General features: G+C 70.1%; 29 protein-coding genes and 1 pseudogene. 7 read left to right on the top strand and 23 right to left on the bottom strand.

From position 1 onward, the window contains the following. Nucleotides 1-1147: aspartate aminotransferase family protein (locus ACFWP5_RS29605; RefSeq protein ID WP_384163020.1), on the bottom strand; the 1147-nt coding region annotated here is incomplete at its 3' end. A 383-nt stretch (nucleotides 1148-1530) separates the two neighbouring features. Here ACFWP5_RS29605 and ACFWP5_RS29600 point away from each other — a divergent pair. From ACFWP5_RS29600 to ACFWP5_RS29585, 4 genes are all read left to right on the top strand, one after another. Then, the gene (locus ACFWP5_RS29600) at nucleotides 1531-2919 is read left to right on the top strand and encodes an MFS transporter (protein ID WP_384163017.1); all 1389 of its coding nucleotides are present in this window, start codon (nucleotides 1531-1533) and stop codon (nucleotides 2917-2919) included. 66 nt (nucleotides 2920-2985) lie between these two features. Further along, nucleotides 2986-3651: an HAD-IA family hydrolase gene (locus ACFWP5_RS29595; protein ID WP_384163014.1), complete on the top strand. Its 666-nt coding sequence runs from the start codon at nucleotides 2986-2988 to the stop codon at nucleotides 3649-3651. A gap of 45 nt (nucleotides 3652-3696) precedes the next feature. Continuing rightward, on the top strand, nucleotides 3697-5091 hold the full coding sequence (locus tag ACFWP5_RS29590) for an NAD(P)/FAD-dependent oxidoreductase (protein ID WP_384163011.1): 1395 nt from the start codon (nucleotides 3697-3699) through the stop codon (nucleotides 5089-5091). 249 nt (nucleotides 5092-5340) lie between these two features. Then, nucleotides 5341-6936: a PucR family transcriptional regulator gene (locus ACFWP5_RS29585; protein ID WP_384163007.1), complete on the top strand. Its 1596-nt coding sequence runs from the start codon at nucleotides 5341-5343 to the stop codon at nucleotides 6934-6936. A 95-nt stretch (nucleotides 6937-7031) separates the two neighbouring features. On the opposite strand, the gene ACFWP5_RS29580 is transcribed toward ACFWP5_RS29585, so the two are convergent. From ACFWP5_RS29580 to ACFWP5_RS29525, 12 genes are all read right to left on the bottom strand, one after another. Continuing rightward, nucleotides 7032-7727, bottom strand: coding sequence for an ABC transporter ATP-binding protein (locus ACFWP5_RS29580; protein ID WP_384163026.1), 696 nt, complete (start codon nucleotides 7725-7727; stop codon nucleotides 7032-7034). Nucleotides 7728-7770: 43 nt separating this feature from the next. Further along, complete coding sequence (locus tag ACFWP5_RS29575) at nucleotides 7771-9129, bottom strand: dihydroorotase family protein (protein WP_384163004.1); 1359 nt, start codon at nucleotides 9127-9129, stop codon at nucleotides 7771-7773. Then, nucleotides 9126-10130 carry a PrpF domain-containing protein gene (locus tag ACFWP5_RS29570; RefSeq protein WP_384163001.1) on the bottom strand — a complete coding sequence of 335 codons (1005 nt, stop codon included), beginning with the start codon at nucleotides 10128-10130 and terminating at the stop codon, nucleotides 9126-9128. The genes ACFWP5_RS29575 and ACFWP5_RS29570 overlap by 4 nt, the downstream gene beginning before the upstream one ends. Further along, nucleotides 10131-11954: an asparagine synthase (glutamine-hydrolyzing) gene (gene asnB / locus ACFWP5_RS29565; protein WP_384162997.1), complete on the bottom strand. Its 1824-nt coding sequence runs from the start codon at nucleotides 11952-11954 to the stop codon at nucleotides 10131-10133. A gap of 34 nt (nucleotides 11955-11988) precedes the next feature. Further along, nucleotides 11989-12753: a nitroreductase family protein gene (locus ACFWP5_RS29560; protein WP_384162993.1), complete on the bottom strand. Its 765-nt coding sequence runs from the start codon at nucleotides 12751-12753 to the stop codon at nucleotides 11989-11991. Further along, nucleotides 12750-14006: an MFS transporter gene (locus tag ACFWP5_RS29555; protein WP_384162990.1), complete on the bottom strand. Its 1257-nt coding sequence runs from the start codon at nucleotides 14004-14006 to the stop codon at nucleotides 12750-12752. Before ACFWP5_RS29555 ends, ACFWP5_RS29560 begins: the two co-directional genes overlap by 4 nt. Nucleotides 14007-14149: 143 nt before the next feature. After that, nucleotides 14150-14308 (bottom strand): hypothetical protein, encoded by a 159-nt coding sequence (locus ACFWP5_RS29550; RefSeq protein ID WP_384162987.1) that lies wholly within the window; start codon nucleotides 14306-14308, stop codon nucleotides 14150-14152. 67 nt (nucleotides 14309-14375) lie between these two features. Beyond that, nucleotides 14376-15242: a hypothetical protein gene (locus ACFWP5_RS29545; protein ID WP_384162984.1), complete on the bottom strand. Its 867-nt coding sequence runs from the start codon at nucleotides 15240-15242 to the stop codon at nucleotides 14376-14378. 13 nt (nucleotides 15243-15255) lie between these two features. Then, on the bottom strand, nucleotides 15256-16140 hold the full coding sequence (locus tag ACFWP5_RS29540) for a DUF692 family multinuclear iron-containing protein (protein ID WP_384162981.1): 885 nt from the start codon (nucleotides 16138-16140) through the stop codon (nucleotides 15256-15258). 63 nt (nucleotides 16141-16203) lie between these two features. Beyond that, a complete protein-coding gene (locus ACFWP5_RS29535; protein WP_384162978.1) occupies nucleotides 16204-17409 on the bottom strand; it encodes an acyl-CoA dehydrogenase family protein in 1206 nt (401 codons plus the stop codon). 642 nt (nucleotides 17410-18051) lie between these two features. Beyond that, a complete protein-coding gene (locus ACFWP5_RS29530) occupies nucleotides 18052-20091 on the bottom strand; it encodes a M3 family metallopeptidase (protein ID WP_384162975.1) in 2040 nt (679 codons plus the stop codon). A 150-nt stretch (nucleotides 20092-20241) separates the two neighbouring features. Then, nucleotides 20242-21351 carry an SH3 domain-containing protein gene (locus ACFWP5_RS29525; RefSeq protein WP_384162972.1) on the bottom strand — a complete coding sequence of 370 codons (1110 nt, stop codon included), beginning with the start codon at nucleotides 21349-21351 and terminating at the stop codon, nucleotides 20242-20244. Nucleotides 21352-21669: 318 nt separating this feature from the next. On the opposite strand from ACFWP5_RS29525, the gene ACFWP5_RS29520 reads away from it, so the two are divergent. Continuing rightward, nucleotides 21670-22098 carry a response regulator gene (locus ACFWP5_RS29520; protein ID WP_384162969.1) on the top strand — a complete coding sequence of 143 codons (429 nt, stop codon included), beginning with the start codon at nucleotides 21670-21672 and terminating at the stop codon, nucleotides 22096-22098. A gap of 34 nt (nucleotides 22099-22132) precedes the next feature. On the opposite strand, the gene ACFWP5_RS29515 is transcribed toward ACFWP5_RS29520, so the two are convergent. From ACFWP5_RS29515 to ACFWP5_RS29470, 10 genes are all read right to left on the bottom strand, one after another. Further along, nucleotides 22133-22786, bottom strand: coding sequence for a LuxR C-terminal-related transcriptional regulator (locus ACFWP5_RS29515; protein WP_384163023.1), 654 nt, complete (start codon nucleotides 22784-22786; stop codon nucleotides 22133-22135). 77 nt (nucleotides 22787-22863) lie between these two features. Continuing rightward, nucleotides 22864-24732: a sensor histidine kinase gene (locus ACFWP5_RS29510; protein WP_384162966.1), complete on the bottom strand. Its 1869-nt coding sequence runs from the start codon at nucleotides 24730-24732 to the stop codon at nucleotides 22864-22866. A 417-nt stretch (nucleotides 24733-25149) separates the two neighbouring features. Then, nucleotides 25150-25875, bottom strand: coding sequence for a hypothetical protein (locus ACFWP5_RS29505; RefSeq protein WP_384162963.1), 726 nt, complete (start codon nucleotides 25873-25875; stop codon nucleotides 25150-25152). 29 nt (nucleotides 25876-25904) lie between these two features. Then, nucleotides 25905-26783, bottom strand: coding sequence for a TauD/TfdA dioxygenase family protein (locus ACFWP5_RS29500; protein ID WP_384162960.1), 879 nt, complete (start codon nucleotides 26781-26783; stop codon nucleotides 25905-25907). 40 nt (nucleotides 26784-26823) lie between these two features. Continuing rightward, on the bottom strand, nucleotides 26824-27519 hold the full coding sequence (locus ACFWP5_RS29495; RefSeq protein WP_384162957.1) for a hypothetical protein: 696 nt from the start codon (nucleotides 27517-27519) through the stop codon (nucleotides 26824-26826). Then, the gene (locus ACFWP5_RS29490; RefSeq protein WP_384162954.1) at nucleotides 27464-28588 is read right to left on the bottom strand and encodes a GSCFA domain-containing protein; all 1125 of its coding nucleotides are present in this window, start codon (nucleotides 28586-28588) and stop codon (nucleotides 27464-27466) included. Before ACFWP5_RS29490 ends, ACFWP5_RS29495 begins: the two co-directional genes overlap by 56 nt. Nucleotides 28589-28598: 10 nt before the next feature. After that, entirely contained in the window at nucleotides 28599-37865 is a 9267-nt protein-coding gene (locus ACFWP5_RS29485) for an amino acid adenylation domain-containing protein (protein WP_384162951.1), read from the bottom strand. Continuing rightward, nucleotides 37865-41884: an amino acid adenylation domain-containing protein gene (locus ACFWP5_RS29480; RefSeq protein WP_384162948.1), complete on the bottom strand. Its 4020-nt coding sequence runs from the start codon at nucleotides 41882-41884 to the stop codon at nucleotides 37865-37867. The genes ACFWP5_RS29485 and ACFWP5_RS29480 overlap by 1 nt, the downstream gene beginning before the upstream one ends. Before the next feature lie 629 nt (nucleotides 41885-42513). Continuing rightward, nucleotides 42514-42900 (bottom strand): signal peptidase I, encoded by a 387-nt coding sequence (locus ACFWP5_RS29475; protein WP_384162945.1) that lies wholly within the window; start codon nucleotides 42898-42900, stop codon nucleotides 42514-42516. A 194-nt stretch (nucleotides 42901-43094) separates the two neighbouring features. After that, nucleotides 43095-44300 (bottom strand): glycosyltransferase, encoded by a 1206-nt coding sequence (locus tag ACFWP5_RS29470; protein WP_384162942.1) that lies wholly within the window; start codon nucleotides 44298-44300, stop codon nucleotides 43095-43097. A gap of 717 nt (nucleotides 44301-45017) precedes the next feature. Here ACFWP5_RS29470 and ACFWP5_RS29465 point away from each other — a divergent pair. Both ACFWP5_RS29465 and ACFWP5_RS29460 read left to right on the top strand, forming a co-directional pair. Then, nucleotides 45018-45707, top strand: coding sequence for a hypothetical protein (locus ACFWP5_RS29465; protein WP_384162939.1), 690 nt, complete (start codon nucleotides 45018-45020; stop codon nucleotides 45705-45707). A 323-nt stretch (nucleotides 45708-46030) separates the two neighbouring features. Further along, nucleotides 46031-46248, top strand: a pseudogene (locus tag ACFWP5_RS29460) (hypothetical protein); the annotation flags it as partial.

The raw sequence follows: 46248 nt of genomic DNA, 5'->3' as shown, positions 1-46248 counted from the left end.
GGCCACAGGGCAGCAGGAGCAGCCCCTCCTCAACGGCCGCCCGCATCACCCGAGTTGCCGTCCCCGGGTCGGGCTCCCCGGCCTCCGTCACGAACTCGCTCGCCAGCATCAGGCCGAGACCGCGTACGTCACCGATCGCGGGATTCTTCGCGGCGACCTCGTCGAGGCCCGCGCGCAGCCGGGCGCCCATGGCGGCGGCGTTCGCGACCAGGTTCTCGTCCTCGACGACGTCGAGCGTGGCGACGGCCGCCGCGCAGGCGACCGCGTTCCCGCCGTAGGTACCGCCCTGCGAGCCGGGTCGCGCCTTCCGCATCAGGTCTTCGGAGGCGGCGATCCCGGACAGCGGGAAGCCGCTGGCCAGGCCCTTGGCCGTGATGAGGATGTCGGGGCGGACGTCGAAGTGGTCGTGGCCCCAGAAGCGGCCGGTACGGCCGACGCCGGTCTGGATCTCGTCGAGGACGAGCAGGATGCCGTGACGGTCGGCGCGCTCCCGAAGTCCTTGCAGGAAGGCGGAGTTGGCGGGGACGTAACCGCCCTCGCCGAGGACCGGCTCGACGAAGATCGCGGCGGTGTCGTCCGGGTCCGAGACGGTCTGGAGCAGCTGGTCGAACTCGCGCAGCGCGAACCGGGTCGCCGTCTCCTCGTCCCAGCCGTAGTGGAACGCGTGCGGGAACGGCGTGATGACGACCCCGCCCATGAGAGGGCCGAACCCGGTGCGCACCTTGGCGCCGGACGTGGTCATCGACGCGGCGGCGACCGTACGGCCATGGAAACCGCCCTGGCAGACGACGACGTTGGGGCGGCCGGTGGCCTGACGGGCGAGCCGCAGCGCTGCCTCGACGGCCTCGCTGCCGGAGTTGGCGAAGAAGAGGCTGTCGAGCCCCTCGGGCAGGATCTGGCCGAGCCGCTCGACGAGACGCTGCAACGGCTGATGCATGACCGTCGTGTACTGGCCGTGGATCAGCGTGGCCACCTGCTCCTGCGCGGCGGCGACCACCCTGGGGTGGCAGTGGCCGGTGCTGGTGACGCCGATGCCCGCGGTGAAGTCCAGATAGCGGCGGCCGTCCGTACCGAAGAGGTGCACCCCCTCGCCGCGTTCGACGACGACCGGTGTGGCCTGGCGCAGGTGCTCTGACAGGTGTGTCATACGGCGGTTCTCCCACGACGTGAGGAGGTGCGGGGGACATCTCTCACCCTGCGGGCGGTGCGCCGGGAGGGGCAACGGTCAACGTGTTCGCCCGGCCCGCCCGGTGTGGACGGTCTGTCAACCGGACAGCGTCCGCGGAACACACTGTCCACCCACCGGTGGCGAAGCGAACACGGTGTTCATTGACGGTGGCCGCGCGCTGAACCAAGGTGTTGGCCAACCCCGGACCGCCTCACCTCCCACTTCCCACCTCGGTGACCTGTCGGTCCTTCCGGCGTACAGCGGCGTACGCATTCGAATGCTTGACGCAAGCCCTCCTCCGCTCCGGTCCCCCTGCCGGCGCGCGTCCCCCGGCAGCCCCCGCGTCCCCAGGAGCCTCAAGCATGTCCGTGACCTCGTCCTCCACCACCGAAGGGGGCTCGTCGCTCGACGACGCACCCGTCAGTTCCTTCCACCGCCGGATCATGGCGGTCGCCATGGGCGGCCCGTTCTGTGACGGCTATCTGCTCGGTGTGATGGGCGTCGCCCTCGGCCTCATCACCCCGGCACTCGCCCTCGACACCCTGTGGACCGGCCTGGTCGCCGCGTCCGTCCTGATCGGCGTGTTCGTCGGCGGTGCGGTCTTCGGCCCGATCACCGACCGGGTCGGCCGGCATCTGATGTACGTCCTCAACCTGGCCGCGTTCGTGGTCTTCTCGGCGCTTCAGTTCTTCGTCGCGGAGGCCTGGCAGCTCGTGGTGCTGCGGCTGCTCATCGGCGTCGCGATCGGCGCCGACTACCCCATCGCCTCCGCCCTCACCACCGAACTGGTCCCCCGCCGACTGCGCGGGCCGGCCCTGTCCGGCCTGGTGCTGGCCTGGTGGATCGGCTACGGCGTGAGCTACTGGGTCGGCTGGGCGCTGACCGGTCTCGGCGACGACGCCTGGCGCTGGATGCTGGTCTCCGGCGCGGTCCCGGCGCTGGTCTTCCTCGTCTTCCGGGCCGGCATCCCCGAGTCCCCGCGCTGGCTGGCCTCGCGCGGCCGGATGGATGAGGCGCGGGCCGTCGTGAGCAAACACCTGGGCTCCGACATCGACGCCACCGAACTCCTCACCGAACCCCGTCGCGAGCAGCGCGGCGGCTCCGGGCTCGGCAACCTCGTCGAGATCTTCAAACGCGGCTACACGGTCCCGGTCGTCTTCTGTTCCGTCTTCTGGATCTGTCAGGTCGCGCCCGCCTTCGCGGTCCGCTCCTTCCAGCCGCAGATGCTGTCCGCCTTCGGCGTGGAGAGCACCTACGGCGCGAGCGCGCTGATCACCACCATCGCCGTCGCGGGCATCGCCCTCGGCCTCGTGGTCGTCAACCGGATCGGCCGCCGCTCGCTGCTGATCAGCTCCTTCGCGTGCATCACCGTCTCGCTGCTCGCGCTGGCCGTGCTGCCGCTGCACTGGGCGTTCCTGGTGGTGGCCCTGTTCGCCGCGTTCCAGTTCTTCGAGGCGGCGGGCAGCGGGCTGCAGTTCGTGTACCCGAGCGAGCTGTTCCCGACCGATCTGCGGGCCACGGGAGTTGGCATCGCGACCGCGATGAGCCGGGTCGGGTCGGCCACGTCGACGTTCCTCCTCCCCATCGCCGCCGACGACTTGGGCGTGCGCGGCACGCTCGGCATCGCTGTCGTGATCACGCTGGCGGGACTCGTCGTGTCGTACTTCCTCGCCCCCGAGACAAAGGACTTGAGTTTGAAGGACCTGGGTGTGAAGGACCTGGGCGTGGCCGAGGCCGGCCGCCGTTCCTGAAGTTCCTGAGGTTCCTGAAGTCACCGACGTTTCCGAACACCCCTCCCCCATCAAGGAGTTCACCCCATGCGCAAGGTCGTCAGCTTCGACTGCTACCGCACCCTCATCAACTTCGACACCCGCGCCGCCACACACGAGATCGTCAAGGACCGGCTCGCCCAACTGGACGTCGACCCGGACCAGTTCCATCACGACGCGTACGTGATGCGTTTCCAGGGCGTCGTCGACGCGTACCGCCCTTACCGCGAGATCGTCCGCGGCACCCTGCGCAACGTCATGCTGCTGCACGGCCTGGAGTACCAGGACGAGGACGGCGAGGCGCTGATCGAGGCCATCAAGAAGTTCAAGCCGTTCAACGAAGTCCCGGACGCACTGCGCCGGTTGAAGAGCGAGTACGACATCGCCATCCTCTCCAACAGCGAGGACGACCTCATCTCGTACGCCGTCGAGGAGTTGGGCGTCGAGTGGGACTACGTCCTGACCGCCGAGCAGGCCGGGGCGTACAAGCCGCTGCCGCAGGCCTTCGAGTACCTGATGAAGGCGACCGGGCGTGGCCCGGAGGACATCATCCACACCGCCCAGGGCTGGGAGTACGACATCATGCCGACCAAGCGGTACCCGGGCATGCGGCGGATCTGGGTGAACCGGTACGGCTTCCCGGGCTCGGCCGCCTTCCAGCCCTACGAGGAGATCAAGGACCTGTCCGAGCTGCCCGGCCTGCTCGGCGTCTGACCCTCCCGGCACCCGCACGCCCGCCGCTTCGAAAGGAACACCCCCGTGAGCGCGACCACGCTCGGCCGGACCGGTCCGGTCAACGGCCGGATCTCCCACTGGTTCAGTGAACTCCCCACCCCACGACCGGCGTTGCCCGGTGACCGCGATGCCGATGTGTGCATCGTGGGCGCGGGTCTCACCGGCTTGTGGACCGCGTATTACCTGAAACTGGCCGACCCGGCACTCCAAATCACCGTCCTGGAGGCCGAGTTCGCGGGTTTCGGCGCGTCCGGGCGTAACGGCGGCTGGGCTTCGGGGCTGGTGCCCGGGGCGCGCGACCGGCTCGCCAAGCAGTACGGGCGGGACGCGGTGCTCGACTATCAGCGCGCGATGAACGAGGCCGTCGACGAGATCATCGCCGTCGCGGAACGGGAGGGCATCGACGCCGACATCGTCAAGGGCGGCACCCTGCGCGTGGCCCGGACCCCGGCCCAGGCGACCCGGCTGCGGCACAAGACCGAGGGCGATCATGAGTGGGGTGTCACGGATGCGGTGATGCTGACGCCGGAGGAGGCTGCTGACCGTATCCGCATCGAGGGGATGACGGCGGCTGCCTGGACGCCGCACTGCGCCCGGTTGCAGCCGGCGGCTCTGGTGCGCGGGCTCGCCGACGTGGTCGTACGGCTCGGTGTGAGCCTGTACGAGAAGTCCCCGGTCACCGTCGTCGAGCCTGGGCGGGCGGTCACCGCGCATGGTGTGGTGCGCGCGCCTGTCGTCCTGCGTGCGACGGAGGGGTTCACCGCGTCGCTCAAGGGGCTGCGGCGGGCCTGGCTGCCCATGAACAGCTCGATGATCGTCACCGAGCCATTGTCGGAGGGGGTGTGGGAAGAGATCGGTTGGGCCGGGCGCGAGACCTTGGGCGACACCGCGCACGGGCATCTGTACGCCCAGCGCACTCCGGACGACCGGATCGCGATCGGGGGGCGTGGGGTGCCGTATCGGTTCGGGTCACGGACCGATTCCGATGGGCGGGTGGCCGACCGTACGATCGGCGAGCTGACGGAGACCCTGTACAAGGTGCTGCCGCAGACCGCCGGCGCCCGCGTCGACCATGCCTGGTGCGGGGTGCTTGCGGTGCCGCGGGACTGGTCGGCGACGGTGGGGCTCGACCGGGTGACCGGGCTCGGCTGGGCCGGGGGGTATGTGGGGCACGGGGTGACCTCTACGAACCTGGCCGCCCGGACGCTGACCGATCTGGTGCTGGGGCGTGAGTCCCGCCTGACTCGGTTGCCGTGGACCGGGCATCGGCCTGGTACGTGGGAGCCCGAGCCGTTGCGGTGGCTTGGGGTGCGGGGGCTTTACGTTGCTTATCGGCTGGCGGATCTGCATGAAGCGGGCGGGCGGGGGCGGACTTCGCCGATCGCTACGGTCGCGGATCTTGTTGCTCGGCGGCCTTGAGGTGAGTGGGCGTTCGCCTCCTCGCGGTGGAGCGTCTGGTGCGTTGGCGGGTTGCGGTTCGTCGTGGTTGCTCGCGCCCACGCGGCGGAGCCGCTCATGTCACAGCCCCGCGCCCCTTTCGGGGGCGCTGATGTGAACCGGGTCTGACCAGCACCGTTCGCCCTTGCGTTACTCGCGTCCCACCCTTCAGAGTGGGGTGGAACCACGTGCCGGGACCGTCGGCACCACGTCTTCCGGGAGCCAGCGCCCATGCCGTTCCTCACGGTCGCTGACGTACTGCGACTCCCCGTCATCGCCGCCGGTCTGCCCCGGGTGGCCGCCGGCGAGGGGCAGTTGGGGCGCACGGTTCGGTGGGTCCACGTCACCGAGCTTCTCGATCCCGCCTCGTTCCTGGAGGGCGGAGAACTTGTCCTCACCACGGGCATGCCGCACCCCTCGGATCCGACACAACTGCGTGGCTACGTCGACCAGTTGGCGGACGTCGGGGTGGCGGGGCTGGTCGTGGAACTGGGGCGCCGGTATCAGCAGGCGCCGCCGGATCTCGTCACCGCGTGCCGGGAACGTGATCTGCCGCTGATCGTGCTGGCGCGCGGGGTGCGGTTCATCGAGGTGACTCAGACCGTGCACGCCCTCATCCTGGACGCGCAGGGCGAGTTGCTGCGTCGCGCCCAGCATGTGCACGAGCTGTTCACGTCGCTCACTCTGCGCGGGGCCGAACCGGAGGAGTTCGTGCAGACCGCCTCGGACCTCTCGGGGTGTCCGGTCGTGCTGGAGAACCTGATCCACCACGCGGTGAGTTGGGCCGTGGCCGGGCGCGCCGACGGGCCGGTTCTGGACGCCTGGCCGCGTCGATCGCGCGCCGCCGAGACGCCGGACCGGGCTACGGTCAGCGGGCCCGAGGGGTGGCTCGTGGCGCCGGTCGAGGAGCGGAGCAGCCGTTGGGGGCGACTGGTCATGCTGCCCCTCACGGGCGGACCGCCCTTCGGTCCTGAGCACACGATGATCCTCGAACAGGCCGCCACCGCGCTCACGTTGGCCCGGCTCACCGGCTCTCCGGAGTGGGATCGGCGGGCGCACAGCTCCGTCCTGCTCGATCTGCTGCACTGGCGGTATCGCAGTCGGACCGAGGCGCGGTTGCGGGCCGAGGCGCTGGGACTCCCCACGACCGGCCATCGTCTTCTGCCGGTCGTCGTCGACCACTCGGGGGCGCGGGTCGGCGACACCACGGTGAGCGCTCACCTCGCCGAAGGCCTCCTCACGTCCGGCGTCAAGGCCCTGGTGGGAGACCTGTCCGGGCGTCGTACCGGACTGCTCATGGCCCTGGCCCGCGCGAGTGCCTGGCAGCCCGTCGTGGAACGCGTCGCCCTCGATCTGCGGGCCACGTTCGGGGCGGACGCCGTCGTCGCCGTCGGCCCGGGTGTCACCGAACTCAGCCAGGTCACGCGGTCGTTCCGCGAGGCAGAGGAGGTCGCCGACGCCATCGGTCCCGCGTCCCGGGGCCGCCTCTTCCATGTCGCCTCCGACGTGGGTCTGCCGGAGCTCCTCTACTCGCTGCGTGACGACGTCCGGGTCCAGAAGTACGTGGAACATCGGCTCGGGCGCCTTGTCCAGCACGACGCCCGGCACGGCAGCGACCTGCTCGCCACCCTGCGCGAGTACCTCGACGCAGCCGGCAACAAGTCCATCGCCGCCAAGCGCGTGGGGCTCTCCAGGCAGGCTTTCTACCAGCGCCTGCACACCATCGAACGGCTCCTGGGCGTCGACCTGGAGGCCGGTGCCGAGCGCACCCAGCTGCACGTGGCCGTGACCGCCCTGGAGGTCCTGCACGGGACGACGCCGAACTGATCGCCGACGCATCACAGTGCAACCACTCCTGCCGGCCGACCAGTGGGGGCCTTGGAAGAGGCCGAACAGCCGGGTGGGGAAGCCTCCCGCGCCGGTCACGGGCGCGTCGGGCGCGCGATTGCCGGCCAGTACGCCCTTGTCGCGTTCCGGGGTGTGCAGCGACAGGCGAGTTCAGGTGACCGAGGTCGAGCCGGCTGAGCACGGGGGCTGAACGAGGCACCTGTGCCGGAGCCGGTCAGGCCGATGCGATACGAGTCCTGGGCCGTCGCCGCGTGCCCGTTCACAGTCCCCAGTGGATTTGCCGGACTCGTGTCCCTGCTGAGTTCCTCGGAGGATCCCGTCATGGCGACGCCGCCGTTCTCCAACACGAGGCAATGGCTGGTCGCGCCGAAGGTGGGCTTGGCGTTCTGCTCGACCAGGAGCAGGCTCAGGCCTTCCTCCCGCAGTCGTTGAAGGGCGTCGAGGATGAAGCCGACGAGTTCGGGTGACAGGCCCGTCGACGGTTCGTCGAGTAGGAGAACGTGCGGCCTGGCCATCAGGGCGCGGCCGATCGCGAGCGTCTGCTGCCGTCCTCCTGAGAGGGCCCCGGCCAGTCGCCCGCTCATCTCCCGCAGAACGGGGAAGAGTTCGTGCACCTCGTCCAGAGCGGCCCGGGTCTCCTCGTCCCGGCGCCGCGCGTAGGAGCCGAGCAGCAGGTTCTTCTCCACGGACAGGCCGGGGAAGACGTGCCGGCCCTCCGGTACGTAGCCGATGCCGTGCCGCGCCCTGTCCCGGGCCCTGACCCGGGTCAGGGCGCGCTCGCCGGGCGTGGCCGAGACGGCGCGCGCGGCACGGTCAGAGCCAGATCCCGGTCGGTTTGCCGAAGACGTGTTCCTGCGGGGTCCACCGGTAGACGGGGGAGCCGCGGCGGAGGGTGAGGTCGATCCCGCCGGTGAACGGCCGTCCTTCGTACGCGGACCAGCCGCACTTGGCGAAGACGCCGCCGTTGGTGAGCACATGGCGGCGGACCGGGTCGACGACCACGATGTCGGCGTCCCTGCCCGGCGCGATCTCACCCTTGCGGTCGGCGAGTCCGAACAGTGCGGCCGGGCCCGCTGACATGAGCCGGACCACGGCTGACAGGCGTGGGCCGGGGTCCATCTCCGGCAGCCGCTCCGTCAGGCCGGTGAAGACAGTGGCGAAGAGTTCCTGGACACCCGGCAGCCCGGGCGGTGCCCCGGGCATCGGCCGGTTCTTCTCCTCGGCGGTGTGCGGAGAGTGGTCGCTGCCGATCGTCGCCGCCTGTCCCTCGGTCACCGCTTCCCACAGCCGTTCCCGGTCGGCGTCGTCCCTGATCGCGGGCCGTAGCCGGATTCGGTTGCCGAGCCGGTCCATGTCGTCGTTGGTGAAGGTGAGGTGATGACCCGTCACTTCGAAGGTGACCGGAATGCCGCTGCAGGCCGCGGCGGCCAACAGGTCCGCTTCCTCCCTGCTGGAGACATGGAGCACATGGGCCGCGGTGTCGGAGCGCCGGGCCAGCTCGATGAGGTTCAGTGTCGCGACGATTCCCGCCGAGCGCGGCCGGAGGGTTTCGTAGTCCCGGAACGTCCGGGGTGCGCCGCGCCACACGTCGAGGAGGGCGAAGATCTCCTCGTGCTCGGAGTGGAAGATCAGGGTGCGGTCCTGCTCACCCGCGATCCGGAACAGCCGCTCCAGCGCCGCAGGGTCGGTCACGACGTCCGGGGCGGTGTGGTGGCCGCTGAGGAATACCTTGATGGAGGCGGCCTCACGAGGACCGATCTCCTTGATGCCGTCGATGTTGCGGGGGTCCACGCCCGCGTGGAACCGGTAGTCGACGAGGCTGGTTCCGTCGATGAGCCGGTGCTTCGCCCAGAGTCGCCGGGGGGAGTTCGCCGGCGGGTCGGTGTTCGGCATGTCGATCACGGTGGTCACGCCTCCCGCGACGGCGGCACGGGAACCGTGCTGCCAGTCCTCCTTGTGGGAGAGCCCCGGCTGGCGGAAGTGCACATGGGAGTCGATGAGTCCGGGCAGGAGGAACCGCCCACGCAGGTCCAGTACTTCGCGTGCCCGCGTGAGGGTTCCGGGCGGGAGGACCGCGGATACTCTGCCGTCCCGTACCGACACGTCGGCGCGGGTGGCGCCCGAGGCGCCGACCACGGTCGCGCCGGTCAGCAGCAGGTCGTCCTGGTTCATCGTGACGCCACCGCCCCTTCGGTGGCGGGGAGTTCCAGCTCGGCGATGAGCCGGACGGTCTTCCCGAAGACCGTGACATGGCTGAGCCGGTCACCGGAGTCCTCCTCGGTGGCCACCTCCACCGTGGTGTCACCGCCCGGAGTGGTGATCGTCAGGGGGGCGGGCCGCGGCGGAGCCAGGCCGGCCGGCACCGTGCCGGGAAGGGCCGTGGCGGCCGCGAGGCAGGTGGCGCCGGTCAGTGCCAGGGAAGGGTGCCAGGACGGTACGGAGATCGCCCGGGCCGCGATGCCGCTGGTCGTTCCCATGACTGCCGCGACCTTGGGGAACGCCCCGGGTGACCATCCCAGCCGTAGCTCCGCCCCGCGGCGGATCGAGGACAGGGCGGTGAGCAGGTCTTGGCCGCCGCCGAACAGAGCGGCCGGGTCGGGACATCCCAGTGTGGTCGCGTCGACGAACACGTACGCGTTGCCCAGCGAGACGCCCGACACGGAGGTCGGGCCGCCCGGGTGTCCGATCTCGGTGACCGGCTCCCCGAACAGCAGCAGGTCACCCAGCAGCGGGGGGTGGAGCCTGTGGAAGTCCACAGTGAACGCGAACTCGCCGTCACCGGCCCGTGCGACGGTACAGGTCACATGGTCGTCGTTGTTGAGGACCCGGACGTCGATGGTCCGGCCGGCCAGCGGCGGCGGTCCGAATCCGAGCCAGGCCGCGCCCACCACGGCCGCGAGGATCGAGTGGCCGCAGCTGCCGCGGAACTCGAAGGACGGTTCGTGGTCCGGCAGGTACTGCACGAAACGGTAGGTGAGGTCGAAGCGTCCGGTGGGGTCGGGCGCGACGAGCGCGAACTTCAGGATCCGGTCGCGGTCGGCCGGGCGCAGCGCCCCGCGGACGGATTCCAGACAGCGGGACAGGGCGGGCAGGTCCTCGTCGGGCAGGGCACGGGCCGGCAGGACGAGGGTCGGGCAGGGGCTGCCCTGCGCGTAGAGGATCGCGGCGCGCACTCAGACCACCTCGGAACTGGAAGGTAAGGGCCCGGACGCCGGGTACCGGCCGGCGGCGTGCTGCCGGTGCCAGAGCTGGAAGACGGTCAGTGCCCAGATCGCGAGAGCGGTGGTGTTTCCCGGCCGGGTCGTGTGCCGGTCCAGTAGGGCGGTCACCGCGTGGGGGTCCAGCAGGCCGCCTGTCCGGAGCTCGTCGGCGGCGAGCACCTCGCGTACGTAGCCGTGCAGCGGACCGCCCTGGCCGAGCATCGCCGCCACCGGCAGGGTGAACGGCTGCTTGGGACGGGCGGTGATCGCGGCCGGGACCACTCCGGCCGAAGCGGCGTAGAGCGCGCGTTTGCCCTCGGTGGGCGTGGCGCGCATGGCGCCGGGCAGCGCGCCGGCGAACCGGGTCAGCGCGGGCTGGCAGAACGGCAGCCGGACCTCCACCGCACTGGCCATGCTCAGATGGTCGACCCGGCGCAGATGGTAGGCGGGCAGCCGGGACCCGACCTCCAGTGCGGTGATCTTGTCCAGGCGGCTGCCCGGGGTGGCACGCAGCGTCGTCGCCAGGTCGTCCTCGGTATGGCCGACACCGTCGAGGTATGCGCGGTAGTCGTCGCTGTAGAGCTGCTCCCGCAGTCCGCGCGGCACGGCGGCCAGGCTCGCCAGGTATCCCGGGATCCAATCCGCGTCGGCCGTGAGCGCCTGCCTGATCCGGTCGTACCCGCCGAAGTGCTCGTCGGCGGCGTCTCCGGTGAGGGCGACCTTGAATCCGCCGCCGCGCACCGCCCGGAACAGGGCGAAGGTACTGACCGCGATGGGGTCGGAGTTGGGCTGTCCGAGGTGCGCGACCACGTCCGGCAGTAGTGCGGGAATGTCCGCCGGGTCGAGTTCCACGTGCTGCAGACGCGCTCCGCCGTGGGCCGCGGCCAGTTGTGCGTACCGGTGCTCGTCCATCGGCCATCGGCCGTGGTAGCCGATGTGGAACGCCGTGAGGTCCGGGACCGACTCGCTCAGCAGTGTCGTGATCAGGCTGGAGTCGAGCCCGCCGCTGCAGACCGCGGCCACCGGGACATCCGCCTGTGCGAGCCGACCCGTTGCTCGACGCAGGATCCCCAGGAGTTCCCGGCCGGAGCCGGCCAGGCCCGCGTCCGGTCCGGTCCGCAGGACGGGCGGCGGCCGGCGCCGGATCCGCAGGCCCGTGGACGCGCTGTACACGGCGGTCGCTGCGGGCGGCAGCGTACGGATGTCCTCGAACATGGTGCGTTCGCCGAAGGGAGTCCGGGTGGTGAGATAGGCGTCGAGGCCCGGGGCCCACATCTCCCGTCCGACGCCCGGGAGTTCCAGGATGGCCGCGGGTTCGGAGGCGAAGCAGATGCCGCCCGTCCGGTCGGTGCTGTAGTAGAGCGGCTTCATGCCGCTGTCGTCGGTCATCAGGTGAAGCGTGGGGGCACCGCGGAGATCGACCAGGGCGATGGCGTACATCCCGTCCAGCTTCGCTGTGAACTCCGGCCCGTAGCGGTCGTACAGCGCGGGGATGAGAGAGCCGTCGCAGCGGTCCCGGAAACGGTAGCCGTCACTCTCAAGGCTCTTGCGCAGTTCTTCGTGGTTGTAGATCTCACCGTTGAACACGGCTGCGAGATCGTCCTCCCGGCCGTCGAGCAGATAGGGCTGCCGGCCGGCCTGCGGATCCGTGACGGCCAGTCGGGCGGCTCCTATTCCCCACCGTTGTCCCGACCTGTGGTACCTGCCGTCCGGACCCCCGTGCCGCATGACCGAGCCGAGTCTGCGCAGCCCGTCCGGAGGTACCGACCGGTTGAGATATCCGTAGATCCGGCACATGCCGATGTTCCTCTCCGTCGCAGACGCGGGGGTGTCAGGGGGTGCGGGGCTCCGGGGCAACGGCCCGGATCGTCGGGACCTGTTTCTCGGAGCGTGCGCGGGCACGTTTCAGTCCGCGTACGACCTGCTTGCGCCAGTCGATGATCTCGTCGGCCCGGATGGATCCCCGGGCCTTCCACAGGGTGGACACGTCGAAGTCCAGGGACGCGTCGGCTCGTTCGAGGTCGTAGCGGTCCGGGTGGCCCAGCAGGTCCGGCCGGAGCCGGGGACGCTCCGGCTGCGGCGCCGCGGGCCACCCCAGGCAGACACCGAACAGCGCGGTCGTACCCACCGGAAGGGCGAGGAGTTCCGCCGTCTCGTCGGGCCGGTTACGCACCGCACCCAGCATGACGGTGCCGAGGCCCACGGACTCCGCCGCCAGGGCCAGGCACATCCCGGCGAGTGACGCGTCGATCACCGAGGTGAGCGTCAGGTCGTCGTGCTCGGGCCCGACCGGCTCGCCGAACCGCCCGCCCAGCCGCCACATCCTCGCCAGGTCGGCGCACACCACCACCACAACCGGCGCTCCGGCGACGTGCGGCTGTCCGGTGAGCGTCGCCAGCGTGCCGAGGCGGACCGGGTCGGTGACCACGACCATGGAATAGGCCTGGAGATTGAAGGACGTCGGCGCGCGGATCGCGGCGGCCAGCAGATCGTCGATCACCGGAACGGGTACCGGTTTCCGGGTGAACCGCCGCACGCTGGCCCGGCGGTGCAGCGCCTCGATGAGGTCGGACGATGTGCGTTCGGCGGTCGTCATGTCATCTCCTTGGGCTTGTCGGTGGAGTCCGTGGTGTTGTCGCCCGCCAGGTAGCGCTGCCTTGCCGTGCGGCTGAAACGCCACCACACGAGGCCGAACACAGCGGACGCCAGCCCGGCCACCTGGCCGACGCTCTGTACGGTGAAGGCGGTGAGCACCACCCCCAGCAGGCCGAGCGAGGCGCGGTCCACGGCGTTGTAGGTCGTCATGTGCAGGCTGGATACGCGCCCGCGCAGCCGCGGCGGGACCGTCGCGAGCAGGATCGTGTTGTCCAGCGCGATGATGAATCCGCTCGCCAGCCGCATGACGACGAGCGCGGCGACGGTGAGCGGGAAGAGGCTGGTGGCGAACATCAGGGCCCATGCGAGCCCCTGCACCACGTACGACGCGCCGTAGACGGCCAGGTGTCTGGCGCGTGGTACCCGTCCTGCGAACGCGGTCGCGGCGATGACGCTGAGACCGTCGATGGCGAACACCAGCCCCAGCACGACGGATCCGCCGTGGAGGTCCCCCGTCACGTGCCCGGACAGCAGAACGCTGTAGCCGCCGCTGATCAGGCCCCAGGCGATACCGATCCAGACCACCGACCCGGCCAGCGGATACCACCGGACGGTGCGGATGCCGTCGGCGATGTCGGTGAGCATCCGGTGCGCGGTCCGCTGTGTCTCGTCGTGCCGCACCGGTTCGGGCCTGCTCGTGCGGACGAGTCTCAGGGCGGCGAGCGCCTGGAATCCCGCACCTGTGAATACGGCGACGTCCGGGTCCCAGCCGGACAGCGCGCCGCCGAGGCCGGCACCCACCAGTGTCATCAGTCCGTTGACGGAACCGATGGCGGCGTTGGCGCGCACCCTCATCTCGTCGGTGACCATGCCGTAGAGCCACTGTTGACGGGCCGGAGGCCAGAAGGCGTTCAACGCCCCCTGGAGCGCGTACACCGCCGCGATGGTCACCGGGTTGCCGTGGATCACGAGGCCGAGTGCGGTCGAGCACGCCGCCTGCACGGTCATCGCCGCCAGGGAGATCCGCCGCACATCGAACCGGTCGGCCCACACGCCGGCGAACGGCAGCAGGAGGAGCATGGGCAGGGTGCCCGCCAACTGCACCACCGCCAGCACCGAGACCGAACGGTCGCTCAGGACCTGTACGGTCACCGCGATCTGTACGCTCCAGGACGCGACGGCCGTGAAGGCGCTGGCCGACCAGATCGCACGGATTCCAGGGTGTTTCAGAACTGCGGTTCCGGCGGTGGTCAAGGGAGGTCTCCGTCGTCGTGCGGCAGGCCGGGCACATGCTGTCCGGTGTGCGTGGCGACAGCATGTGCCCGACCTTTCACGAACTCATCGCGTTCCCGCGGCGCGGATGGTTCCCGCGTCCCGCGGTGCGCGACAGCCGGCTGTCAGGCGGTGCGGGCTTCCTTCACGACGAGCGCGCCCGGACCCATGGTCGTCGTGCGGGCTTCCTTGACGACCAGGGCGCCGGGGCCCATGGTCCTGGAGGTGCGGGCTTCCTTGACTACGAGTGCGCCCGGGCCCATGGTCTTCGTGGTGTTCATCATCAGGTGATTTCCTTTTCGTTCGATTCGGGTTCTGCGTGTACTGCGTCGGACTGGGTCGGCCAGCCGATCACCTCCCTTCGTTGACTGCCGGCGTGGTGGGGATTGGTGTGGGGGCACCGTCCAGTTCGGGGGCGTTGACCAGGTGCACGATCTGCTCCCGGTAGAGATCGGCGACCGCCGAGTACAGCGCGCTGTACGGCAGTTCGGGCAGCCTTCCGCCGAGTTCCTGGATGGTCCCGGAGCCTTCGGTCAGCGCCCTCAACACCGGCTCGTCGCTCAGCCGGACGATGCGTGACCGCTTGTGCTGCTGCCAGTCGCGCTGCACCAGGACCCGGGTGGCGATCGGGCCGGGGACCGCTCCGTAGCCGTTGGGATCGTCCATGATGCGCACCACGTCGTGGCGAAGGTCGAGCACCTCGTAGGGTCCCCGCAGCTCGACCCGGTCGTTCCCGCGGACGGTATGACCCGTTACGGAGGCTCCCGGGACGCCGGTCCACACCTTCGGGGATTCGGCCACGAGCGTGGCCTGTGCGCACAGCCGGCTCAGGTCGATCAGGTAGTCCGGCAGTTCGTTCGCCACCACGTACTCGAAGGCGAACGCCTCGAACCTGCGTATCTCCCGGCTCCGCTGCCACCACTGGGACTTCCACTGGCGGTCGAAGTCGCGGTAGACCCGCTCGACGTCGGCGTAGCGCGCGAGATGCTCCAGGAACAGTGTGAAGATCGCCGTCGTCCGGCCCAGGCGCTCGCTGAGGATTCCCTCGGCCCGTTCGTCGAGCTTGTCGAACTCGATCCGGCCGATGAGTCGCCGGTCCTCTGCTTCGAGCCGCATGCCGTCTTCGAGCACATCCGACTCACCGGTCCGGTACCGCCGCCGTAGATCCTGGTCACGCATATAGGTGGAGAGGAATGTCTGCACTTCCCGCAGGCCCATGGTGCACTTCCTCTCAGGGGGTCGGCTTCGCCAGCAGCTCGCGGGCCCAGTCCATCGAGTCCCGCAGATGTTCCGGTTCGGCGAACGACGGAGTTCCCGCATCCTGGACTTCGAACACGATCGCGGACGGCCGGAAGCCGGGCTCCTTGAAGAGCTGCTCGATCGTTTCGCGGGCCCACTCCTCCTCGTGCCGGTATCCGGCGTACTCCGGGTCGGCCAGTTCGGCCGCGCACGCGATGGGGAGGTGCAACTGCCACACCCGTTCCAGCGGAAGGGACGACAGTTCCCGTTCTCGGTCCATCGGGTGGTGCTTCTCGGCGATCATGAAGTTGGACAGGCTCAGGAGGATCCCCGTGTCGGCGCCCACGGCGATGTCGCTGATCTGCTCGCACATCGACCGCGGGCCGATCTGGTTGTAGATCTGCGACTGGTTCTCGATGATCAGAGGGCAGCCGGCGGTGTCGTTCGCCTCGATGTCGAGCAGGTTGTCGATGAAGAGCTGCGTCTGCTCGTCCGTGCCGAACGGCTGCAGGAATGTCCCGCTGTACACCTCGGTGGTGCCCATGAGACCCACGTGCTCACCGATGTACTGGCAGTTGGAGAGTTCGACCTGGCGGCGAAGGCGGCGCAGCACCTTGTCGGACTGCCGGTCGACGGAGCCGATCATGTACTCGAAGGAGTGCAGGCTCGACGGCATGTCCTCGCCGAAGGACCGGTGCACCTCGCCGAGGTATTCGGGATCGGAGGCATAGTGCACGGCCAGATACTCGACGATGTCGATATGGCCGCCGACCTGCCGCAACCGGTCGTAGTACTCGGTGAATTCCGGTATGCAGTGATAGAGAATACCGGCTCCGATCACATCTGGCCTGGCATCGGCCGCTGATGCATTGGGCATGGTGTTCCTCCCGTCGTCGCGCTGTTTTTTGCGCGCAGGGGTCTTTATGTGTGCACAGGGGTTTTATTCACCAGGCAGCAGCGACGCCGCCACTCGGGACAGGCACAAATCACCGGTCGGTCCCATAAGAGCCGTGGCCTCGGCATCCCGCATGTGCCGTTCCATCGGGAACGAGGACAGGAAACCGTGGGACCCGACGACCGGCAGCAGTCGGCGCGTCAGACTCTCCGCCGCTGCGGTCGCCTGCACCTTCAATTTACTCGCCGGTACGTGGGAACTCTCGGGGTCGGCCGCTATACACCTGACGAGGTGGGCGGCGTACGCGTAGGTCTGCTCGACACTGACAGCCGCCTCGGCGAGAGTTCTCCGCACCTCGGGCCTGCTGTGTCGTGCCGGGATCCCTTCCGATTCTCCCCTGCAGATACGCAGCGCATCCTCGTATGCCGCAGAGGCTATTCCCATGGCTATCAGGCCGGGATTGAGCGGAGTCCGGTGATTTCGTCGCATGAGCTCGGGGGCGGAGCCCACCGGGCCGAGAATATCCGTTCCCCGGACGGGCACACCACGTAATTCGACCGCGCCGGTTCCGGTGCCGCGGAGTCCCAGCATCGAATATATCTCGGCGATGTCGACGCCGGCTCTCTCCGTGTCCACCCTGACGAACGTGGGCCCCTTCCTCCCGCCGAAGTCGGCCGAAAGAAGTACGTCGATCACCGAAGCCGAGCGCAGGCCGGTGCAGAACGTCTTCACGCCGTCGATCACGCCGGAACTCCCGGCCTGCGAGAGCGCCGTCTCCGGGGCGTCCTTGGCCTTGCCGGTCGACTCGGTCCAGGCACTCGCCGTGAGAGTCCGGTCGGCGAACCTCGCCAGGTCATCCGCCCGCCGGGCGGGATGCGCGAAGGACATCGTCCGGTTGACCACCTGGTAGTGGAACATCAGGACCGCTGCCGTCGAGGCGCAGGCCCGGGCAGTCCGTTCCACGACGAGGGCCGCGACTTCGTTGCCGTATCCCAGACCGCCGTACGCCTTGGGAATCTGAACACCCAGCGCCCGAATTCCGGACAACGCCTCCAAGGCGGCCTCGGGGTGGGCGGATTCCTCGTCGACAGCGGCGGCGGACGGAGCCACGACCGACTCTATTACCTGGTCAAGATCTTTGAGAAAACCATGGGCATCTTCGGGAACTCCTTCCAGGCATGCCTGAACAAAGAGTTCACCAGTGGAATTCGATTGGATCGGAACTAAATCGGCTAAGCTTCCGTCTGCCATGATCCGGGTATCCCATCCTCTGTGCCAGTGCAGAGTTCCGCCATCGATTCGAAAGCGTGGCGGCATAAACAATGGATGGAACAATCGCCATCCAGAGATATGGAGTATTCTCCTCGGAAACGGTACCTTCAGGAGGAAACGGTCGATTGCATTATGGACTGCGCGCTCCCGGCGGGATGAACGCTCGAAGCGACCGCGATTTCAATCCGCGATCAATCTTCTACGCCTCGCCGGCCATCGCCACCGCAGATCTTGGATCTGCCGGGGCCGCAGCATCAACATGAACCCTTGCACGGGAGTCGACGGGAGGCAAGTGCGTGCCGGGATTTTTTCCTCGACGTCTCACTTTGCCGACGATCAGCGCCCGAATAATATATTTCGTCGAGGGTGAATGGGCCGCACACTTCTGGGTAGCCGAGCGCGTTCTCGCCGCACCCTTGCCGCAGTTCGTGTTCCGTTTTCGAACCGGGCGGTATTGGTGTGTCCGATTATCGTGAAGGCCCCAGGTCGGGGCACCGGAGGCGGAGGCGGCCCCGGAGTGGGCGCCGTCCGGGAATCCCCGGATTTCACCTGCCCGGACACCCGGAGGTGCGGGGCGGGCGCCGCCGGGTCGCCGGCGACCGGGCGGCATTGTGACGTGCGTCACTGCATGTGCGGGTCGAGGCCGCGACGGGCCAACAGCGGGCCGATCCGCGGGGCGTGGCCCCGGAAGGCGGTGAAGGCGGCGAGCGGATCGGTACCGCCGCCTTTGGAGAGCAGTTCCCGGCGGAAGGTGTCGCCGTTCTCGCGGCGCATACCGCCGTGCTCCTTGAACCACTCCACGGTGTCGGCGGCCAGCACCTCGCTCCACATGTACGAGTAGTAGCCCGCGCTGTAGTCGTCCGGGGCGAAGACGTGCGCGAAGTAGGTACTGCGATAGCGCGGCGGGACGGCATGAAGAGCCAGCCCGGCCTCCTTCAGCGCCTCGGCCTCGAACACCTCGGGGTCCCCGGGGTCGGTGTCCGGCGGGATGGAGTGCCAGGCCCAGTCGAGAACGACGGCGGCGAGGTGTTCCACCGTGCGGAACCCTTGGCCGAAGCGTTCGGCGGCCACCAGCCGGGCGACGAGGTCGTGGGGTAGGGATTCACCCGTTTCATGATGCTTGGCGTAATTGGCGAGGACCTCGGGCCACAGTGCCCACATCTCGTTCACCTGGGAGGGGTACTCGACGAAGTCGCGCGGCACGTTGGTACCGGAGAACGAGGGGTGTCCCACCTCGGAGAAGAGACCGTGCAGGGCGTGGCCGAACTCGTGGAAGAGGGTGTTGACCTGGGTGGGAGTGAGCAGCGTCGGCTGTCCCGGAGCCGGCCTGGCGATACTGAGGTTGTTGACGACGACGGGGCGTCGGCCCAGCAGCTCGGACTGTTCGACGAGGGCGTTCATCCAGGCGCCGCGGTGCTTCGAGGGGCGCGCGTAGTAGTCGCCGAGGAAGAGGCCCAGCGGCGAGCCGTCGGCGTTGCGGACCTCGAAGACCCGGACGTCGGGGTGGTACGCGGTGAGGTCGGGGCGCTCCGTGAAGTTCAGGCCGTACACCTGCCCGGCCGCGAAGAAGACGCCGTCCTCCAGCACCCGCCCCAACTCGAAGTAGGGGCGAATCGCCTCGGTGTCCATCGCGTACTCGGCCCTGCGGACCTTCTCCGCGTAGTACGCCCAGTCATGGGCTTCGATCTCCCCTGTGGTGCTGACGGCGTTGAGAGCGGCGGCCTCGCGCCCGGCATTGGCGACGGCCGGGGGGATCAGACGCGCGACCATGCCGGTGACGGCCTCGGCGGTCCCGGCGGTCTGGTCGGCCACGGCATACGCGGCATGACTGTCGTAGCCCAGCAACGCCGCGCGTTCGGCACGCAGCCGGGCGAGCCGACCGACCACCTCACGGTTACTGACCAGGCCGCGCCCGAGCGAGGCGTCCAGAAGCCTCTTGCGGACCTCCCGGTTGTGGAGTGAGGCGAGCTCGGGCTGGTTGGAGCAGTTGTTCAGGCTCAGCACGTACTTGCCGTCGTGACCCAGCGCCCTGGCGTTCTCGCCCGCCGAGAGGACCGCGTCGGCGGGGAGTCCGGCCAGGTCGTCCGCGCTGTCGAGGACCAGTGCGGCCGCGCCGGTGTCGGCGACGTGGTTGTGCTCGAAGGCGATGGACGCTGCGGCTATCTCCGCGTTCAGCTCACGCAGCCGTTGCCGCCCCCCGGGCGGAAGCCGGGCACCGTTCCGCTCGAAGCGGAGGCGGTACCGCTCCAGTAGCCGTGCCGACTCCGCGTCCAGGCCGAGCTCGTCACCCGCCTCGCACAACGTTCGGATGCGCGTGTAGAGCGCGGCATTGAGATGGATCGCGTCCGCGTGAGCGGCGAGGCGGGGACCGATCTCCGCCTCGATGGCACGCACCACCTCATTGCTGTGCGACGCGGACTGGTTGCGGAAGACGCTGGTCACCCGCCCCAGCAGTACCCCCGAAAGCTCCAGGGCCACGATGGTGTTCCGGTAGGTGGGCCGCTCCCGGCTCACCGCGATCGCGTCCGTCTCGGCGAGTTGCTCAGCCATCCCGCGCTCGAACGCGGGGACGTAGTGCTCTTCGCTGATCTCCGAAAACGGCGGCAATCCGAACGGTAACGTGCTCGGATCGAAGAACGGATTCTTCTGATGGTCTGTCACTGAATCGACCATACGCCGGAGCCCCCGGACTCAGCGAACGCCTCCGATGCCCCACAGGAGTCGCCCCCTCCCCTGTCTGAAGGACTCCGGTGACGGTCCGGTCGGCGATGCGGAGTTCGCCGGCTTTCCCTTCGCCATGGTCATCAGCCCTCAGCTGGTCGGTGTGGCATCCGAGGACGTCGGCTGCGGAGTGTCGGACGCGGTTCCGGTGCCTGGGCAGTCGGGGAGCGACAGACCGTCAGGACCGCCGGTGAGCGCCGTGGCCGTGACCCAGCCGGTGCCGCCGGTACCGAGGAGCAACTCGGCCCACAGGTCACTCGTGTAGCCGTGGGCCTGCACCGTCTCGCCGTGCGTCATGCACAGTGCCTGGTACCGGCCTCCCTGCTCAATGTGACTGGTCTGTTCCCCGTCCGTGCCGGGACCTGTGCGTACGGGCGCGTACGCGGCGCCTTCCACCGGCGTGGTCCCCGGTACGGCGGTCTCGGAGGGGTGGCCGGAGGGCTCGTCCGTGCCGCTGGGCGAAGATGAGGGCGCTACCGCCACGACATACACCGTGGCCGGCGATCGGCGGCTCACCGTCACCTGGTCTCCCGGCCCCGGGGCACTGTCGTCGACCGGAGGCAACTGCACCGCGTCGGCCGATCCGTCGGTCGGGATCACGACCCGCGAGACGGTGCCCTCCGCCGCGCCGTCCGCCGGTTCCGCCGCGTACTGGACCTGAAGGCAGTCTGCCGTCAACTCCGCGACGGTGTCGGTGACATCGGCTCCCGCAGACACCTCGGGCAGGGTGACGGCGATGGCGTCGGTTCCGGCGCAGGAGGTCGCAGTGCTGGTCGGCACGGGCGAGTCCTGCTGCTCCGGGGCGTCGGCTATCCGCAGTTGGGTCACACTGCCGGGCCGCGTGTGTGTGGCGTCGACGACTATCGTGCCGCTCTGCGCCAGGGCAAGGGGCTGTCCGTTCAGCTCGGGCCGGACATGACGGCCCTTGGCCTCGATCCTGTACAAGGAGTAGACCGGGCTCGCGCTCTCTTCCGTGTACTCCGCGTACGAGGCGTGGACCGGCCCCGTGGTCCGGTCCACGGCCGTGCTCGGGCCGGATGTCGAGCCCCGCTCCAGATGCCGGATGGCCGCTACGAGGTACGGCTTGGGGTTGCCCAGCTCATGCTGGAATCCCGACACCGATACCTCGCCCAGCGGCGTGACGATCGACGCGTCCGCGGAGATGCTGATGTTTCCCGAAGAGTCGATCGTGAATGTCACCGGCAGGAAGGCAGGTTTGAAGGAACCCGTCACACCCCCTTTCGAATCCTTGCAACCTGTTGCCAGCAGCGCCGCAAGCAGTACCGGCGCGAGTAGCCTCACCGTGGAACCCCGCATACGTTCCCCCCGAAAACGAATCCCGATCCGCGGGTCGTACGCCGGGCTGTGAACACCCGGTTGCGCCCGCGCCCCATGGGCTGTCCAACCAGTGTGAATTCGAAGCGGGTCCGGGTCTTCGGGGCAGCCACCCGTATCAGGACCGGTGTTCTCAGTGCTGGCCCTGATGCCCTCGCCCAGGGGATCCGCCAGCATGAGGCCATGGGCCGCAGCGTGCTGATCGTGGACGACGATCCCGCCTACCGAGCCGCCGTACGTGCCTTGTTGGAGGCCGACGGTGATTACTCGGTGTCGGAGGCCGCTTCGGCGTCGGCTGCCGTCACGGAGATCGCCCGGGGAAACCGGCCCGACCTCGTGCTCCTGGATCTCGGGCTCCCGGGCGAGGACGTGTTCGCCGCCGCCCGGGAGCTGAACGCGCTGGCGACGGACGTGGTGATCGTGCTGTGTTCGGTGCGCGAGGCCGACGAGTTCGGCGGGCGGATCGCCGGCTCTCCGGCGGCCGGTTTTCTGGCGAAGGCGCGGCTCTCGACTGCCGCCCTGTCCCGCTTCGTTGCCACGGACGGCAGCGGCTCCGGCTCCGGTCGAGGACGCGCGGGCGCGGTGCCTCCTGACCGTGGCGGGGAATCCTGAGGTCGCGCGCCGGCTGTCGGACGGGTCCGTCAGGTCATTCGGATCGGTCGGACTGCAGATACGTGAGCACCGCGAGGACGCGGCGGTGGTACTCGCCCTCGCTCTCGTCGGGGAGTGCGAGCCGCTTGAAGACGCTGCCGACATGGGTCTCGACCGTCTTGACGGTGACCACGAGTTGGCTCGCGATGGCCGGGTTGGTCAGGCCCTGGGCCATGAGTTTCAGTACCTCCAGTTCCCGCGCGCTGAGCCTGGCCAGACTGCGGTGCCGGTGGGGGCCGTTGAACAGCAGTGTCAGAACCTCCTGGTCGAACTCGCACTCCCCTTCGGCGACGCGGCGCACTGTGTCCAGGAAGTGCTCGTCGGCCACCCGCTCCTTGAGGAGATAGCCCACGCCCCTGACACCGGAACCCGTCAGCTCGGTGAGATGGGTGACCTGAACGCTCTGGGACAGCAGGAGAATCCCCACGCCGGGATGGGACTGCCGGATGTCCACCGCGGCACGTAGGCCTTCCAGCCGCTTCGTGGGCGGCATCCTGATGTCGATCACCGCGAGGTCGGGGTCGGTACGGGCGACCGCCGCGCGAAGCGCGTCCGCATCGCCGACCTGGGCGGTGATCAGGTGCCCCCTGCTCTCCAGCAGTGCGGCCAGGGCGGACCGGAACAGCCTTTCGTCGTCGGCGAGCACGATGCGCAGAGGGTGTGTCCGCTGTGCGGCCGCCGGTCCCTCCCTCCGCGATGTCCACTCCGGCGTCCTTCCCGAAGCCGTCATCCTCGTCCGTCCTCCCCCTGTGCCGGAGCCGCCCGCGCGGAGCGCGTCTCCTCGGAGCCTGTCTGCCCGGAACGTCCGGTCACCAGCGTGGCCGAGACGATCGTCCCCTGATCCGGCACGCTGCTGACGGTCATCTCGCCGTCGAACACCGCCACCCGGTCCCGGAGGCCGAGCAGCCCGGTGCCACCGTCCGGGTCGGCACCGCCGACACCGTCGTCGGCGACCGCGAGATGCAGCACGCCGTCCTCGTGCCGGACATCGATGCCGATGGTCGTCGCGTGGGCGTGCTTCAGGGCGTTGGTGACCGCTTCCGCCGCCACGAAGTACGCGGTGGCCGCGAGGGGCCGCGGTAGCTCGGGCACCGCCGCCGCGCTGACCCGGACCGGGCAGGGGGACCGGGCGGCGAACATCTCCAGGGCCGCCACCAGCCCCGTCTCGCTGAGGACCGCGGGGTGGATTCCGTGGGCGAGATCTCGCAGCTGGTCCATTCCCTCGCCCATCAACGCCGCGATCCGGTCCAGCAGTTCAGCCAGTCCCGGATCGGGCGCCTGCTGGTCCGCCAGCCGCCGGCGTGCCAGCCGCAGCGTCACCAGCGCGGTGACGAACCTCGACTGCGCGCCGTCGTGCAGATCCTGCTCGATCCGCCGGCGCTGCTCGTCACCCGCTTCGACGATGCGGGCGCGGGACGCCCGTACCTCGGTCAGCTGCGCCCGTACCTCGGCGGCGAGCCGCTGGTTGTCCAGTTCCAGCGCCACCGCCGACACGACGGCCTCCAGAACGTACCGGTCCTCCCGCAGCGCCGGGTCGTGGAGGAGGACCCCGACCCGCCGGCCGTTCCGTTCCAGCGGGCTGACCTGCTGTCCGGGCGCGGCACTGAGCGTACGGCCCTGGCTGTCGATGTAGCCGACTGCGTCCGGGGCAGGGAAACCCACCTGTACGGAGGCGTCGCCGAGAGCTCTCGCGAGTGCGTCCCGCAGGTGTTCCTTCGAGGCGAGCGGCATCCGGCGGAGCAGGTCGGCCACGGCGGTCCGGCCCATCCGGACGTGCCACACCCCGGCCAGGAACGCCAGCGGCAGCAGGAGCACCGCCACATGCGCGATGTTGATGAGGGGTGTGTGCGTCCATGAGGGCCCTGTCCCGAGCATCCCGTCCAGCGCGGAGGCGACACCGCCCACCAGGCCGACGGCGAAGAGCGGGGTGAGCACGCGCCGGGCCGGGCGCGTGGCGGTCGTCCAGCGGACCAGCAGGACGGCGACCACAGCTCCGCTCATGACGAACTGGACCACGTCGGTCGCCGGGCGCAACCAGTCCACGGGGTGCACCAGCAGCAGGTTCCGCACGATCGAGGTGGAGAACGGCACGCTCGCGGGCATCAGCCCGAAGGCCGTCAGATATCCGGCACCGGCCAGCACCCGGTCGGTCCGGGACCTCAACAGGCCGTCCGGGAACATCAGCAGCAGCGGAATGAGGAAACCGCTGGACGCCGAACGGACGAGCAGGCCTACGGTGTGTACGACCGGATCCGGACTGATCTGCAGGTCCTCCGCGAACCAGCCGATCCCCACCAGAAGCATCATCAGCCCGACGCGGTTGCCGGGCCGTCGCAGCCGCGCCAGCAGCCCTGCGCCCAGATACAGACCGCCGACAGCTCCCGAGAACAAGACCGTGGTCGTGGTGATGTACCGGCCCGGAGCGGTCACGACCAGTACGTACGTCCCGAACACCGCGCCGGACACGGCCAGCGCCACAGCCTCGCGCCGGGCCGACAGGCGCGGCATCCGTACCCGGGACGAGGGCGGGACGCGCCCGGCGCGGAGCAGGACGGAGGAGACTGCCGCATCGGGCGCCGCGCCAGATGACGGCATATCCGCGGCACCAGACAAGTGAGCCGCCCCCTCCCCCACCGACGCGACTACTCAGCGTAGCGCCGAAGCAACGGCTCCCGTGGCGGAATCCCCGTATTACGGTAACTCCGTCCGGAGACGGGCGAGTTGCGGCGGCTACGCACCGCCGTGCCCTCCTGCTGCAGGCCCACGACGGCGCGGCCGTCGATGCCCATGACGATCCCGTTGACGGAGTTCGCCGACTGGGAGCAGAGGAGGCCTCAAGCGCAGCGACGCCGGCCCGCCCGAGACCCGCTCATCGCCGGAAGCCAGGGCCGAACAGCCCCGACTGTGGCAACCCACCATGGATCGGCCGCTTCTACGCCCCCACCGGCACGTGCACGGAGAGCTCAGCATCTCCTTCGCTGCCCGCGCGACCCACCCGAGCGGACTGGATGTCTACGGCCGAGGCGACTCCAGCGCCGAGAGGAGCCCCTCGGCCAGGCGGGTGGCGGGGACCGGGTCGCCCCGCTCTGCCGTGGCCCGGACGACGGCGCGGAGTTGGGCGTCGGGGTACGTGTCCGCGTACACCTCGCACCCGTCGGTCGCGTACGCCCGTGCCAGCGCCCCGCCGAGCGCCTCCGCGTGGGCCTCGGCGCAGGCCCGCGCGTTCGCGTCACTGCTGAGCCGCGCGTACTCGTGGCCGTATCCGTCGGCCTCGGTCGCGGAGAAACCGTTGGCCAGCGCGTAGTCGCGGGCGCCCGCGTGGGCTTCGGCGTACGCGCTCGTCCGGTCGTACGCGGCGTCGTAGAGGTACAGGAGCACCGGCGTGAGCGCCGCCCGCCAGGTGTCCTGGTCCGCCGTCCTGGCCTGTGCCGCTTCACGATGCAGGTCGCCCAGAGCCGCGAACACGGTGGAGTCGCCGTCATTCGCCGTCTCGGCGAGGAGCGGCAGGATCGTGTCGGCGTGCCAGGCGTGGACGATGCGCAGGGTGCTCGTGTCCGGGCCTGCGCCCAGCACGCCATGCAGACGGGTCTCCCAGACCTCCCGCGTGTCCATTGGCAACCGCTCATGGAGGGCTATGGCGACGGGCCACAGCCAAGCCGGCCGCGCCTCCGGGGGAGGTTCGGAGGCGGGATTCCGCAGTGCGGCGAGGAACGCCTCAGGGACAGCGGTCGTGGACATGGGGCGCCTTCACTTCCGTCGGGAACGGGTCAGGCGTGCAGGCGACTGCCGTTGACGGCAATCCGACGGCCCTCCCGGGTGTGCGGGAAGTAGTCCCAGACGGCGTGGTGTTGGACGCTGCGGTTGTCCCAGAGGACGAGGGTGCGCTCCTGCCAGCGGACCCGGCAGTGCAGCAGTGGGGTGCGGGCTATGTGCGCGTACAGCATGTCGAGCAGGGCGTCGCTCTCGGTGCGGGACAGCTGGGTGATGTGCGAAGTGTAGGGGGCGTTGACGAAGAGGAGCTTGCGGTCGGTCTCCGGGTGGCGGGCGACGACCGGTTGTTCGGTGCACGGCACCTCGTACTCGGGCGGCGGGGACTGTCCGGCGGCCGTCCAGGGCAGGGCTCCGTCATGGACGGCGGTGAGGCTTTCGAGGAAGCTCCGCATCGCCGGTGAGAGCAGTTCGTAGGCCAGATGCATGTTGGCGAAGACGGTGTCGCCGCCGCTGCCGCCCTCGGGGATCGTGGTGATGTACAGCAGCGAGCCGAGGGAGGGTTCGGCGTCGGCGGTGCCGTCGGCGTGCCAGCCGTTGCCGGCCACGGCCCGGGACTCCTTGGTCGCCTTGATCTCCAGGATGTACGGGTCGGATCCCTCGGGCGCGAGGGCTACGGGGTGCAGTTCACCGAAGACGCCCGCGAACCGCTTGTGTTCCTCGGGAGTGATGTCCTGGTCGCGGAAGACGAGCACGTGGTGGGTGTTGAACGCGTGCTTGAGTTCCTTCTCCTGCTGGGGTGTCAGCTCCTGGGACAGGTCGAGGCCGGTGACCTCGGCGCCCAGCAGCGGGGTGATCGGGGCGACGGACAGGGTGTCGTAGGGCTCGGCGGAGCGGGTGGTGAGCCGCTCGACGGCCTTGAGTGCGTAGTCCTCCATGAGGGACCTCCGTGACATCGCTGGGGTACAGGGGGAAGGCTTACAGGCCTCGGTCGAGGAGTTCGGATACGACGAGACGCCCGAAGGCGAGGTTGCCGTGGATGGAGTCGTCCGCCTGGCAGAAGGCGGGGCGTTGCAGCCCGGTGCCGTCGGTGACGCGGGAGCGCAGGTCGACCAACTCGACGTCGCGGGCGGTGAGTTCGTCAGCGAGGATGTTCTGCGCGGCGAAGAAGACGTTCGGGTCGGACATGCCGGGGACGCGCTGGGGCGGCATGGGTGCCAGCACCCGTAGTCCCAGGGCGACGGCGTGGTCGTAGAAGGCGAGTGCGCCTCGGACGGTCGCCCTGACCAGGTCGGCGAAGAGGCGGCTGTGCAGGAAGGTGTCCGGGACGGTGCCGTGCCGGTCGCGGTAGAGGTCCCAGTTCCGTCGGGTGGCCACCGTGTGGGCACTCAGGCCGAAAGTACAGACCAGCGGAACCGGCAGTCCGGCGAGTGCGCTCACATCGAGGGTGTCGAGGAACTCGCGGTACAGCCGCTGCGTCTCCGTCTGCCGGAAGGTGAGGTCGGTGGCGTCGGTGGCGAAGCAGGGGCCCAAAAAGTCGCGCCCGGATCCCAACGGGCCGCCCACGAAGGGCAGTTCGGCGGCCTGGGCGGCGCGTCCGACACAACCCGCGTGGGAGTCACCCAGCAGAAGGAATCGGGCGGGGGTTGTAGTAGTCGAGCGCGGCGTCGTCACACCAGTGGTCCTCTCCGCCGGCGACCGGGGTCGCGTGTCCGGGCGCGGGCGCGGGTCGCGCCGTAGCGGATCGACCCTGGAGGGCCTGGAAGAAGTGCCGCATCACGAAGGCCACGCCGTCTGGGGTGACCGAGCGGAGGTTGGGTTCGTAGAAGGCCGCCCGGTAGGGGAAGCCGGTGATGATCTCGTACGACGGGAAGTAGTCGACGTCGTCCGTCTCGTCCGCCAACTGCCCGGCCGCCGCGCGTAGTACGGACTTGGAGTGGGTGGTGGCGACGAGGGCGTGGCGGCCCGTGGCGGTGGCCGTCAGGGGCACCGGGGAGACCGTGAGGACCATACGCAGCCGGGAGTTGACCCCGCGGGCGAGGGCGAGCACGGACGTCAGGTCGCTGAGCACCTGCGCCACCGTGTGGTTGCGCAGGACGTGCCGGGCCGGGTCGAAGGTGCCGCGTACGGTCCCGGGGCACATCGGCAGCACCGTGCCGGTCCGGATGTCGTGCCAGGCCTCGGTCAGGCCCAGGGTGAAGACGAGGACGTCGGCCTTGGCGAGGGCAGTGCGGATGGCGGCGAGGATGATGTCGCGGGAGCGGAGCAGGTCGTCGGACGAGGCGAAGCCGGCCGGTTCGACGGTGGGCCGGTAGGAGTCGTAGTAGGTGTCGTGGGAGGTGCCGCGTGAGGTGTCATGGGATGTGCCGCGAAAGGTGCCGTCCTCCGTCCAGACCTCCTCGGGCGGTTTCTCCTCGCCGAGCGCCCAGGCGACCCACTGGCGCAGTGCGGCGGCGGTGTAGATGTTCCCGGTCCGGAAGGAGAAGCGGCGGTAGCCGCGTGCGGTCTGTTCGGCGCGGGTGAGGCCCGGGGGTGGTGGTTCGGCGTCGTACCAGTGCATGCCCTCCTCCAGGAGGGCTCGTCCGATGTGGGCGGCGAAGCAGGATCCGGCGGTGACGACGGGAGCGTCCTGGCCGATCGTGAACTTCGGCGTCCACAGGTCGGTGATGTCGAGCGCGTCGGGTTCGGCGACCGCGGTACGCCAGAAGGACCGCTTGGGGAGGCGGGTGTAGGGGTGCTGCACGGTGACCTCCTCAGGATCGTCCGGCGGGGTGGGGCAGGGCGGCTTGCGTCTCGGGCGGGGCCGTCGCGACTACGGCGGCTCGCGTGTCGGGTGGGGGCGCCGCGAGCACGGCGGCGATCGCCTGTACGTGGGGTTCCGCGACGAGCTCGTAGTGGGTGGCGTCGACGTGGTGGAGGCGCAAGGGCAGGGGCAGATGGGCGACCCACGCGTCGGGTGCGGTCGGTTCCGGTCCCAACACCCCTTCTTCTACGGGGCGTTGGGCGAGCCACACCTCGGCGCGCGTCCGGTCCAGTCGCGGCAACCGGTGTTCGGCCATGGCCGCGAGGTTGGTCCGGCAGCAGTGTGCGAGGCGTTCTGCGTAGGCACGGCCGGACTCCGACAGCCGTCCGCCGCTACCGCTGCCATTCCCGTTGCCGCCGGCGTTGCCGCTCAACTCGCGGGCGAACACGGCGTCCACCTGCTGTTCGTCATAGGCGGCGAGCCGTTGTCCGGCGCCGGGTGGCGGCGGGTCGAGGAGGTGGACGGCGTCGACGGGTCGGCGGTCGGCCTCGGCAAGTGCCGCCATGGACAGGGCAGTCCAGGCGCCGAACGACCAACCCGCCAGGCTCAGGCGGCAGTTGGGGTCCGGAAACGCGGACCGGACGGCATCCAGGTAGTGCGCGGCGCGGTCGGCGATCGAACGGGCGGGCTGCGCCGGGTCGCGCAGTTTCGGGTCGGCGATCAGGCAGACCGTCAACTCGTCGGGCAGGGCTGCCACCAGAGGCCGGTAGGCCTGGATGTCGCCGCCGACCGGATGGACCAGGCACAGCACGTCCGGGCCCGGTCCGCGCTGCCACACCTCGACGTCCACCGCCGTAGCGGACGCACGCGTGCCGGTGTCGAGGTGGGCGAGATGGCCGAGGATCTCGGTGAGGCTCACCCGGTGGCTGAGCCGGGACAGGTCGATGTCGGTGCCGTAGCGGCGTTTCACCTCGTCGATGAGTTCCAGGAGGGTGAGCGAGTCGGCGCCGAGGTCGTACAGGGCCGCCTCCGGGTCGACGGTGTCCACGCCGAGCAAGTCGACCAGGATCTCGGTGAGTTCGGCCGTGGGGTCGCCGTGCACGGGGTGCGCGGAAGGCGCCGGCGGAGAGTCGGAGACCGGCTCGTATCGGGAGGTGAGGTCCGGCTCGTAACGGGAGTTGGGGATCGGCTCGTAGAAGAAGGGAGCCTCCGCCAAGGGTGTGGTGTTGACCATCAAGTGGGGCAACTGCAGGTGCAGGGCCCGTTCGAAGACCGCCGCGCCGTCCTCGGGGGTGAGCGCGACCTTGAGGTGTTCCTGGTGGCGGGCATCGGTGGTCAGGGCGTGCTGCGCCATGCCTACGTCCCGCCAGGCGTCCCAGCCGATGCTCATACGGACGGTGGTGGCGTCGTCGCCGGGTGGCGCGTAATGGGCGTAGGCGTCGAGGCAGGCGTTGGCCGCCGCGTAGTCGAACTGTCCGACTCCGCCGTACCGGGCCGCCATCGACGAGCAGTAGGCCGCGTAGTCGGGGTCGTGCTCGGCGATGAGCAGCTCGACGAGCAGGGCGCCGCGCAGTTTGGCAGCCGTGGCACGGCTGGCGGTGGCAGGGTCGCGGCGAACGAGGAGTCCCCCGGCGGCCGTACCCGCGGCGTGGACGATGCCGGCGAGACCGTCCAGGTGCGGGGCCAGGCGGTCCGCGACCGCGCTCAGATCGTCTGTGGCGAGGTCGGCCGGGACCAACGTGACGCGGTCCTGGTACGGCCGTAGCGCGGGCGGTGTCTCGGTCCCCCGGGCGACGAGGACCACGCGGTTGCCGGGGTGTTCCAGGAGGCGTGCGGCCAGGGTGGCGCCGATGCCTCCGGTGCCGCCGAGCACCAGGTGGGTTCCGGGGGCGGCCGAACGGACGGCGGGCGGCGCGGTGTTGAGGACCCGGACCGGTTGGAGGGTGCGCTGCCACCAGAAACCGTCGCGCAGGGCGGTCGCTTGTTCGGCGATCGTGTCGTCCAGGAGCAGGTCTGGCAGGTGTGCCGCCCAGTCGGCCGGGCGGGGTCCGGGCAGGTCGGTCCAGCGCAGGGTCACGCCCAGTTCCTGCCGGGGCACTTCGAGAGCGGCGGCGAGCAGGCCCGCCTCAGGGGTGCGGACGGGGCCGGTGACCGGCTGCGCCCCGTGGGACAGCAGCCACGCTCGCGGCCGTACGGCATCCGGGACGTCGGCCAGGGTGCGGGCGAGCGCGGCGACGGTGTCGAGACAGGCCAACTGGGCCGCTTCCAGGGCATGTTCGTCGAGGCTGCCGTCGAGGGCCAGGGGCAGCGCGTGCAGCCAGTCGACCCCGGGGCCGACGGAACGGGTGACCCTTTCCAGCACAGCGGCCAACTGCCTGGAGTCGGCGGGATCGGCCTCGTAATAGTCCTCATCGAGACGGGCGAAGGCCTTCCCGGCGCGCACGGTCACCACCCGGGCGTAGTGCCGCTCCAGGAACCGCCATGGTTCGCCGCCCGCGTCCGTGACCACCACGGCGGTGCGCCGCGGTTCATGGGCGCCGGTGCGGGCGCGGCGCAGCCGGGTCCACTGCTGCTGGTGCAGCCACTGGTCGGCGGGCAGCCGCTGCGGTCCGGTTGGCAGCGCGGGCGTGCGCGCGAAGTCGTACTCCACCGTCTCGAAGGCGGGCGGCGGGAAGTCCCAGGGCGCGGACGCCGGACCCTCGGACCATCCGAGGGTGTGGCCGGCCGACCAGGCCTCGGCGAGGGCATGGGCGTCCCGGTCTCGGGCGGGGAGCCGGGTCTGCGGGTGAGGCGCCGTGACCTCGCCCAATGCGTCCAGCCACACGACGGCGGAGGGGGCGTCCGGGCAGACCGCCGCCGCCCGGTGGCCGAGCGCGGGCCGTCCGGCCTGGAGGTGGCGCAGGACCTGCGGATAGGTGTCAGGGTGCGCCTTCAGGTATGCGGCGATACGGCGTCCATCCGCGCGTACGGCAGCCTCGGAACTGCCGGACAGCACCAGGCACGGCACCAACTCGCGCGCGGTGTGCGCTACTTGCGCTGCGTCCGGCTGTTCGAGCAGCAGGTGGGCGTTGGTCCCGCCGATGCCGAAGCTGCTGACGGCGGCCACCCGTGGCCCGTCCTGCGGCCAGGGTTCGGCGGCAGTGGGTATGCGGAACGGGCCGTCGTCGATCTCCGGGTTGAGCCGGTCGAAGTCCGCCGTGGGCGGGACGATCCCGTGGTGCACGGCGAGTACGGCCCGCACCATGCCGACGACGCCCGCGGCGGCGCCCAGGTGTCCGATCTGGCTCTTCACGGACGACAACGCCACGCACCCGTCGTCCGCCAGGCCGTACGCCTGACGCAGCGCGGCCGCCTCCACCGGGTCCCCGAGACGGGTACCGGTGCCGTGTGCCTCCACATAGCCGAGGTCTGCGCCGCTACGGCCGCTGCGGTGCAGGGCGGTGCGGATCGCGGCGCGTTGCCCGGCCAGGGCGGGGGCACTGTAACTGAGCTTGTCCGAACCGTCGTTGTTGATGCCCGAGCCGGTGATGACGGCGTAGACGGTGTCCCCGTCCCGGCGGGCGGCGGCGAGGGGCTTGAGGACGACGACGCCGGTTCCGCTGGCGCCGACGGTGCCGCCGGCGTCCGCGCTGAAGGGCCGGCAGTGGCCGTCCGGCGAGAAGATGTGCTGCGGCCGGTAGGTGTAGCCGTCGGTGAGTTCGGTGTCGACGAGGACACCGCCGACGAGCATCACGTCGGCGTCTCCCTGCCGCAGCAGCCCGGCGGCGACGTGCACGCCGACGAGTGAACTGGAGCATGCCGACTGCACGGTGAAGGCGGGCCCTGTCAGACCGAGGTGGTAGGCGGCCTTGGTGGCCAGGAAGTCCTTCTCGTGGTGCAGCGCCAGCCGGAAGGTGTCGGGCAGTTCGGCCGGGTCCGCCTCGCGCAGCATGCGCTGGAAGTAGGTGTTCTCCCCGCAGGCGGCCAGGAGTCCGACCCGGCGGGCCGTCGGATCTCCGATACCGGCGTGGGCGAGTGCCTCGACGCAGTTCATCAGGAGCTGCCGCTGCTGGGGGTCCATCAGCCGGGCCTCGTGCGGGCTGATCGTGAAGCGGCCCGGGTCGAAGGCGAGCATCCCCGTGAGCTGGCTGCGGGCGCCGACCCGGCCGTCCGTGGTCGGGAAGTGTTCGATGCCGCGACGGCCGGAGACCACCAGGTCCCAGAAGGCGGCCAGGTCAGGGGCGCCCGGCAGTCGTACGGCCATCCCGATGACGGCGATGGGTTCCTCGGCCCGCTCCCCCGGCGGCCGTGGGGCGTCGGAGACGACGGCAGTCGCAACGGCGCCCTCCGAGGCACGTTCCTCGATGAGGCGTGCCAGCGCGCGGAGGCTGACGTGCTCGAACAACTCCGGGACGGTGAAGGCGAGTTCGCCCTCGCCCGCGCAGCGGAGCTGGAAGCGCATCAGGTCCAGACTGGTGGCGCCCGCGTCGAAGAACCGCTGCTCCACGCCGATCGCCTTGCCGGTCACCGTCTCGAACAGGGCGGCCAGCCGTCCTTCGAGCGATGAGACGGCCGGGGCGGCCACGTCGACGGAGCGCAACTCGCGACCCGGGGCGGTCTGCGCCGCCCGGCGGTCCAGCTTGCCGCTCGGCGTGCGCGGCAGCTCTGTCAGGCGACGGAAACGGCTTATGCGTACGTAAGCCGGCAGCAGCCCCGCCAGATGGTCCGCGAGATCGGCCGGATCGGGGTCGCCGCCCCGGCATCGCAGGCAGGCCACCAACTGTCCGCCCTCCACCGCCGCGATCGCGTGGGTCACACCGGGATACTGCAGCAACGCGGCCTCGACCTGCCCCAACTCCAGCCGGAACCCGCCGAGTTTGACCTGGCTGTCGTCGCGGCCCGCGTAGTGCAGCAGACCCTGCGCGTCGAACCGTGCCAGATCGCCGGTGCGGTAGAAGGTCCCGAGGTCCGGGTCGTCGGTGAAGCGGTCGTGGTTCGGCGTGTCGTCGCCGACGTAGCAGCGGTTGGCCATGAGGCCGCCGATCAACAACTCGCCGGTGACACCGGGCGGGACAGGCAGACCGCCCTCGTCGACGACACGCAGGACGGCGTTCGCCACCGGGCGTCCGATCGCGGGGCGCAGCGGCCAGGCGGCGGGGTCGCCGTCGAGGCACAGGCCACTGACGACATGGGTCTCGGTGGGGCCGTAGTGATTGAACAGCCGGGCGTCCGGAAGCCCGGCGAACCAGCGGCGGATCGCGTCGGTGCACACCAACTGTTCGCCGGCGGTGATGACTTCACGCAATCGCGACGGGAACTGCCCGGTGCGCACCCCGTGTTCGGCGAGCAGCTGCAGAGCGACGTACGGCAGGTAGATCCGCTCCGCTCCCCCGGTCTCCAACTCCCGCAGCAGGGACGGGACATCGTGCCGCCAGGCGGGTTCCACCAACCGCAGGAGCCCGCCGGAGCACAGGGTCGTGAAGATCTCCTGGAAGGAGACGTCGAAGGACAGCATGGAGAACTGCTGGGTGACGGCGGGCCCGCTCAGGCCGCCGCATGTGCGCTGCCAGGTCAGCAGGTTGCACAGGGTCCGGTCGGAGACCTGGACGCCTTTGGGAGTGCCGGTGGAGCCGGACGTGAACAGGGTGTAGAGCGGGCGCAGCCCCTGGTGCGTGGGCAGTTGGGGCGCTGTGGTGGGGGTGTCGGCGAGGGTGAGCACGTGCCGGGGCAGGGACGGTGGCGCGATCGCGGCGAGGACGGCTTCGTCCTCGGGTGCCACGAGCACGCACAGGGGGTCGGCCTGGTCGAGCACATGCCGCAGCAGGGGCGGCGGGTAGGCGGGGTCGAGAGGTACAACGGTGAGGTTGAGTCGGGCCGCCGCGAGGAGCGCCACGATGTGTTCGGCGGAGGGCTGGAGGTAGAGCGCGACGGCCGCCGGTGCGGCGGGATCGGCCGGGAGGCGCGCGCCCAGTGCCGCCGCCAACTCGGCTGCCTGTACGTCGAGTTCGGCGTAGGTGAGGGTGGATTCACCGGTGGTGACGGCGGGGGCGTGCGGGGTGTGGGCGACCTGCCGGGCGAAGCCGTCGGCGACGGTGGTGAAGTCCGGTGCGCGCGTGGGGCCTTGGCCGTGGTCGGGCAGGGTTCGGCGATAGTCGGTGACCAGTTCGTGCAGGGTGATGTCGGTGTCGCCGGTCAGGTGGTCGAGGGTCTGGCGGAAGAGGCGGACCGCGGCCCGGGTGCGTTCGGCGCCGATGTCGTCGCGGTATTCCCACAGGCAGTCGAACCCGCCCTCGTGCTCCACCACCGACAGCGTGAGGGCGCACTTTGCACCCAGCGGCTCGGGCCACAGCGGCCGTACCTCGCAGCCGTCCAGGCGCAGTGCCGAGAAGTCGGTGTTCTCCAGGACGAACAGGTAGTCGAACAAGGGGGTTCGCTCGCGGAAGGCGCGGTCCGCGAGGAGGTCGGCAAGGGCGACCTCCTGGTCTTGCAGCACAGCACGAACGGCAGCGGAGTGGGCCGAGAGCTGGGCGTCCAGTGAGCGGTGCGGCTCCATCGCCAGGTCCAGGAGCACGGTGTTGGCGAACATGCCGACCGTGTCCGCGAATTCGGGGCGGGGCCGGTTCACCACCGGCGTGGCGACCAGCGGACGGCCCTGCCCGGTCACGCCGTACAGGCTCGCGGCGAACGCGGACACCAGCAACTGGAAGCGCGTCAGTCCGAGTTGTGCCGCACGACGGTCCAGCGCGCTGCGGCGGACCAGGTCGAGCGAGGTGCGCAACAGGCGGGCCCGTGGCGCTTCGGAGGCCGGCAGCGCGGGTGACGGTTCGCCGTCACGGCCGTAGTGGGAACGCAGCCGCGCGCGGCGGTCTTCGTAGGCGGGACTCGTGTGCCAACTGCGCTGCCAGCGTGCGAAGTCCAGGGGGGTGAGGGCGGAGGGCGGCTGGGCGGCATCGGCAGTACACGCGTCGCTGGCGTCCAGGGGCGTGGGGACGGACGACGGCTGGACGCCACCGCCGGTGCAGGCGTCGGTGAGGTCGTGGAGGAGGAGGTTGAGCGACCAGCCGTCCACGGCGACGTGGTGCAGGTGCAGCAGGAGCAGTCCGCCGTCGGCCTGCGTCACCCAGGCGGCCCGCAGCATCCGGGCGTCGCCGAGGTCGAAGCGGTGGCCGAAGAACCGGTCGGCGGTGTCCTGCCACTCCTCCCCCACGCGTGCTTGGAGGCGCTGCCAGGGGTCGTAGGGATCGCCGGTCTGCTGGAGCAGCCCGTCGGGGGTGGGGACCAGCCGGGTGCGCAGGGCCACGTGCCGTTCCACCATCGCGCGCACCGCGCGATGCAGAGCCGCCGTGTCGACGCGGCCCCGGACGCGGAAGGCCAACGGCACGTCGTAGGAGCGGCTTTCGGGCTCCCGCTGCTGCAGAAGCCAGAGGCGTTCCTGCTCGCTGGTGGCCGGTGCGGTCGGCTCGCCGGAGGGGGCGGGCACGGGTGGGTGTTCTCCCGGAGTCGTCTCCGGGGCGTGCACAGCATCCGCGAGGGAGGCGAAGTCGGCCCGCAGGACGAGGTCGTGCGGCAGGTCGACGGCGAAGCGGCTGAGGATCTCGAAGCGGAAGCGCAACGCCTTCAGCGAGTCACCGCCGCTCGCGGCCCAACGGTCGCCCGGGCGCAGGCCGTTGACGGCGAGGATGTCTTCGGCGACTTCCAGCACCCGTCGTTGCTCGGCGCTGACGGGTACGTCGCCCTCCTGCGCACCGCGCCACGGGGTCCCGGCGCCACGCAGCAGGGCGGCCCGGTCGACCTTGCCGTTGGCGTTTCGCGGCAACTCGGCGACGAGGTACGTGTGGTGAGGGCGCATGTACGAGGGCAGGGCGGCGGCGAGGTGACGGTCGTAGGCGTCGTAGGAGAGTTCGTCGCCCAGGACGAGGAAGGCGAGCAGTTCGCTGCGGTCCGCGTCGTCGCGGCGGGTGCATATGTAGGCCTGGCGGACGGCGGGTTGGGCCAGGATCTGCCGCTCCACCTCGCCCGGTTCGATGCGGAAGCCGCGCACCTTGACCTGGCGGTCGGCCCGGCCGACGTAGGTGATCCGGCTTTCGGTGTCCTGGCGTACGAGGTCTCCGGTGCGGTACCAGCGGCGTTCGCCGCCGTTCTCGTGCGGGAGCCGTACGAAGCTGCGCTCTGTCTGCTCCGGGAGGTTGCGGTAGCCGAGGGCCAACGCCGGTCCGGACAGCAGTAGTTCGGCCACTTCGCCCGGTTCGGCGGTGCGGTCGTCCTCGGTGCGGAGCAGTACGCCGGTGCCGGGGAGCGGGGCGCCGATCGGGATGGTGTCGCCGGCGAAGTCGCGTGGGATGGGGTGGCACAGGGCGAAGGTCGTCGCCTCCGTCGGCCCGTACACGTTGTGCAGGACGGTGCGGGAGGCGGAGTTGGTCTCGTACCAGCGGCGGACGATGCGTGCGTTGAGCTGTTCACCGCCGACGAGTACCTGTCCGGTGGTGACGAAGCAGTCGGGTACCTGCTCGACGACCGCGTTGAACAGGGCCGTCGTGATGAACACCGTGTCGACGCGCTGCTCGCTGAGCACCCTGGCGAATTGGGGCGCGCTGTGCACTTGGTCGTCGTCGAGTACGACGCAGACGCCGCCGGTCAGGAGGGGGACCCACACCTCGAAACTGAGCGCGTCGAAGGCGGGGTTGGCCAGGCTGGCGAAGCGGGCGCCGGGCCGTAGGTCCAGGTAACCGGGGCGTGCCAGGCGCAGCACTCCGTCGTCGGTGACCTCGACGCCCTTGGGGTGCCCCGTGCTGCCGGAGGTGTAGAAGACGAATCCCGTGACGGTGTCGCCGGGACGGCTCGGAGGCACGGCGGGCAGGACGGGACCGTCACCGGTCAGGAGCAGGTGGGCGTCCAACGCGGCAATGTGCTCCGGCAGTTGGGGCGTGTGCCCGCTGTTGTGGACGACGGCGACGGCGCCCGAGTCGTCGAGGATGTGCCGCTGGCGGTCGGGTGGGCTGAGGCGGTCGAGGGGGACGACGGTGGCTCCGGCGCGGCGGATGCCGAGCATGACGCAGACCAGTTGCCAGGAGCGGGGCAGGTGTACGGCGACCGCGTGGCCGGGGCGAACTCCGGCCGCGTGCAGTCGCGTTGCCACTCGACCGCTGGCCTGTTCGAGTTCGGCGTAGTCGAGGACCCGGCTGCCGTCCTCGACGGCGACGGCGGAGGGGGTGCGGCGAGCCTGGCCCAGCACGCCCTCGGCGAGGGAGGCGCATCTCGCGGGGGCCGGGGAGACTCTGAGGGCGGGGCGGAGGTCCATCACGCCTCCCGTATCGGCTGAGTCAACTGAGCGCCGTGGTGGGCGAGTTCAGCGGCGAGCAGGGTGCCGACCTGAGCTGCTCCGACGCCCTCCAGGATCTCCCAGTGGTCGCACTCCATCATCTCGACGCGGTAGCCGCCCTCGGCGCGGCGCTGCCAGAAGGCACGGACCTCGGCGTGGAAGGGGGTGTCGTCACCGTCCGGCACCGCCTGGGCGAGGACCGTGCGCGCCGGGGAGGCCGCCGGGACATGCTCGCGGGCAGTGAGCCGGTTGTGGTTGTAGAGGTGGAAGTAGCGGTCGACCTGGGCGTCGTCGATGCCGGGGTACATCCCGTTGAACCTCACGAGTTTGTCGCGGAACTCGGCCGCGTCGACGGCACCGATCTCCGCGCGGGCGGATTCGTCGTCGGTGGCCTGGGTGTCGAGGAGGACGACGCTGACCGCCCGGTGTCCGGCACGGGCCAGCACGCGTCCCATCTCATGGGCGACGAGACCGCCGTAGGACAGACCGGTCAGGACCAGTGGTTCCGCGCCCAGCGGCTCCAGTAGGCGCAGGTACTCCTCGGCCATGGCTTCCACGCTCGGCAGGAGGTCCTCGTCGGGGTTCACTCCCGGGGACTGGATGCCGTACAGGCCGACGCTCTCGGGGAGGAGGGTGGCCAGGGGGAGGTAGCAGAAGGCGGTGCCGCCGGCGGGATGGACGCAGACGACGCGCGGGCCCGTGCCGGGGCGGAACTCGATGAGGCTGCCGGGCGCGCGGGAGGTGCCGTCCTCGCGCAGTAACGCGGCCAGCGTTTCGATGGTGGGGCGGGTCATCACCTCACCCACCGGCAGACGGCGGCCGAACGTCTCGGTGACGGCGTGGGCCATTTTGATGGCCGAGAGCGAAGTCCCGCCGATCTCGAAGAAGTTGTCGCTGACGCCGATGTCGGGGTGGAGCAGGATCCGCTGCCAGATCCGGTACAGGCCGTGTTCGACGTGGTCGCGCGGGCTGGCCGTGTTGACCTGGGTGGCTGTCGACTCCTGGGCCAGACTCAGCAGTTGGGGCCGGTCGAGTTTGCCGCTGCGGTTGAGCGGGAGGGTGTCGAGGTCGAGGAAGACGGCGGGGATCATGTAGTCGGGCAGTCGGTGGGCGAGGGCGGTTCGCCAGTCGTGGGTGGTGCGGGCGGGTGCGGTGCCCCGGCCGATGCCGGCGAGCAGGCGGGGCTGGCCGGTCGCGTCGTGGTCGACGAGGACGGCGGCTTCGCGGACGCCGGGCAGGGCCATGAGCGCGGCCTCGACCTCGGCGGGTTCGATCCGGAATCCGCGGAGTTTGACCTGGTCGTCGGCGCGGCCCAGGTAGTGGGCCTGGCCGTCGGGCAGGCGTCGGGCGAGGTCTCCGGTGCGGTAGATCCGTTCGCCGGGCACGAACGGGTCGGGCAGGAAGCGTTCCTTGGTGAGGTCGGGGCGGCCCAGATAGCCGCGGGCCAGCGACGCTCCACCGAGGTACACCTCCCCCACCACACCGGGCGGAACGGGTTCCATGCGGCCGTCGAGCACGTACATACGGGTGCCGGGCAGCGGGCGGCCGATGGGGCACGGCCGCTCCAGTGGGCGGGGGTCGTAGTACGCGGTGCTGTAGAGGGTCGCTTCGGTGGGGCCGTAGCCGAAGCAGGTCCGCAGGCCGGGAAGGTGCTGTGCCATGCGGTGCAGCGCGGCTTCGGTGAGCGACTCGACTCCCGTGAGCAGCGTGCGCAGTTGAAGCCCCCGCAGTCGTACGGCGGGGTCCTCGTCGATCCACTTGACGTAGGCGGGCGGCAAGAACGCCTGGGTCACCGCGTGTTCGCGCATCCAGGCGAGCAGCGCCTCGGGGTCGCCGCGCAAGTCCTCGGGGACGATGTGCAGTTCGCCACCGGTGGTCAGGGGCAGCAGCAGTTCGTGGATCGAGGCGTCGAAGCCGATGCTGGACCAGGCCGAGCCGACCTCGCCGGGGGCGGTGCCCATGCGGGCGTGCCAGGTCGCGAAGAGGTTGAGGACGCTGCGGTGTTCGACTGCGACGCCCTTGGGTCGTCCCGTGGACCCGGAAGTGAAGATCACGTAGGCGAGTCGGTCCGGCGTGGGAGCGATGCCTGTGGGCGGTTCGTGGCGGGTTGCTCCCTCGGCCTCTACGGCGCTCAGGTCGAGCCATTCCGGTGCGCGGTCCGCACTGTCGTGGTCGCTCAGGACGAGGGGGCAGGCCGCGTCCTCGACCATGTTCGCGAGGCGTTCGGCGGGCTGGCCCGGGTCGAGCGGGAGATAGGCGCCGCCCGCTTTGAGGATGCCCAGGATGCCGACGGCCAGATCGCAGGACCGTTTCGCGTGCAGGCCCACGACGTCGCCGGGACGGACGGACCGGGCCACGAGGGCGTGCGCGAGGTGGTTGGCGCGGCGGTCGAGGTCCGCGTAGTCCAGCGAGCTGTCCCGGTCGACGACGGCGGTCTGCCTGGGGCGCTCGCGGACCTGTGTTTCGAAGAGTTCGACGAGTCCCGACGCCGCGTGCAGCACGGACCCGGGGGCCTCCGACCGCGTGGCGTCACCGTCGAGCAGCACCTGTCGGCGTTCCCGAGGCTCCATCAACTCCAGGGCGCGGACGTCCCGTTCGGGGTGGCGGGCCATATCGGTGAGCAGGTTCCGCAGATGGCCGGCCCAGCGCTCGGCGGTGGCGTGGTCGAGGAGGGCCGTCGCGTAGTCCAGGTACCCGGTGATCCGGCCGTCGGACTCGGTCGCCGAGACGGCGAGGTCGAACTTGGCCGGGGCGTGGGCGATCGGCAGCGGCTGGGCCTCGACTCCGGGCAGATGCAGCAGGTCCCGCCGTTCGGGCACCCAGGCCAGCATGGTCTGGAACAGCGGGGTTCGGGAGGCGCTGCGCGGCGGGTTGACCAGTTCGACGATGCGCTCGAACGGCAGGTCCTGGTGGGCGAGTGCCGCGCGTACGACGGCACGGGTGCGGGCGAGGGCCTCGGACGCGGTGAGGGAACCGGACAGATCGATGCGCAACGGGAGGGAGTTGACGAGGAAGCCGATGAGACCGGCCGCTCCCGGGCCGCGCCGGTTGGCGAAGGGGCTGCCGACAACGATGTCCTCCTGCCCGGAAAGGCGCGACAGGAGAATCGCCCAGCCCGCCAGCACGGCAACGAAGGGGGTGGCACCGTGCTGTCTGGCCAGACTACGGAGCCCGGCGGTGACCTCGGCGTCGAGGCCGAACTCGGCCCGGCCGCCCGCGTATTGCTGTTCCGTCGGGCGTGGACGGTCGGTGGGCAGTTCCAGGACGGGCGGGGCCTCGTGCAGCGCGCGGCGCCAGTAGTCCTCCTGGGCGGCGAGCGCGCCGTCGAGGACGGCTTGCTGCCGGGTCTGCGTGTGGTCGGCGAACTGCACCGCGAGTGGCGGCAGAGGGTTCGGAGCGCCTGCGGCGAACGCCTCGTAGAGCTGGCCGAGTTCGTCCATCATGACGTTCATCGAGACGCCGTCGTAGATGCTGTGATGGAACGTCAGCAGGAGTACGTGGCGCTCGGGCCCCACTGTGAGAAGGCGTCCGCGTCCGAGCGGGCCGGTGTCGAGGTCGAACGGCCGTTGTTCCTCGTCGAGTTGGCGGGCGGCGACGCGCGCGTCGAGGTCGTGGGCGGGGGCTGCGCGGTCCGAGGCCCCGGGGCCGGCGACGGAGGTTGCGGTGAGGTCCTCGAAGGTCAGGGCGAATCCCGTGCCCGGTGGGTCGATGTGCTGGTGCACTTCCCCTTCGGTGGCCACCAGCCGTGTCCGCAGCGTCTCATGACGATCCGTCAGCGCGTCGAAGGCGCGGGACAGCAGGTCGCCGTCGAGCGGGCCGGTCAGGGAGAAGGCGATCGTCTCGTTGTACGCGGCGTTCGCGCCCGGCAGTTGGGCCAGGAACCACAGTCGCCGCTGGGCGAAGGAGGCGGGCCGGATGCGGGGCGCCAACTCGACGCCGCCGGTGGCCGTTTCGGTGGACGCGCGTGGAGTGGGGACAGGGTGGGGGGTGGTGTGCACCGGCGGTACCTGGCCTTCCCATCGGTGTGGGGCGGGGTGTCATCGGGCGCGACGGGTCGGGGTCACCGGACTGCCGTCGGCCAAGAAGAGGCGTGCTCGCCGTCGAGCGGGCGTCGTGGGGGCGGAGCGCGAGGCCGGTGGCGGGACGCGCAGGGCGCCGTCGCCGCGGACCACTCACCGGGAGACGGGGCACACGTCAGGTCGTCGAGGAAGGGGCTGGTCCACGGGGCGAGGCGGCCGAAAGGGCGCCGGTATTTCGATAATTCGATTCCCGAAATCGCTGGCCAATTACCTGGTCACATCGTTTTCCTGCTCACTCGGATTTCCTTCCGGAACTCCGTGACGCAGTCGTAATCATCAATCACAGGCTCAGGACATGTCAATACTCGACATTCCACAACACCTCACAGAACACCCACACCGAAAAAGAATCCCATGAAACTCGCATATGGGAAGAAAGGTTCCACAACGTCACGCGTTTTCCCCCGGAGTGCGGCGAAACGCCGTGACGGGCAAAGAAGGTCTCATGTTCCGGCGGACCTGACGGGTTTAAGAGTCGCCGGCCGGGACCGGAACCCCCGCACACGGGAGCGGGAAAGGCCCACTGCCGGACAAGGCGGCCCTCGGCCTTACGAACTCGTCCGCTCTTCCTCCTGCGGTACGGCGTACCCAGGCACAGAAGGCCAGCGCAGGGTCAGTACCACGGACTCGTCCTCTGCGGCCCAGGAGTGATCCACTCCCTGACCCCAGACGACATAGTCGCCCTGTTCTTCCAACAGCACGCTACGACCGGGGAACTCCATACGGAAGCGACCTGAGATGAGGACCAGGAGAGCTGCACGCACTTCGCCCCTCACCCACTGCGCTCGCTGTTCGCCACGCGGGTGGACGCCCCATTTGACCTCCACAGCGTCGCTGTGGCGAGGACCGCCTTCCTCCTTGAAGTGCCCGAGCAGCCACCCCCGGTCCAGTGCCGCGTCTTTGCCCGCATTACCCACGTACACGCCGTCTTCCATGCGCCGGAACGCTAGCAGCCGACTACCGCGGCAGTAACAGGGTGCCAGGCACCTGCGCGTGCCTTCCCGAACCCCAGTCGAATTCCCGCCGACCGGGGCTCCCTCCCGCCCGGATCAGTCGGAGCGTTCCTCCTCGGCCTCGTGGCTCTCGCACAGTGGCATCATCCCGGGCCGGTGCACCGGGCCTGCCCCGCTCACCGGATGGCGTCGAGCAGCAGGTTCGCGGCCACCGCCGCTCCGTCGGTGCGGATCTTGCCGCCCAGAGCCCTGGCTCGCGCCCGGGTCTCAGGTGCCAGGGCCGTCTTGAACGCCAGGCTCAAGGACTCGGTGGTCGGAGCCGGACTGTCAAGTGCCGCACCGAGATCCAGGGCTGCCACCTGACCGGCCCAGTAGGGGTTGTCCGCCAACTGCAGAGGAACCACCACTTGCGGCGCACCCGCACGGGCGGCCGTCAGCGTCGTGCCCGCGCCGCCGTGGTGCACCACGGCGGCCACCCTGCCGAACAGACGCTGATGGTTGACCTCGCCGATGGCGAGGCAGTCGTCCCGGTCGTCGGCCAGGTCCAGGTCCGCCCAGCCGCGCGAGACGAGTACGCGGTGACCCTGTGCGCGGATCACCTCGACGGCCCTGCGGGCGATGTCCGGGGACGGGCGCATGCTGCCGAAGCCCACGTAGACCGGCGGCGCGCCCGCGTCCAGGAACGTCACCAGTTCGGCCGGGAGCGGGCGTTGGTCCGGCAAGGTCCATGCACCCGTCTGTGTCACGTCGAGGCCCGGGGTCGCCTGCCACGGTCCCAGGACCGGGTCCGCCGCCAGCCACGGCCGGTCGGTGAAGACGTGATCGCGGACGTTGTCCACCGGTGGCAGACCGAGCGATGCCCGGTGACCGTTGAGCGGCTCGGCGAATTGCGCGTTCACGTTGTGGGCGTCCAGCTCCCACAGCGTCAGATTGTCGTTCGCCTCCGGCTCCGGCCAGCCCGGCCGCGGTGGCGGGGCATGGTACGGCGACGGCAGGTTGACCGCCGAATAGCTCGTGTACACGTAGCGGATGCCCGCGGCCTCGGCCACGGACCGCGCGGCGATCTGCGCCAGGCCCGCCGCCACCAGCGCGTCACATCCGTCGAGCGCCGCAGGGAAGATGCCGAACTGTGCGTCGAGCATCTCGGTCCGGTACCGGGACAGATCCGCCGCCGACGGCAGCGTCGTCCCGCTCATCAACGCCCGCACCGGTGGCCCGACCGGCACCAGTTGCACCCCGAGAGCTGCCAGTCGCTGCGCGAACTCCTCGTCGGGCGGGGCGCACATCCGCACCTCCACGCCGAGTTCCCGCAGCCGCACCGCGAGTGCCACCAGCGGTTCGACATCGCCCCGCGTCCCGTACGTGGACAACAGCACCCGCATTCAGCGTCCTCTTTCGTTCGGTCTTCCCGTACGTTTCGGCCCGTGCCCGCCCGGGCTTCGAGCGGTCCTCGTCGACGGCGATGGGTCGGCCGGAGCGGGTGCGCGGCAGCAGTGTACGTCGCGTGATCCGGAACGCGGCAGTGGTCCTCGAACACGGAGATGCCGGGATCCGCGCACGCCTCGCCCTCAACCGGGTGCACACGCAAGTCGGCGTCGTCGTCACGGAATTGGAAGCGTTCGACACTGGCCGGGTGCCGGTTCCGGGGCGCCGTACGGTGGTCGGTCCACTACCTGGTGAGCCGAGTGACGATGGCCGCCGGCCAGGCCTGCCGAGCTGCCCGGGGGCTGCCGCGACGTAGCGAGGTCGCCGGTGGACAGGGCACGCGGACACGGCGACGGCAGTGCCTCGTCGAACTTCGGATCCCGACGGCCGGTGTCGTCCCTCTCATGGGCCAACTCGGCTGTTTCGACGCCGACTTCTTCCTTCATCGGCAGCGGCGAATACACACCGGGCACCTTGGGGACAATCTCGCTGATCAACGTTGGCTCCCACTCACAGGGAGCCGTCCTCGGTGACTACGGTGAGCGCCGGCGTTCCTTCCAGGCCGACGGTGTGTGTGGCGTCGGCCTGGGGCCGCCCGTACCCGTACCCGGCGAAGTGCGCAAGGTTCCCGATCGTCAACACAATCTGAGAGCCACTCAATGCATAGTTCGTCCGTGCCCATCCCTGACGTTTCGATCATCTTGCCCTGCGCCGGATTCGCAACGCGCTTCGGGGCGCCCTACTCGAAGGAGCTGCACTGTCTGGCTCCCGGGGTCACCGTGCTGGACCGCAGCCTGGAGGCCGTTGTCGAGCTGGCCAAGAGTGGACTCAACGTGCGCCTGGTCGTCGTGTTCGGGACTCACAAGCTGGACACAGTGAGTTATCTCGCGCGCTACGCCGGGACCTTTCAAATGGTCTTCGTCTACCAGGACCAGGCGCTTGAACCGGATCTTGACGGCGCGATCCGGTCTGCCTTGCCGATGACGCAGGGGCCGGTGGCCCTTGTCCTGCCCGACATCGTTGTCTCCGGTGCGGGCAGTGCCGGCAGTCTTCTCGCCGCCTTGCGACAGACAGAGGTGGCGGGTTGGAGCGTTGTGGCCGCCGAGGAGCGGGACCCCGACACCCTCCGGCAGATGGGCGCGCTGGCCGTGGCCGAGGGGGACGGCATCGTGACGGTTAGGGCGGCCACCGACAAGCCATCGGACCCGTCGGGCTTCAACGCGTTCTGGGGCATGGTGGCGGTCACCGAGGAGGAGGCACACCGGTTGCCTGACGTGGCGAGCAAAGGGGCGGACAGCCCACTGGCCGGTGCGGTCGCCCTCATCGTGGAGCGAATCGTCAACTACAACACCACCGCGGGCTGACTCCCGGGGCGCCGACGAACTCGTGCGCGGGTGGCGCTGCGCACGCTCGCCGAGATCATCGACCATCTCAGTGCGTCAGGAGCCGATTACCGGATTTCACCATCCGAGCAGTTCGACCCGTTTCGCAGCAGCGGCAACCCGCTACCCACCGCCGGCGCGGGAGGTTCTGCCGTTCTCACCGGAGGCGAACGCCGACGGGGCGCTGTGAGACCTGGACGCCCGAAGCATCGCCGCGCCGTTCACCGTGGCGGGGTTCCTGGACGCCGACACACAGCCGGTGTCCGTCTCCTTCGGCGGCATGCCCTCCGAGGAAGGTCGCCCACGTGGCCGTAGAGGCGATCCGTGCCCAGGAGCACCGCGCCCTGTTGTCCCACAGGCGGACCGGCTTGGGCCCGATCGACGAGGGGGACGGCCGTTTCGTCGTGGGCGAGGTGAATGAGGAGGCACTGTTCGGTCGGGTGACTGCCGTCGTGCGTCACGGCGACCGCTGGCGGGCGCTGCCGGCCGACGACCTCTCCGCGCTGCTGACGACCACAGGTAC

The organism is Streptomyces sp. NPDC058469 (assembly GCF_042721125.1).
In the GTDB taxonomy this organism is placed as follows: Bacteria; Actinomycetota; Actinomycetes; order Streptomycetales; family Streptomycetaceae; genus Streptomyces.
This window is presented reverse-complemented; position numbering and strand designations above follow the sequence as displayed.

Coding starts and splice junctions, on each gene's coding strand:
- ACFWP5_RS29600 (WP_384163017.1), top strand. CDS start 1,531: ATGTCCGTGACCTCGTCCTCCACCACCGAAGGGGGCTCGTCGCTCGAC.
- ACFWP5_RS29595 (WP_384163014.1), top strand. CDS start 2,986: ATGCGCAAGGTCGTCAGCTTCGACTGCTACCGCACCCTCATCAACTTC.
- ACFWP5_RS29585 (WP_384163007.1), top strand. CDS start 5,341: ATGCCGTTCCTCACGGTCGCTGACGTACTGCGACTCCCCGTCATCGCC.
- ACFWP5_RS29575 (WP_384163004.1), bottom strand. CDS start 9,129: ATGAACCAGGACGACCTGCTGCTGACCGGCGCGACCGTGGTCGGCGCC.
- asnB (WP_384162997.1), bottom strand. CDS start 11,954: ATGTGCCGGATCTACGGATATCTCAACCGGTCGGTACCTCCGGACGGG.
- ACFWP5_RS29560 (WP_384162993.1), bottom strand. CDS start 12,753: ATGACGACCGCCGAACGCACATCGTCCGACCTCATCGAGGCGCTGCAC.
- ACFWP5_RS29550 (WP_384162987.1), bottom strand. CDS start 14,308: ATGATGAACACCACGAAGACCATGGGCCCGGGCGCACTCGTAGTCAAG.
- ACFWP5_RS29545 (WP_384162984.1), bottom strand. CDS start 15,242: ATGGGCCTGCGGGAAGTGCAGACATTCCTCTCCACCTATATGCGTGAC.
- ACFWP5_RS29540 (WP_384162981.1), bottom strand. CDS start 16,140: ATGCCCAATGCATCAGCGGCCGATGCCAGGCCAGATGTGATCGGAGCC.
- ACFWP5_RS29535 (WP_384162978.1), bottom strand. CDS start 17,409: ATGGCAGACGGAAGCTTAGCCGATTTAGTTCCGATCCAATCGAATTCC.
- ACFWP5_RS29520 (WP_384162969.1), top strand. CDS start 21,670: ATGGGCCGCAGCGTGCTGATCGTGGACGACGATCCCGCCTACCGAGCC.
- ACFWP5_RS29510 (WP_384162966.1), bottom strand. CDS start 24,732: ATGCCGTCATCTGGCGCGGCGCCCGATGCGGCAGTCTCCTCCGTCCTG.
- ACFWP5_RS29505 (WP_384162963.1), bottom strand. CDS start 25,875: ATGTCCACGACCGCTGTCCCTGAGGCGTTCCTCGCCGCACTGCGGAAT.
- ACFWP5_RS29500 (WP_384162960.1), bottom strand. CDS start 26,783: ATGGAGGACTACGCACTCAAGGCCGTCGAGCGGCTCACCACCCGCTCC.
- ACFWP5_RS29485 (WP_384162951.1), bottom strand. CDS start 37,865: ATGGACCTCCGCCCCGCCCTCAGAGTCTCCCCGGCCCCCGCGAGATGC.
- ACFWP5_RS29475 (WP_384162945.1), bottom strand. CDS start 42,900: ATGGAAGACGGCGTGTACGTGGGTAATGCGGGCAAAGACGCGGCACTG.
- ACFWP5_RS29470 (WP_384162942.1), bottom strand. CDS start 44,300: ATGCGGGTGCTGTTGTCCACGTACGGGACGCGGGGCGATGTCGAACCG.